Source organism: Bradyrhizobium sp. UFLA03-84, assembly GCF_002289535.1.
GTDB classification, from domain to species: Bacteria; Pseudomonadota; Alphaproteobacteria; order Rhizobiales; family Xanthobacteraceae; genus Bradyrhizobium; species Bradyrhizobium viridifuturi.
Map to the genome: position 1 here is coordinate 111,059 of NZ_NSJY01000017.1, position 55,969 is coordinate 167,027.

The 55,969-nt window shown below is 64.7% G+C and carries 56 protein-coding genes, 1 tRNA gene, 1 pseudogene and 2 riboswitches (2 of these 60 cut by a window edge); of the genes and pseudogenes, 31 read left to right on the forward strand and 27 right to left on the reverse strand.

What is annotated here, in order from left to right:
* From CK489_RS33130 to CK489_RS41550, 3 genes are all read right to left on the reverse strand, one after another.
* Positions 1-917, reverse strand: the beginning of a protein-coding gene (locus CK489_RS33130; protein ID WP_095735274.1) for an SPFH domain-containing protein. It extends 1,093 nt beyond the left edge of the window; the window shows 917 of its 2,010 coding nt (coding positions 1-917); the start codon lies at positions 915-917; its stop codon lies beyond the left edge, outside the window.
* A 232-nt stretch (positions 918-1,149) separates the two neighbouring features.
* Complete coding sequence (locus CK489_RS33135; RefSeq protein WP_283807325.1) at positions 1,150-2,004, reverse strand: SDR family NAD(P)-dependent oxidoreductase; 855 nt, start codon at positions 2,002-2,004, stop codon at positions 1,150-1,152.
* 122 nt (positions 2,005-2,126) lie between these two features.
* Complete coding sequence (locus CK489_RS41550; RefSeq protein ID WP_158226532.1) at positions 2,127-2,429, reverse strand: hypothetical protein; 303 nt, start codon at positions 2,427-2,429, stop codon at positions 2,127-2,129.
* A 67-nt stretch (positions 2,430-2,496) separates the two neighbouring features.
* Here CK489_RS41550 and CK489_RS33145 point away from each other — a divergent pair, with 67 nt between their 5' ends.
* Positions 2,497-2,874: a hypothetical protein gene (locus tag CK489_RS33145; RefSeq protein ID WP_063781751.1), complete on the forward strand. Its 378-nt coding sequence runs from the start codon at positions 2,497-2,499 to the stop codon at positions 2,872-2,874.
* A gap of 84 nt (positions 2,875-2,958) precedes the next feature.
* Here the strand turns inward: CK489_RS33145 and CK489_RS33150 are convergent, their stop codons facing one another.
* From CK489_RS33150 to CK489_RS33160, 3 genes are all read right to left on the reverse strand, one after another.
* On the reverse strand, positions 2,959-4,140 hold the full coding sequence (locus CK489_RS33150) for an amidohydrolase/deacetylase family metallohydrolase (RefSeq protein WP_095735712.1): 1,182 nt from the start codon (positions 4,138-4,140) through the stop codon (positions 2,959-2,961).
* A 58-nt stretch (positions 4,141-4,198) separates the two neighbouring features.
* Entirely contained in the window at positions 4,199-6,142 is a 1,944-nt protein-coding gene (locus tag CK489_RS33155) for a patatin-like phospholipase family protein (RefSeq protein ID WP_095735275.1), read from the reverse strand.
* 122 nt (positions 6,143-6,264) lie between these two features.
* Positions 6,265-7,419, reverse strand: coding sequence for a zinc-binding dehydrogenase (locus CK489_RS33160; RefSeq protein ID WP_095735276.1), 1,155 nt, complete (start codon positions 7,417-7,419; stop codon positions 6,265-6,267).
* Between CK489_RS33160 and CK489_RS33165 the strand changes: the two genes are divergently transcribed.
* Positions 7,393-8,169: a hypothetical protein gene (locus CK489_RS33165; RefSeq protein ID WP_143278284.1), complete on the forward strand. Its 777-nt coding sequence runs from the start codon at positions 7,393-7,395 to the stop codon at positions 8,167-8,169. The two genes, CK489_RS33160 and CK489_RS33165, sit on opposite strands and share 27 nt — an antisense overlap.
* Before the next feature lie 17 nt (positions 8,170-8,186).
* On the opposite strand, the gene CK489_RS33170 is transcribed toward CK489_RS33165, so the two are convergent.
* Positions 8,187-9,149, reverse strand: a complete 963-nt coding sequence (locus tag CK489_RS33170) for an MBL fold metallo-hydrolase (protein ID WP_245350587.1) — start codon at positions 9,147-9,149, stop codon at positions 8,187-8,189.
* 156 nt (positions 9,150-9,305) lie between these two features.
* On the opposite strand from CK489_RS33170, the gene CK489_RS33175 reads away from it, so the two are divergent.
* The 4 genes and pseudogenes from CK489_RS33175 to CK489_RS33190 all read left to right on the forward strand — a co-directional run bounded on the left by CK489_RS33175 (position 9,306) and on the right by CK489_RS33190 (position 13,785).
* Positions 9,306-10,241, forward strand: coding sequence for an acyl-CoA desaturase (locus CK489_RS33175; protein WP_050625579.1), 936 nt, complete (start codon positions 9,306-9,308; stop codon positions 10,239-10,241).
* Positions 10,242-10,512: 271 nt separating this feature from the next.
* Positions 10,513-12,075, forward strand: coding sequence for an FAD-dependent monooxygenase (locus tag CK489_RS33180; RefSeq protein ID WP_095735278.1), 1,563 nt, complete (start codon positions 10,513-10,515; stop codon positions 12,073-12,075).
* A 143-nt stretch (positions 12,076-12,218) separates the two neighbouring features.
* Positions 12,219-12,837 (forward strand): annotated as a pseudogene (locus CK489_RS33185) (PilZ domain-containing protein).
* Between the two features lie 333 nt (positions 12,838-13,170).
* A complete protein-coding gene (locus CK489_RS33190; protein WP_050625578.1) occupies positions 13,171-13,785 on the forward strand; it encodes a transglutaminase-like cysteine peptidase in 615 nt (204 codons plus the stop codon).
* A gap of 130 nt (positions 13,786-13,915) precedes the next feature.
* Here CK489_RS33190 and CK489_RS33195 read toward each other — a convergent pair whose 3' ends face one another.
* A complete protein-coding gene (locus tag CK489_RS33195) occupies positions 13,916-14,326 on the reverse strand; it encodes a hypothetical protein (RefSeq protein ID WP_095735279.1) in 411 nt (136 codons plus the stop codon).
* Positions 14,327-14,422: 96 nt separating this feature from the next.
* On the opposite strand from CK489_RS33195, the gene CK489_RS33200 reads away from it, so the two are divergent.
* The 3 genes from CK489_RS33200 to CK489_RS33210 all read left to right on the forward strand — a co-directional run bounded on the left by CK489_RS33200 (position 14,423) and on the right by CK489_RS33210 (position 16,252).
* The gene (locus tag CK489_RS33200) at positions 14,423-15,052 is read left to right on the forward strand and encodes a TetR/AcrR family transcriptional regulator (RefSeq protein WP_095735280.1); all 630 of its coding nucleotides are present in this window, start codon (positions 14,423-14,425) and stop codon (positions 15,050-15,052) included.
* 33 nt (positions 15,053-15,085) lie between these two features.
* On the forward strand, positions 15,086-15,616 hold the full coding sequence (gene fabA / locus CK489_RS33205) for a bifunctional 3-hydroxydecanoyl-ACP dehydratase/trans-2-decenoyl-ACP isomerase (protein WP_095735714.1): 531 nt from the start codon (positions 15,086-15,088) through the stop codon (positions 15,614-15,616).
* 144 nt (positions 15,617-15,760) lie between these two features.
* The gene (locus CK489_RS33210; RefSeq protein ID WP_050625575.1) at positions 15,761-16,252 is read left to right on the forward strand and encodes a hypothetical protein; all 492 of its coding nucleotides are present in this window, start codon (positions 15,761-15,763) and stop codon (positions 16,250-16,252) included.
* A 422-nt stretch (positions 16,253-16,674) separates the two neighbouring features.
* Here the strand turns inward: CK489_RS33210 and CK489_RS41960 are convergent, their stop codons facing one another.
* From CK489_RS41960 to CK489_RS33220, 3 genes are all read right to left on the reverse strand, one after another.
* Positions 16,675-16,824 carry a hypothetical protein gene (locus CK489_RS41960; protein WP_167350123.1) on the reverse strand — a complete coding sequence of 50 codons (150 nt, stop codon included), beginning with the start codon at positions 16,822-16,824 and terminating at the stop codon, positions 16,675-16,677.
* Between the two features lie 202 nt (positions 16,825-17,026).
* Entirely contained in the window at positions 17,027-17,485 is a 459-nt protein-coding gene (locus CK489_RS33215; RefSeq protein WP_095735281.1) for a hypothetical protein, read from the reverse strand.
* A gap of 145 nt (positions 17,486-17,630) precedes the next feature.
* On the reverse strand, positions 17,631-17,942 hold the full coding sequence (locus CK489_RS33220; RefSeq protein ID WP_050625573.1) for a hypothetical protein: 312 nt from the start codon (positions 17,940-17,942) through the stop codon (positions 17,631-17,633).
* A gap of 87 nt (positions 17,943-18,029) precedes the next feature.
* Between CK489_RS33220 and CK489_RS33225 the strand changes: the two genes are divergently transcribed.
* A complete protein-coding gene (locus CK489_RS33225; protein ID WP_050625572.1) occupies positions 18,030-18,266 on the forward strand; it encodes a hypothetical protein in 237 nt (78 codons plus the stop codon).
* Between the two features lie 4 nt (positions 18,267-18,270).
* Here the strand turns inward: CK489_RS33225 and CK489_RS33230 are convergent, their stop codons facing one another.
* Both CK489_RS33230 and CK489_RS33235 read right to left on the reverse strand, forming a co-directional pair.
* Entirely contained in the window at positions 18,271-18,801 is a 531-nt protein-coding gene (locus tag CK489_RS33230) for a gamma carbonic anhydrase family protein (protein WP_050625571.1), read from the reverse strand.
* Between the two features lie 92 nt (positions 18,802-18,893).
* Entirely contained in the window at positions 18,894-19,223 is a 330-nt protein-coding gene (locus tag CK489_RS33235; protein ID WP_050625570.1) for a DUF6949 family protein, read from the reverse strand.
* Between the two features lie 221 nt (positions 19,224-19,444).
* Between CK489_RS33235 and CK489_RS33240 the strand changes: the two genes are divergently transcribed.
* Positions 19,445-20,155 (forward strand): hypothetical protein, encoded by a 711-nt coding sequence (locus tag CK489_RS33240; protein WP_050625812.1) that lies wholly within the window; start codon positions 19,445-19,447, stop codon positions 20,153-20,155.
* Positions 20,156-20,212: 57 nt separating this feature from the next.
* Here the strand turns inward: CK489_RS33240 and CK489_RS33245 are convergent, their stop codons facing one another.
* Positions 20,213-20,425 carry a DUF3126 family protein gene (locus CK489_RS33245; RefSeq protein ID WP_021077729.1) on the reverse strand — a complete coding sequence of 71 codons (213 nt, stop codon included), beginning with the start codon at positions 20,423-20,425 and terminating at the stop codon, positions 20,213-20,215.
* A gap of 138 nt (positions 20,426-20,563) precedes the next feature.
* The gene (cysE, locus tag CK489_RS33250; RefSeq protein WP_021077730.1) at positions 20,564-21,391 is read right to left on the reverse strand and encodes a serine O-acetyltransferase; all 828 of its coding nucleotides are present in this window, start codon (positions 21,389-21,391) and stop codon (positions 20,564-20,566) included.
* Between the two features lie 181 nt (positions 21,392-21,572).
* Between cysE and CK489_RS33255 the strand changes: the two genes are divergently transcribed.
* A complete protein-coding gene (locus CK489_RS33255) occupies positions 21,573-23,090 on the forward strand; it encodes a hypothetical protein (RefSeq protein WP_245350588.1) in 1,518 nt (505 codons plus the stop codon).
* 11 nt (positions 23,091-23,101) lie between these two features.
* On the opposite strand, the gene CK489_RS33265 is transcribed toward CK489_RS33255, so the two are convergent.
* The 3 genes from CK489_RS33265 to CK489_RS33275 form a co-directional block, all read right to left on the reverse strand.
* Positions 23,102-24,112 carry a phosphotransferase enzyme family protein gene (locus tag CK489_RS33265; protein WP_095735282.1) on the reverse strand — a complete coding sequence of 337 codons (1,011 nt, stop codon included), beginning with the start codon at positions 24,110-24,112 and terminating at the stop codon, positions 23,102-23,104.
* A 200-nt stretch (positions 24,113-24,312) separates the two neighbouring features.
* Positions 24,313-25,065: an alpha/beta fold hydrolase gene (locus CK489_RS33270; protein WP_095735715.1), complete on the reverse strand. Its 753-nt coding sequence runs from the start codon at positions 25,063-25,065 to the stop codon at positions 24,313-24,315.
* 78 nt (positions 25,066-25,143) lie between these two features.
* Complete coding sequence (locus tag CK489_RS33275) at positions 25,144-26,277, reverse strand: hypothetical protein (RefSeq protein WP_050625567.1); 1,134 nt, start codon at positions 26,275-26,277, stop codon at positions 25,144-25,146.
* 235 nt (positions 26,278-26,512) lie between these two features.
* Here CK489_RS33275 and CK489_RS33280 point away from each other — a divergent pair, with 235 nt between their 5' ends.
* The gene (locus CK489_RS33280; protein WP_018272338.1) at positions 26,513-26,758 is read left to right on the forward strand and encodes a zinc-finger domain-containing protein; all 246 of its coding nucleotides are present in this window, start codon (positions 26,513-26,515) and stop codon (positions 26,756-26,758) included.
* Between the two features lie 7 nt (positions 26,759-26,765).
* Positions 26,766-27,968: an FAD-dependent monooxygenase gene (locus CK489_RS33285; RefSeq protein WP_095735283.1), complete on the forward strand. Its 1,203-nt coding sequence runs from the start codon at positions 26,766-26,768 to the stop codon at positions 27,966-27,968.
* Positions 27,969-28,013: 45 nt separating this feature from the next.
* Here the strand turns inward: CK489_RS33285 and CK489_RS33290 are convergent, their stop codons facing one another.
* Positions 28,014-28,448: a twin-arginine translocation pathway signal gene (locus CK489_RS33290; protein WP_095735284.1), complete on the reverse strand. Its 435-nt coding sequence runs from the start codon at positions 28,446-28,448 to the stop codon at positions 28,014-28,016.
* 324 nt (positions 28,449-28,772) lie between these two features.
* Here CK489_RS33290 and CK489_RS33295 point away from each other — a divergent pair.
* A tRNA-Leu gene (locus CK489_RS33295) sits at positions 28,773-28,859 on the forward strand.
* Between the two features lie 69 nt (positions 28,860-28,928).
* Here CK489_RS33295 and CK489_RS33300 read toward each other — a convergent pair.
* Entirely contained in the window at positions 28,929-30,899 is a 1,971-nt protein-coding gene (locus CK489_RS33300) for a phospholipase D-like domain-containing protein (RefSeq protein WP_198961088.1), read from the reverse strand.
* 452 nt (positions 30,900-31,351) lie between these two features.
* On the opposite strand from CK489_RS33300, the gene CK489_RS33305 reads away from it, so the two are divergent.
* Positions 31,352-31,672 carry a hypothetical protein gene (locus CK489_RS33305; RefSeq protein WP_143278285.1) on the forward strand — a complete coding sequence of 107 codons (321 nt, stop codon included), beginning with the start codon at positions 31,352-31,354 and terminating at the stop codon, positions 31,670-31,672.
* A 141-nt stretch (positions 31,673-31,813) separates the two neighbouring features.
* Here CK489_RS33305 and CK489_RS33310 read toward each other — a convergent pair whose 3' ends face one another.
* Positions 31,814-33,433, reverse strand: a complete 1,620-nt coding sequence (locus tag CK489_RS33310; RefSeq protein ID WP_050625563.1) for an ABC transporter substrate-binding protein — start codon at positions 33,431-33,433, stop codon at positions 31,814-31,816.
* Between the two features lie 283 nt (positions 33,434-33,716).
* Between CK489_RS33310 and CK489_RS33315 the strand changes: the two genes are divergently transcribed.
* The 12 genes from CK489_RS33315 to CK489_RS33370 all read left to right on the forward strand — a co-directional run bounded on the left by CK489_RS33315 (position 33,717) and on the right by CK489_RS33370 (position 47,934).
* Positions 33,717-34,847, forward strand: coding sequence for a M20/M25/M40 family metallo-hydrolase (locus CK489_RS33315; RefSeq protein ID WP_095735286.1), 1,131 nt, complete (start codon positions 33,717-33,719; stop codon positions 34,845-34,847).
* A gap of 86 nt (positions 34,848-34,933) precedes the next feature.
* Positions 34,934-35,040: riboswitch (glycine riboswitch) on the forward strand.
* 3 nt (positions 35,041-35,043) lie between these two features.
* Positions 35,044-35,157: riboswitch (glycine riboswitch) on the forward strand.
* Between the two features lie 69 nt (positions 35,158-35,226).
* Positions 35,227-36,534, forward strand: coding sequence for a D-amino acid dehydrogenase (locus CK489_RS33320; RefSeq protein WP_095735287.1), 1,308 nt, complete (start codon positions 35,227-35,229; stop codon positions 36,532-36,534).
* A gap of 126 nt (positions 36,535-36,660) precedes the next feature.
* Positions 36,661-36,846, forward strand: a complete 186-nt coding sequence (locus CK489_RS33325) for a hypothetical protein (protein WP_050625560.1) — start codon at positions 36,661-36,663, stop codon at positions 36,844-36,846.
* Entirely contained in the window at positions 36,843-38,141 is a 1,299-nt protein-coding gene (locus CK489_RS33330) for an ArgE/DapE family deacylase (RefSeq protein WP_095735288.1), read from the forward strand. Before CK489_RS33325 ends, CK489_RS33330 begins: the two co-directional genes overlap by 4 nt.
* A gap of 263 nt (positions 38,142-38,404) precedes the next feature.
* Positions 38,405-39,346: an ABC transporter permease gene (locus CK489_RS33335; protein WP_050625559.1), complete on the forward strand. Its 942-nt coding sequence runs from the start codon at positions 38,405-38,407 to the stop codon at positions 39,344-39,346.
* Between the two features lie 3 nt (positions 39,347-39,349).
* Complete coding sequence (locus tag CK489_RS33340) at positions 39,350-40,237, forward strand: ABC transporter permease (protein ID WP_095735289.1); 888 nt, start codon at positions 39,350-39,352, stop codon at positions 40,235-40,237.
* Complete coding sequence (locus CK489_RS33345; protein ID WP_095735290.1) at positions 40,234-41,898, forward strand: ABC transporter ATP-binding protein; 1,665 nt, start codon at positions 40,234-40,236, stop codon at positions 41,896-41,898. Before CK489_RS33340 ends, CK489_RS33345 begins: the two co-directional genes overlap by 4 nt.
* Positions 41,899-42,132: 234 nt before the next feature.
* Entirely contained in the window at positions 42,133-43,653 is a 1,521-nt protein-coding gene (locus tag CK489_RS33350; protein WP_095735291.1) for a M81 family metallopeptidase, read from the forward strand.
* 6 nt (positions 43,654-43,659) lie between these two features.
* Positions 43,660-44,832 (forward strand): M20 aminoacylase family protein, encoded by a 1,173-nt coding sequence (locus tag CK489_RS33355; RefSeq protein ID WP_095735292.1) that lies wholly within the window; start codon positions 43,660-43,662, stop codon positions 44,830-44,832.
* Positions 44,825-46,243: an amidase gene (locus CK489_RS33360; protein WP_095735293.1), complete on the forward strand. Its 1,419-nt coding sequence runs from the start codon at positions 44,825-44,827 to the stop codon at positions 46,241-46,243. Before CK489_RS33355 ends, CK489_RS33360 begins: the two co-directional genes overlap by 8 nt.
* A 129-nt stretch (positions 46,244-46,372) precedes the next feature.
* Positions 46,373-47,263 (forward strand): crotonase/enoyl-CoA hydratase family protein, encoded by an 891-nt coding sequence (locus CK489_RS33365; RefSeq protein ID WP_095735294.1) that lies wholly within the window; start codon positions 46,373-46,375, stop codon positions 47,261-47,263.
* Positions 47,260-47,934, forward strand: coding sequence for an alpha/beta hydrolase (locus CK489_RS33370; RefSeq protein WP_050625554.1), 675 nt, complete (start codon positions 47,260-47,262; stop codon positions 47,932-47,934). Before CK489_RS33365 ends, CK489_RS33370 begins: the two co-directional genes overlap by 4 nt.
* Positions 47,935-48,017: 83 nt before the next feature.
* Here the strand turns inward: CK489_RS33370 and CK489_RS33375 are convergent, their stop codons facing one another.
* From CK489_RS33375 to CK489_RS33385, 3 genes are all read right to left on the reverse strand, one after another.
* Complete coding sequence (locus tag CK489_RS33375) at positions 48,018-48,992, reverse strand: NADPH:quinone oxidoreductase family protein (RefSeq protein ID WP_095735295.1); 975 nt, start codon at positions 48,990-48,992, stop codon at positions 48,018-48,020.
* Entirely contained in the window at positions 48,992-49,603 is a 612-nt protein-coding gene (locus CK489_RS33380) for a 2-hydroxychromene-2-carboxylate isomerase (RefSeq protein WP_095735716.1), read from the reverse strand. The genes CK489_RS33375 and CK489_RS33380 overlap by 1 nt, the downstream gene beginning before the upstream one ends.
* Positions 49,604-49,702: 99 nt before the next feature.
* On the reverse strand, positions 49,703-50,407 hold the full coding sequence (locus CK489_RS33385; protein WP_095735296.1) for a glutathione binding-like protein: 705 nt from the start codon (positions 50,405-50,407) through the stop codon (positions 49,703-49,705).
* 98 nt (positions 50,408-50,505) lie between these two features.
* On the opposite strand from CK489_RS33385, the gene CK489_RS33390 reads away from it, so the two are divergent.
* Positions 50,506-51,528, forward strand: a complete 1,023-nt coding sequence (locus CK489_RS33390; RefSeq protein WP_095735297.1) for a methionine synthase — start codon at positions 50,506-50,508, stop codon at positions 51,526-51,528.
* Positions 51,529-51,541: 13 nt separating this feature from the next.
* On the opposite strand, the gene CK489_RS33395 is transcribed toward CK489_RS33390, so the two are convergent.
* From CK489_RS33395 to CK489_RS33405, 3 genes are all read right to left on the reverse strand, one after another.
* A complete protein-coding gene (locus CK489_RS33395; protein WP_095735298.1) occupies positions 51,542-52,165 on the reverse strand; it encodes a hypothetical protein in 624 nt (207 codons plus the stop codon).
* 112 nt (positions 52,166-52,277) lie between these two features.
* Entirely contained in the window at positions 52,278-52,805 is a 528-nt protein-coding gene (gene gpt, locus CK489_RS33400; protein WP_050625550.1) for a xanthine phosphoribosyltransferase, read from the reverse strand.
* A 6-nt stretch (positions 52,806-52,811) separates the two neighbouring features.
* Entirely contained in the window at positions 52,812-53,564 is a 753-nt protein-coding gene (locus CK489_RS33405) for a competence/damage-inducible protein A (RefSeq protein WP_050625549.1), read from the reverse strand.
* Positions 53,565-53,789: 225 nt separating this feature from the next.
* Here CK489_RS33405 and CK489_RS33410 point away from each other — a divergent pair, with 225 nt between their 5' ends.
* A complete protein-coding gene (locus CK489_RS33410; protein ID WP_050625548.1) occupies positions 53,790-55,208 on the forward strand; it encodes a circularly permuted type 2 ATP-grasp protein in 1,419 nt (472 codons plus the stop codon).
* An 8-nt stretch (positions 55,209-55,216) separates the two neighbouring features.
* Positions 55,217-55,969: the 5' portion of an alpha-E domain-containing protein gene (locus CK489_RS33415; RefSeq protein WP_095735299.1), read on the forward strand. The gene runs 192 nt beyond the window's last position; the window shows 753 of its 945 coding nt (coding positions 1-753); the start codon lies at positions 55,217-55,219; the stop codon falls past the right edge of the window.

Here is a 55,969-nt window from a genome sequence, read left to right on the forward strand (position 1 = left end):
TCGCCCGAGACGTCGTCGGTGCGCGGGCCGGTGTAGAAGATCACGACGCCGACATTGCCGACCGGGATCACCGTCTTCGGCACCGCCTCGACGGTCGCGAACAGGCGGTTGATGTACCAGGTGCCCTCGACGATGACCTGGAGCTGGCGGCCGCGATAGCCGCCGGCGCTCAGGAATTTCTCCGGCTCCTGGAAATTGTTGTGAAAGGTCGCAGCATCGCGCAGCTCGATGCCGACTTCCGGCGCGATGATCTCGCCCGGAGGCAGCGACGGGCCGTCATGCACGGTGACGATGCCGACCAGATCGTGATCGGCCGCCAGCACGACCGGGGCAAAGCCCCAGCGCTCGGTGATGGTGAGCTGCATGCTCTCGAGCACGCCGCGCTCGCGCTCGCTCAGGGCATGACCGTAGACGCGCTCGTCGGTGATGACGGCGAACTGCGTGGTGTTGATCGCATAGGTGCCTTCGCGCAGGATCTTGCGCTGCGGGCCCTTCTGGCCGCCGCCGAGCAGGAAGCGGCGAGCGTCCTGGAAGTCCGACTTGTCCTCGGTGTCGTTGGCGCCGAGCACCTGCGACGGCTCCAGCGCCGCGCCATCGCGCGCGAATACATAGGCGATCTTGCCCTGGCCGACGGTCACGAGGTCCGAGCGATGGATCCGGTACATGAAGGGAAACATCACGTGCAGGCCGCCGCGCAGCACCTCCGGCTCATAGCCGGCCTCACCGTTCAGCGCGATGAAGCCGCCGCCGATCGAGCCCTTGATCGCCCACAGCTTCTCGACGATGCCGACCTGATTGTTCGGAATGTAGCGAAATACGTTCGATATGCGCAGCAAGATCACAAGCGCGATCACGACTGCGGTCCAAATGGCCGGCTGGGTTAAACCCAGGCCATTAAGAAAACCGACGAAGTCCATAGTCCGTCTCCACAATTCGCAACTGGGCGGTTTGGGGACCCAAACCTGACCCAAGAATTGCGGTGCGGACATGTGGTGCGGCCATCGCGGCGCAAGGCGTGAACATTATTCGCGCTGCCAATCTTTTTTTGACGACGGGATGAACCGCGGCACGGCTGGCGCGACACGATCGGCGCGACAAGCATTGCTGCGATTGCGCATCAATCGCAGCAGCCGGCCGAAGGCCGCGTGCTCAACGTTTCGGGTTGCGCCCGCGGATGTGGTCCAAGCCTTGCTTGATCGCGGCGAAGCGCGCTTCGACCACCGGCTCGAATTCGAGATCGGTGAAGATATAGGGCCAGTCGTTCTCGACGCCTTCGCGGACGAGTTCACCGACATACATGGGATCGATGCCCTCGGAGACGCGTTGGCGGACCTGATTGATCCGCTCGGCAAGCGGGCCCGATGTCGGCAAGGCACGGACCGCGCCCTCGAAGCGCTTGGGCAGGTTGCGCCCTGAGTTCACGATTTGCGTGCGGATGAAGCCGGGACACAGCACCGATACGCCGATCCCGCGGGGCGCGAGTTCGGGCCGCAGTCCCTCGGACAGCGCGACGACGCCATACTTCGAAACGTTGTAGGCCGTGCTTCCCCCTGAAATGAGGCCGGCGAGCGAGGCCGTGTTGACGATGTGTCCGCCCTCGCCGTGCTGCTCGATCAACGGCCCGAAAATCTCGATCCCCCAGATGGTCGCCATCAGGTTGACGCCCAGGGTCCAATTCCACGACGCGTCGGTCCAGGTGCCATAGGGCCCGCCGCCGCCGACGCCTGCGTTGTTGACGAGGATATGCACCTTGCCGTAGCGCGCGGTCGTGGCTTCGGCGGCGGCTTGTAGTTCGGCTTTCAGTGAAACGTCCGCCTTCACGCCGTCGACATCGACGTTGGTGCGCCTCAGTTGCTCGAGCGCTGCGGACAGAGCCGCCTCTTCAATATCGCAAAGCATGACCTTGACGCCCGCCTGGGCGAGAGCGGTCGCGATCCCCAATCCAATGCCCGACGCTGCACCGGTCACGAACGCCGTCTTTCCAGCGAGTTCCTTCACGCGCATTCTCCCCCGTGCAAGCGGACACCTTCATTCCAAAGCGAGGTGTCACCAGGCGTCATATGACCGCACTTTCAAGCGATTGGGAAGTGTGCGGGATGTCAGCTCCCGGCCTAGCCGGCATGCATTCAGACCGGCTGCCATGTCTCGCCTTTGTGAAGGCAAAGCGCTTTGGTCCTGATGTCGGCGCGCATGCGCGGACCGCCATCGGCGTCACCCACCTGCCACTCAATTTCCCGGTCGTCATCGCAGCAGAACTTGCCGTTCGCTGACGTGGCGGGGCGCGGCACGCCGCGACGCTCCCGCCAATCGGGGTAATCCGGAAGTGATGTCAGCGCGATTGCGTTGGCCGGTGGTGGAAATGGCGTGTCGCGCGCATGATCCGAACCGGTGCCACCGACAACAAACCGCGATGCGGCTTTTCGAAGCATCGAAGCGTTGCGCGGCGGGTGCCGACGTCCGTGAACAATTCAACCATCGCCAATGAGGAGTTGCGACATGAGTCGAGACAGCACCTTCGCGCTGGGCGCATTCGCGGCACTGTGTCTGATGTCATCCGTAGCGATCGCCCAAAACGCGCCGCCGACGTTTCAAGGGGACCCAGACGTCTATAAGCTGATCTTCGAGGATCAAAACTTTCGCGTCATCGAAACGGTGCGAAAGAAGGGAGTCCATGACAAGGTGCATGGTCATCCCTTTCCTTCGGTCGTCTACCACGTGACCGATTGCGATACGAGGCTCTACGCACCTGACGGAAAGACCACGGACGGCCACACCAAGGCCGGAAGCGCGAGTGCAGTCCCCGTCATCGCCTCACATTCGGCCGAGAATATCGGCCAAGCGGACTGCCGGCAGATCTTCATCGAGCGCAAATAGGACGATGCTTCCGGCCCCTCGTCGCGAGGCCGCCTCGATGTGGCGGCCTCGTGGTCTTCGGGTTGTCAGTTGACTGTATGCCGCCTACACGGCCTGGCTCTGACTGCGCGCCAATGAAGCCACGTCCGGCTTCGGATGCCACCAGCGTCCGCCGATCACGACGCCTTCCGACACGATCTTGCGATCGCCGGTCAGATGTTCGCCGACCACGTCGACATAGTCGAACTGCCCTTGCCTGACCGACATCAGCGTGGCATCGCCGACGCAGCCCGGCTTGAGGCTGCCGAGCTCCGGCCGCCGCAACGCCATCGCGGCATTGACGGTGGACGCCGCGATCACGTCCGGCAGCGACATCCCCATGCAGAGGAATTTCGACATCGTCGTCACCTGGTCGAACGCCGGGCCGTCGATGCAGAGCTGGTGGATATCGGAGGAGATGGTGTCGGGATAGAAGCCGTTGGCGAGCATCGCGCGCGCGGTCTTGAAGGCGAACGAGCCCTTGCCATGGCCGATGTCGAACAGCACGCCGCGCTCGCGCGCCTCCAGCACCACCTTCTTCACCGTGCCTTGCGCGGTGGCCGGCGTGTTGGGGAACGGCCGGAACGCATGGGTCAGCACATCGCCCGGGCGCAGCCGCGCCAGCACCTCCTCGTAGCTCGGCGGCGGATGGTCGATATGCGCCATCAGGGGCATGCCGACCTGCTCGGCCACCTCGAGCGCGATCTCGAGCGGCACCAGCCCGGAAGTGCCCGAGGCGAACAGGCCGACCCGAACCTTGATCCCGACGATGAGGTCGCGGTTCTCGTCGGCGACGCGCGCGGCATCGACCGGGTTCATCAGCCGCAACTCCTCGCTCTCACCGACCATCACCCGGTCGGAGAAGCCGAAGATGCCGGCATGCGAGACGTGCAGATAGGCCAGGATGCGGACCTGGCTCGGCTCGATGACATGCTTGCGGAAGCCGGCGAAATTGCCCGGGCCGGCGCTGCCGGTATCGACCGAGGTGGTGACGCCGGACGCGCGGCAGAATTCCTCCGCGTCGATGCCGAGCGAGGTGCCGCCCCAATAGACGTGGGTGTGCAGGTCGATGATCCCCGGCGAGACGATCAGCCCGGACACATCGCGCACGTCGGTCGCGGGCCCGGCGGCCAGTCCCTGCCCGATCGCGGCGACCTTGCCGCCGGCAAAGGCGACGTCGGTCACCGCATCGAGCTTTTGCGACGGGTCGATCACCCGTCCGCCGCGCAGAATCAAATCGAAAGCCATCGTCATCTCCGGATTGCAGCCGGCACGATGGTCGAGTTCGGCGGCGCCTGCAAGCGGCTCAACCGGCGCGGGCCTGATGGGAAACCGGCGCGGCCGGCGTCACCGGTGCCGCGCTCTTGTCTGCATCCATGTTCGTATCGTTGCCAGCGCCGTTGGCGGACGCGACGATCGCCGCAATGGCCGGGTTATTCGCGGCTTCCGAGGCGGCAATGGTTTCCTGCGCCCAGCGGTACGAGGATTCGAAGATCTCCTGATGACGGTCGAAATCGGTCACGTCGATGCCGTCGGGCGTCGGCGGGCGCATCACCAGGTCGAGCGGCGTGGTCGGCAGCGTGTCGTAGCGCTGATGCGCGACGAGGCTCCGCCACAACACGTTGACGGCGCTCGGCGCGGCCGGCAGCGACTTCCGCCGGAACGGCATCAGCAAGGTCGCAAGCAGTTCGAACCTTCCCGGCAGCGCGGCATAGTCGACATCGAACATCTCGGTCGCCGGCTCGCCGAAATGCACCACGAGATTTGGGCCACTCTTCATCTGGTGCATCTGCGCCAGTGGAACGTTGTCGACGAGGCATCCGTCGACCAGCATCGAGCCGTCGCGGGTGTAGAACGGCGGCAGCAGGCCGGGGATGGCGCTGGATGCACGCACCGCCTGCCACAGCAGGCCGGTCCGGATCAATTCGAGGCTGTGCGTCGACAGATTGGTCGCGACTGCCGCGAACGGCCGCCAGCAATCCTCGATCCGGCAATTGTGGCCATACTGATCGGCCAGCGCCCGATCGAAGGCCTTGTGATCCAGCAGCGCGTAGCGCGGCCAGGTCGGACGACGGAAGCTGCGGCTGGAGACGAAGATCTCGTGCGTGCCCAGTTCGAGATGCTCGGGGTCGTAGTTCTTGGCAAAGCCCGCCGCCATCGCCGAACCGACGCTGGTGCCGACGAAGATGTCGAACATCGCGCCGCGCTCGCGAAAGGCCTTGTAGATCCCGACATGCGCGGTACCGAGGCTGCCGCCGCCGCCGGCGACGAACCCGACGGCACGGCCGCACAGGAAGCGCACCAGGCTGTCGATATCGACCTGGTCCTCGAGCGCGACATGGTGGTGCATGAAGCAGGGCAGCCGCGCGAGCCAGGCCGCGGTGCCGCTGACCTCATGCTGCCTGATGTCATGAACGCGAACCAGCCGACGCGCCGACGCGGGATGCACGGTGCAGGCGAAGCTCTCGAGCTCGGTCAGATCAGGCGCCGGCGCCTGGCCGCGACAGGCCAGCACGACGAGGTCGGCCTGGCGGATGGTCTTGCGCGCCCATTCAGATGCCTCGTGGCCGCCGAAATAGGCCACCAGCGGCGCGTCATACTCGATCCGGTTGAGCCAGTCGGCGACTTCGGAATCGTCCAGCGCGCGGCCGGGAAACATCGCCTGAACGCGCGCGAGGTCGACGATCTCGGCGCCGGCGGCGGCAAGTCCCTTGCGCAGCCTCTGCTCGAAGGCGGCAGGCACCGGCTCCCGTCCGCCCGAAATCAGCGCGACGGTGCGCGCTTTCGGTGACGCCCGCACCGGCAGCAGCCGCGCGGTCTGGATCGCAAACCGCTGTGCGAGCGCGGCCAGCAGCGCATCGACGATCCCCGGCGCTTCCTCGACAAGCCGCGCATAGGCCGCCCGCGTCAACACCAGCACGCTGCTATCGCGGATCGCGATCACATTGGCCGTGCGCGGGATGTTGGCGAAGAAGCCGATCTCGCCGACCAGCTCGCCGGCGCGCAGCTCCGCAATCGGCTCGGGATGATCGGTCCGGTACACCGCGAGCGCGCCATGAAGCACCAGGAATAGTGCATCCGAGGCGCCGCCCTGCTCGACCAGCAACTCGCCGCGCACCAGATCACGCCGGGTCATCGCGCCAAAAGCGATCAGGCGCTGCTCGGCGCTGAGCGTCCTGAACAGCGCGAAGTCCTCGGACAGGTTTCCCCACGCAAACGTTGAACTCGGCGGCACACGGTTCGATTGCATGCACGGATGTTAGCGCCGGGCCGCGGCCCCTGCGAGCGATATCGGAGCATGATCGGCGGCACCGGGCCGCCATTCCTTGGAAGCACTGCAACAGGATTTGCAGCGCCCCCATCTTGTCCGCCTCACCCCACCACCAGCTCCGGCCACGGCACGATGGTCGACTTCACCGTCTTCATCGCCATCGCGTCCGCCACCGCCTGCGCGACGCCGTCCTCGGTGAACGGATAGATCGTCTGCATGTCGAGCCAGGGATATTTGTGGCGGGTACGGTAGAGCATGTCGACGCCGAGCGGCAAATCGTTGCCGGTGAAGCCCCAGGAGCCGAGCACGTTGAGGTCCTTGGTGCAGATGCGGTGCCACGACGTGTTGATCGAGCCGGCGTCGGTGAACTGGCCCATCTCGACGTAAGTACCGCCGTCGCGCAGCATCTCGATGCCTTCGGGTCCCGCGGTCGGATGGCCGGAGCAGTCCATCACGAGATCAGCACCGAAGCCGCCGACGATGTCGCGCACCGCCTTGATGCGCTCCTCGGGCGTCCTGAGCTGCTCGATGTCGACGGTCGCCTCGGCGCCGAACTTGCGCGCCAGCGCGAGCCGCGGATTTTCCGGCGCGCCGACGCAGATCACGCGCCCTGCCCCCATTTCCTGGGCGGCCGCCACCGCGAGGATGCCGATCGGCCCGGAGCCCTGGATCACCACCGTGTCGCCCCAGGAAAAGCCGCCGGCGCGCGTGGCGCGGTTGAAGGCGCGGATGCAGGAGGTCAAGGGCTCGGAGAGCGCGCCGAGCCGCAGCGACATGTCGTCGGGCAATTTGTAGATCTTGGTGCCGGGCAGCATATCGAGATCGACATAGACATATTCGGCCCAGCCGCCCCACATGTGCGGCGCCTTGTCGAAGCCGAGATAGCGGCCGTAATACACCGGCGTCAGGCACTTGTTGGCGCTCTCGGGATAATGGATGCAGTAGTAGCAGCGGCCGCACGGCATCAAGGGCGGGATCATCACCTTCGATCCCACCTTGAGCGGCTTGCTCATGAAGTCCTCCGTGAACTCCGGGCCGCATTCGACGATGACGCCGCCGAGCTCATGGCCGAGCGTGAATGGCCAGGGCAGCGGCTTCGGCCAGTGTCCTTTCAGGATGTGCAGGTCGGTTCCGCAAACGCCGCAGGCGCCGACCTTGATCAAGGCCGCCTTTTTGCCGACTTCCGGCCATGGCACGGTCCGGATTACGGGCTTGGCTCCAGGTCCGTCATGCGTGCAGACGCGGATCTGCTCCATCGGTTCGTCCTCCCTGTCCGTATCGTTGGGCCGGCTGCGGCCGCACCGACCTTAGGTCAGGACGATCGGGATGTCATGAAGGCCTGTCATGAAGACTTTCATGACAGGCTTTGGCGGGACGGGGCGCTTCAGATCTTGACGGACGTATTTTTTCGCAAGGAAGCGTCAATTGTGAACGCGGCCGAGGGCGAATGGGCTTGTAGCATTGCGGGGAACGACACCATGAATCCTGGTATCGAAGGCATCGTCGGCATGTACGTCAAGCTGGGCGAGCTCGACACGCTGCAACGCATGAAAGAGCACCGGCAGAGCCTGCTCGACCAATGCGTCGACACTGCGAATTTCAACTTCGACGTGACGCGATCGATCTACCGGAGCGACCTCGAGGTGATCGAGGCCGGCATCGAGAAGCTCTCGGGCGAGATCACCGGCCATGTCGACGTGTTCAACGAGAACAGGATCAGCGGCTGGGCGCTGTACGACCAGCACCCGGACAAACGGGTGACGATCGATATCTATTTCAACGGCGAGCTCGTTGCCGAAGTCGTTGCCGATCAGTTCCGCAAGGACCTGCTCAAGCTCAACAAGGGCGACGGGCACCACGCCTTCTTGTTCGAGCCGCCGAGCGGGTCCTATCAGCCGCCCTTGCAGCTCGAGATCCGCGCGGCGAAGCGCAAGGTGCTGAAAGCCGTGACCGTTGAACCACCGGCGGTGACGGTCGAGCCGGCCGAGGACGCCGGAGCCCAATAGCCTCACCGCGGAAATCGTCACTTCATCGCAGTGCCGTCGGGCGCAAAGCTCTCGACCTTGTCCGTGATCACGAACGACATCAGGTCGTGCCCGATCACCAGACGTCCCTGATAGGTCGTGCGCGTCCGCTTCAGCAGCGCATCCTCCGGCACGTCCTGGGTCGGCGGCTGGCTCGCGAACACGATGTGCGAGTAGACCGCAAGCTTCGGCTTCACCTCTGCGAAGATCTTGCCGGCCTCTTCCGGCGAGGTGTGATGGTTCTCGATCGCTCGATAGTTCGGATAGGCCTTGAACAGGTCGGGGTCGATGACCGCGACCTCGTGGATCAGGAGGTCGGCGCCCTCGGCCGCCTTCGCCACCCGCTCGTCCGGCTTGGTGTCGCCCGACAGCACCACCTTCTTGCCGTCATATTCGACGACGTATCCGAACGACGGCTTGATCTTCTCGCCGTGATTGACCTCGATCGCGGTGACCTTGACGCCGTTCTTCTCATAGACCGGACCCGGCTCGATGTCCTTGGCCGCGAACGCGACACCCGAAAGCGGATACCCCTCGTCGTCGACGCGGATCCGGATGTCCTCGGAGAACGCCTTGGTGAGATTTTCGGTCATCGCGACCGTTCCCTTCGGCCCGTAGATCACCATCGGCGTCTTGCGCGAGCCGAACGGCGTGCCGATCCAGCCCGTCAGCCACATGTCGGGAAGACCCACGACATGATCGGAATGCAGATGGGTGATGAAGTGCGCCGTGATCGCGCCGATCGGGATCTTCTTCTGGAACAGGCGGATCGTCGAGCCGCGTCCGAGATCGAAGATCAGCTTCTCGGACCCCGCCTCCACCAGCGTCGAAGCGCTGAAGCTGGAGAGCCGCGGCGTCGGAGTGCCGGTGCCGAGCAAGGTGACCCGCATCTCGGCGGCGCGTGCCGTGCCGGCGCCGGTGAGGATCGCCGCCGCAAGCGCAAGCCACAGTTTCAGTCGCATGATTGAACGTCTCCACCCCTCAAGCCTACTCATTGCCTGGAGGCTAGGTGAACTCGCCGGGGCTGCCAATGCCTGCTGCGCCATGACGGGCCGGCGCGGCGGATTGACAGCAACGGCAGCTCCACCCCAAGCTGCGATGAAATTTCAGGTTATGGAATGACGCTACAGCCCGGCTCCGAACGAATCTTCGCGGACGAGCGCACCGACCCGCTGGATGGACGCGTGCAATGGGCACCCGCGAAGTCGTTGTGGCTCGGCAGCATGACCGCGGTGGCGATCATCTTCGGACCGCTGCTGTTCTCGTGGAGCGCATTCACGCTGTTCATCGCGACCAGCGCAATCACCCTGTGCTTCGGGCATTCGGTCGGCATGCATCGCCGCCTGATCCATGCAAGCTTCGACTGTCCGCTGTGGCTCGAGCGGCTCTGTGTCTATCTCGGTACCCTGGTCGGAATGGCCGGCCCCTACGGCATGGTACGGCTGCACGATCATCGCGACTGGGCGCAGCGCCAGGCGGCGTGTCACGCCTATTCCCGTCACGCGGCCGGCTTCTGGCGCGATGCGTGGTGGCAAATGCACTGCACACTCGTGCTGAAACACCCGCCGCTGTTCCGGCTCGAACCCCGGCTTGCCGATGACCGCTTCTATGCCTTCGTCGAGCGAAGCTGGATGTGGCAGCAATTGCCCTGGGCGCTGCTGTTCCTTGCGATCGGTTCGTGGAGCTGGCTGGTCTGGGGCATCTGCGTCCGGGTCGCCGTCTGCGTCACCGGTCACTGGTTGATCGGTCATTACTCGCATCGCAGGGGCGGACAGACCTGGATCATCGAAGGCGTTGCAGCCCAGGGCTACAATGTCGGCATCGCCGGGCTGATCAGCATGGGCGAAAGCTGGCACAACAATCACCATGCCTATCCCAACTCCGCGAAGCTCGGGCTGCTGCCGGGCCAGATCGATCTCGGCTGGTGGCTGATCAAGGCATTCGAGGCGGGCGGGCTCGCGCGCAACATCAAGACGCCGGACAACCTGGCACCGCGCCCCGGTGCGCGCCGCGTCGACCGTCCCGATAACGCCGGTGCAGTCGCCGGCACCTAGCGCGCCGCGTTGGTTCCATATCCGCCGCGCAAGTTGCGGATCTGTTGCGATGCCGCTATATCGTCGCCTGTCGGAAAAGGCAGACTTGGTTTGGTAAGCCCAAGTCCTTTCGAAGTCGAAATCCGTTCGCAATCGAAAGCTCTGGTCTCCTGCTCAATGCGTGAGATCCCCACGACGAACACCGGATGCCGTCAAGGCGTCCATTGTGTTCGTCCGTGCGGTTCTCAACCCGACGAACTGCTCCGGTCGAACAGCGACACAGGAGCAGTTCATGCACAATAACCTTACCCTTCCCCATGACGTCGTGATCGCAGGTGCCGGCCCCGTCGGCCTGCTGCTGGCCTGCGAGTTGCGGCTCGCAAACCTCTCGGTGCTGGTGCTGGAGCAGGCCGCCGACCCGCGCTCGCCGCTGAAGCGGCTGCCGTTCGGCATGCGCGGCCTTTCGGCGCCCACCATCGACGCCCTGTACCGGCGCGGGATGTTGGACAACATCGCAGCGCCGCAGCGCGCGAAAGATGATCCGGGCCGCGCCGCGTCGAACGGCGCGCATTGGATGCAACAGCCCCGCCGCCCGGCGGGCCATTTCGCCGGCATCCAGTTCTATCACGACGACATCGACACGTCGCAATGGCCGTATCGCCTGCCGAGCCCTGCCGGCACCAGCATGGCGGTCGAGATGGAGGCGCTCGAATCCACGCTGGCCACGCGCGCGAGCGCGATGGGAGTCGAGATCAGGCGCGGCGCAGGCGTCGAGACATTCGAGCAATCGGATGACGGCGTCTCCATTCGCGCCGGCGGCGAGACTTTCCACGGACGCTGGCTGGTCGGCTGCGACGGCGGCCGCAGCACTGTGCGCAAGGCGGCCGGATTCGAATTCGCCGGCACCGAACCCGAGTTCACGGGTTATTCGATCGCGGTCGAGATCGCCGATCCGGACAAGCTCGCCCCCGGCCGCCACTACACGCCAACGGGCATGTACACATACGCGCATCCCGGCACCATCGCGATGGTCGAGTTCGACGGCGCGGCATTCCACCGCACCCAGCCGATCACATGCGAGCTTGTGCAGGCGGTGCTTCGCCGCGTCTCCGGCACCGACGTCACGTTGACGGCGCTCCAGCTTGCCACCACCTGGACGGACCGCGCCTGCCAGGCGACGACATACCGGAAGGGACGCGTGCTGCTCGCCGGCGACGCCGCGCACATCCATTCTCCGTTGGGCGGCCAGGGGCTCAACCTCGGGCTCGGCGATGCGATGAACCTCGGCTGGAAGCTCGCGGCCACGATCCGCGGCGACGCACCGGCCGCTCTGCTCGACAGCTATTGGACGGAGCGACATCCGGTGGGCACGCAGATTCTCGACTGGTCGCGCGCCCAGGTCGCGCTGATGCGGCCGAGCCGGAGTTCGCGCGCGCTCGAAGCCATCATCCGCGATCTGATCGCAACGCCCGACGGCGCGACATATTTTGCCGAGCGCGCGTGGGGCGTTTCGCTGCGCTACCATCTTGGCGGCGGCCATCCACTGGTGGGTCGCAGCGCACCGGACTTCGAACTCGCTTGCGGGATGCGGCTCGGCGAACTGCTCAGGGACGGGCGCGGCCTGCTGCTGGACTTTGACCCGCGCGCGCCGTTGCGAGCGCTTGCCGATCGCTGGCGCGGCCGGATCAACTACGTCGCAAGCGACGCCAGGGATCGGCTCGGCTTGACCGCGGTGCTGGTGCGTCCCGACGGGTTTGTGGCCTGGGCCACAGACATCGAGCCGGATCTGAAGGAGACTGCTCAAGCCGCGGCGCGATGGTTCGGAGAACCTGACGCGGCATACCAGAAGGCCTGACGTGTTCGGGTACGGCGCATGTGAACTTCGCTGATCACTCTCGCGCCGTGTCCGGGTTCCCTCTCACAACCGTAACGCCCCGTTAACCCTATCAGCTTTAGGGTCATCGGGGCTCCGAATGGACGGTGGCCGGGTTTGTCGTGATGTCGTTTGCACAGAAGAAAACTAACGTCGTCCCCGTAGCCGAGGAGCGGCGTCGCTTCCAGCGCGTCAAGGTGCACCTGCTCGGCCGCATACATGCTGCCCGACCGGCGCGAGTTTCCCTGCCAGATTATCAACATGTCCCCGGGCGGCCTCGCCCTGCTGGCGCCCGGCATCGGCAATGTCGGCGACCGCGTGATCGCCTATCTCGACCATATCGGCCGGGTCGAGGGCCGTATCACCCGCATCATCGACAACGGCTTTGCGATGACGATCGGCGCCACCGCGCGCAAGCGCGACAAGCTCGCCGCCCAGCTCACCTGGCTCGCCAACCGCGACATCCTCAATCTGCCCGAGGATCGCCGCCACGACCGTATCGTGCCGCGCAACCCGATCGCCCTGCTCACCCAGGAAGACGGCACGCGGATGACCTGCCGCATCATCGACCTCTCCTTGTCCGGCGCGGCCATTGCCGCCGAGAACCGCCCGCCGCTGAAATCGCTGGTGATGCTCGGCCGCGTGCAGGCCCGCGTGGTGCGAAATCTCGAGGAAGGCTTCGCACTCGAATTCGTCCACGAGCAGTCCGCGGAAACGCTCGAAGAGAGCGTTACCGCGAGGTAAAGCGAAAAACCGCTCAACACCCCCGTTTTCAGCCCGCGAAGGCGGCCTCCGGTGCACCGGTGGCCGCCTTTGCCGCATTTGGCGCGGTGAAATCGGCGGTTAACGGCCGCACCGTTTGGCGTAACAAACCGCGCTGGCGCAACGTTTGCCGCGTTAATGCATAAAATTTGAATCAATTGCAGTTGTTTCAAATTTTACGCGAATTCGATTCAAGTACAGATCGAATTCGCCGCAGCTTTTACGAGTATTCGCGTCAAATCTACTTTGCGCACTTAGCGGCGGCGAAAAAACTTTGTGCGAAACGTGGTCCCAACAAGAAGAACGGGGGCCACAATGTTTGGGTTCAGGGGACAGGGGAAAGGTTTGGCGGTTGCCGCCATCCTGTTTGCGACGTGCGTGTCGGCCAAGGCCGGCGACGTGGTCTACGCCAGCCTGGGTGACGTCGCGCGTTCGCCGATCGGCTGGGTCGAGTTCTGTGCCGACAGTCCCGCCGAATGCCGCGGCGGCAAGACGCAACCGCGCGACATCGTGATGTCGCAGACCGCTTGGCGCGACCTCGTGCGGGTCAACAAGTGGGTGAACGAATCCATCAAGCCGATGACCGACATGGATCATTGGGGCGTGATCGAGAAATGGTCGTTGCCGACTGACGGTTACGGCGACTGCGAGGACTACGTGCTCCTGAAGCGCAAGATGCTGATGGACGCCGGCTGGCCGCGCGAGGCGCTGTTGATCACGGTGGTCCGCGACAAGAAGGGCGAAGGCCACGCAGTGCTGACGGTGAAGACCGACAAGGGCGAGTTCGTTCTCGACAATCAGAACGAGAGCATCGTCGCCTGGACGGAGACCGGCTACCGCTTCGTCAAGCGGCAATCGCAGAGCGATCCCAATGTGTGGGTCTCGCTCGGTGACAACCGCCCCGCAGTTTCAACCGCCAGCTCGCGCTGAGCGGCAACAAGGAATCGAGTTCGCGACCCGGTCACATCCCCACCCCTCCCCGTCCCAGACCGGTTCGCGCGCGGCCAGGCTTCCCCCAAAGCCTGGCCGCAACCATTTTGGGAGACGCTGCGGCCGCTGATCAGAAGAAGCGCTCGAGGAACGCTGCCGTCTCGTCGGTGATGCCGACGATCTTGTTGGTGGCCTGACGATAAAATTTGAAGTTGAGCTCGGTCTCGGGCCGGCCATCATCCCAATCCTTGAAGCGCTTGAGCTGGTCGCGTCCGAGCGGCTGCCGCGCCAACGCGACGCGCGTGACCGCGATGCCGACGCGCGGCGCTTGCCTGGCGATGCCCGCCTTGCGCGGCACCGCCTCGGCCGCGGTGACGATCCCGCGCGCGATCAGGCCCTTGCCGCCCTCGTTCTCGCTCGCGAACAGGAACGCGACGTCTCCCGTGACGATCGGCTTGCCGCCATACATGGTCTTCTGCGCCGCGAAGGTGAACGTCTTCGCCCGCGGCTCTCGGATCTCGGTCTTGATCGCAAACGCCATCGCGTTGCCTTCGCGCCGGTTCGCCCGGCCGTCCCGAGGCTTGACATCCTAGCACCGGCCTTGTTGAATTGAATTCAATTCAATCATGGACGAACGATGGGCGCGACGAGCCTCGGGACACGCGAACGGCTGCTCGCGGCGGCCCAACAGGAACTGATCGAAGGCCATGGCCACCTCGAGATGCAGGCGGTCGCGAAACGGGCGCAGGTCTCGGTCGGGCTCGCCTATCACCACTTCGGATCGAAGGCCGGCCTGATCGCCGCCGTGGTCGAGGATTTCTACCAGCGCCTCGATGAAGCCGCGTTCGGCGGCGCCAAGCTGTCCGCCACCAACTGGGCGGACCGGGAGAAGGCGCGGATCGGCGTCTATGTCGCCTTCCACTATGAGCACCCGTTCGCGCCGCTCGTGATCGGTCCGCTGAGCCGTGCGGTCGAGGTGCTCGACGTCGAGACCGCCTTCACCAGACGCCAGCTTGCCGCCGGTGCACGCATGCTCGAAGCCGCGCAGCGCGACGGGATCGTGCCCGCAGACCTCGACCCTCATCTCACCATCGCACTGATGATCGGCGGCATCCGTCAGGCGCTGATCGGCGCGCTCACGGGCGAACGGCGGCCGGATCCGGCCAGGCTGACCTCGGACATCTGGGCCTTCATGGCCGCCGCGCTGCGCCTGCCGGCCGGCCCCCCACCCAGCAAGTCAAAAGCGACGCGGCGCAGCCGCTCCTAACGTTCAACTTTAACCCCAAGGTCGGTGGCCATCTTGTTCAACCCGCACGATTTTCACACGCCGCAATCGTCCTACGCCAAGCCGGATCTGCTGCGCTCGAGCGCGGGCGGCTATTTCGGCCCCGGCAACGCGCAGCTGCCGGCACCGCCGATGCTGATGATGGATCGCATCACCGATATCGGCATCGACGGCGGCGCCTACGGCAGGGGCCACGTCGCGGCCGAACTCGACGTTGCGCCGGATCACTGGTTCTTCGCCTGTCACTTTGCCGGCGACCCGGTGATGCCCGGCTGCCTCGGTCTCGACGCGATGTGGCAGATCATCGGCTTCTGGCTCGGCTGGTCGGGCTCGCCGGGCAAAGGCCGTGCGCTCGGGGTCGGCGAGGTCAAGTTCAGGGGGCACATCACGCCGGACGTCAGGCTCGTGCGCTACGAGGTCGACATCCGTCAGGTCCGGCGCGGCCGGCTGGTGCTGGGGATCGCCGATGGCCGCGTGCTCGCCGACGGCGCCTGCGTCTATCTGGCAAAGGACATGAGGGTCGGCCTGATCGCGCCCGCGAGCTGAGCCACAGTCCCGTTTTGGGGCAGAAGCCCCGGAACTTGCGGCGACTTTTGCCACCCCCCATGCCATCGGCTTGACGCCCCGGGTTTTGCCCGCGGCGAGGTTGTGCTATTTCGAACCTTTCAATTGATGTCCGGTTCTGGTCGCATGGTCGAACTTGCTCCCCGGAATTCGCAAGCCGGCAGCCTCATTGGCGTGCAGCCGATCGCGATCGGCGCCGTGGCGCTGGTGCTCGTGCTGTTCGGATTCGGCTCGATCGCGCTATGGCGCAGCTTCGGCGGCAACGTGCCCGAGACCGATCGGATGGTCGCCGCCCGCCAGCTGCAGGCGCGGACCGCACAGGTCTCCGAGGCCCTGGTGGAAAAGACCAAGGGGATGGAGCTGACCCAGCAGGAATCGATCGACCAGTTGCAGGAGGTGCAGGACCAGCTTCTGACCATGCGCAAACAGTTCGCCGCGCAGCAGGCCGACGCCAAGAAGCTGTCCGATCAGGTTGCCGCACTGACCGAGCAGGTCGAAGGGTTGCGCCAGTCGCTGGCGAGCGCGCAGGCCAACGAGCCGAGCGCAGAGCCCGAGCCGCGCAAGCGCTCCAAGGCCACCCGCAGCGCCAACCGGAAGCGCCACAGATCGCGCAGTTGACGGCCGTCCCGGCCGCCCCTCACCCGGCGACGGGCGCGGCCATCAAAATGGACCAATCCCCCAATAAGATCAGCAACGTGGAACTTTCGGAACTCGGGCGGGCCGTCGGCGGCCTCCTACTAGTGCCCGTTACCGTGAATTAATCCGCACTTTGTGAACTGCTTCACATATCCGACCTCGAATCCGAGTCATCCTTAATCACCGGATGGCGTGAGCCGATTTCAATATCCGGGGCTGGCAAGGTCGTTGACGGTATACTACGTCGACGGCCTTGTTTTTTGGGCGCAGCAATCCCGGTCTCGCAACCATCCCATCAAGCCCCCGCTCCCGGCACGCAGCTGAAGCAACGCGGCGTGCCCGGCTGACGGGCTCTGCATCTGCGGCATCGCCAAGGTTGACACCGCGACGGACGGCGCTACCGCCTACTTGAGGCGATCGCGCATGACACGGCCGCCCTTCTGCCGCAGGCGCGCAAGCTGCGGCTCGAGCTCGTGCAGCATGTAGACCAGCGCAACGGCAAGGCTCGAAACAATCACCATGAACAGCAATGTCAGATCGGGAATGGTCAGCATCTCGGATGTCCTCTGAGGCCCGGCTCCAACCGCAGCCGGACCATGTGTTTTCGCGACGCGCTCACGCGCACACTGCCGTCACGCAAAGCAAGCTGCATACCAATGCGCGACGGCCCCGGCACCAACACGCCGAGGCCGCGCCAATCATTCCAAGACCATCAGCATGGCGATCGCATGGACCGGCCATGCGTCAGCGGATGGCTCAGTTGCAAACCTGCACGGGCCGGACTTGCCAGCCATACGGCGTCAGCATGCGACGACGCACGACGTAACAGCCGCCGTCACCGTAGCCGTAGCCATCGTCGTAGCCGTAACCGGCGTAGTACGGGTTGTTGTAGTAGCCGTAGTAATCGTAGGCGCCATAGCCGAGCCCGAAGCCGATCGCGGCCGCAGCGAACGGATAGCCCCAGCCGCGCCGATAGTAGCCACCGCGCCAGCCGCCGCCATGCCAGCCACCGCCGTGCCAACCACCACCGATCGCAGCCGACCGGAAGCCGCCGCCCGCGCCCATGGCGCGGAATGCACCGCCGTGGAAGCCGCCGAAACCGCCGCCCCCGTGGAAACCGCCGCCGCCAAATCCGCCGCGCGCCGACGCGGTGTCGACCGTGAACAGGCCGACCGAGGCCGTCGCCAGCAAGGCGATCATCGTTTTACGCAACATCACCCGTTACTCCTCTTTTCCAGGCTTTTCTTTCAAGCCTCCTCTGCCGCGTCCCGCGCATGCTAACCCAATCTAGGATCGCCACTGCCGACGCGCGCCTATGTCGCGCTCACTTCTGCGCGACCGTATTGATCGAGAACAAAAGCTAACAGCCGCGGCAGATGCCTTTCAGCCGGTGCTCGACCGCCTTGTTCTCGTCGGCAATTGCCTTGTCGAAGCTTTCGCTCGACGCCGCGCCTGTCGTGACGCCCTCACCGGTGTTCAGACGGCCGGAGGATTGAGCCGTGCCGGCGCTGTTGGTGCCTGGCGGCGGTGACGTGACTTGCGGCGACGTCGGGCTGACCGTCGGAGGACTGGCGGTCCCGCTGCCGCTCCCCGTGCCTTGGGCGACGGTCGCTGCGGGCGCCAGCAGAATCGCAATTGTCGCGAGCGCGGCGGTGGCGGATAATTTGCGCATGGCACTTCTCCCTTGCTGGCATCAACGGGTCCGCAAGACGCTGGTTCCGACGGGCGTTGAAGCAACAAGATTTGGGAGCAATGCAATTTGCGCAAGCTGATCGAATTTGACGACGATACCGCCGACAAGCTGAAGCAACTTGGGCGCGACCGGATGGCGACCTTGCAGGAGCTCGCCGACGAGGCCTTCGCCGACCTGCTCAAGAAGCACGGTATTCCGATCGACCTGAAGGATGCGCTGCGCAAGAGCGCAAGACTTCAGGAGGCAGCAAAGCCTACCCCCGCAGCAGCGAAGGCTGCACGCAAGCAGGGCCGGAAGCGTTGAGGTCTCAGCCGATCTTCTTCAGCCCGGCTTTGTACTGCGGTCCCCTGATCGCATAGGACTTCGCCGGCCGCGACAACGCCTCCGCCTGCGCGGCGTCGAGCGTGCGCACCACGCGCGCGGGCGCACCGATGATCAGGGAGTTTTCCGGAAACTCCTTGCCCTCGGTGATGACGGAGCCGGCGCCGACCACGCTGCCGCGCCGGATGCGCGCACCGTTCATCACGGTCGATCCCATGCCGATCAGCACGCCGTCTTCCAGCGTGCAGCCGTGCACGATCGCGTTGTGGCCGATGGTGACGTTGTTGCCGATGGTCAGCGGAAAGCCGGGATCGACATGCAGGGTCGAATTGTCCTGGACGTTGGAGCCTTCGCCGATCTCGATCCACTCATTGTCGCCGCGCAGCACCGCGCCGAACCAGACGCTCGCTCCCGGCTTGAGGCGCACCTTGCCGATCACGACTGCATTGTCGGCGATGAAATAGCTGCCGTCAGCGGGAAGATCGGGCCCCTGCCCGTCGAGTTCGTAGATCGCCATCGAGGTCTCCTTGGATCAGAGGAGACCTTGGCACAGCGGCCGACATGGTTTCAAGCAACCGCGACCACGATCCGGCGCGGGTCGCGATCGGATCAGCCGAGCACACCCGCAGCGCGCAGCGTCATCATGAAGAAGGTGCCCGACATCAGGCTCCAGAAGCCGGAGATGACGGTCGCCATCATCACGAACTCGAAGCGGCGGCGCTCGATGCGTGCGCCGCGCAGCGTGTTGCGCATGATGATGAAGGGTGCGGCGAAGACGAGGAACGGGACCGCGGCGAAGGTCTTCGGCGCCACGCCCTCCTGCAGCAGGCCGAAACCGGCCGGGCGCTCCGCCATCGCCTGATAGCCGCTCGCCAGTGCGCCCGCGAACGCAAAGCCGATGAAGAGCGAGAACAGGGAATTCAAGGTATCGGGCGACATCGGGAACTTCCACTACGCAACTGGCGACTGGCCCCTGCTTCGCAGAATTGGCTGCCGGCCGCCACATCATCCTTAAGGAAAGGTTAATCCGGCCCGCCTGGCTTGGCGTTTGCGCATGGCCATTCGCCGAGGGATTCCGTTGGAATCGTACGGAATTTGCTCGCCTCATGGCATATTCGGCAGGTGATTCGACCACCCCCGACCCGGTCTTTGCCTCGTTCATGACGCTTCTGTCGACCGCCCAGCATCTCGCCCGCGACACCCGCCGCAATCCACGCGCGCATCTCGTCCCGATCATCGCCTCGGCGGTCATCGCGGCCGGCGCGATTGCGCTCGTCGCCTACCTGTTGTGGCCGACCTATACGACGATCCCGGTGAGCGATCCGTCGCGGCTGCCGGTCAGCGTCGGCGGCACGCTGTTCAACGTGCCGACGATGGCGGTGCGCATGAAGATCCAGCGCCATTCCGGGCCGCAGGAGCGCGTCGATCTGAGCTTCCTCTATCCGTCGCTGGAGGCGCCCGCCGCGCCGAAGCACTACAGCGCCGACACGGTCGAGGACAAGGTGCAGCCGATCGACCGGATCTTCGTGTCGATCGCGGCCCACCACGATTCACTCGCGCCGGACATGCGGCTGCGCACGATCTATCCGCGCTATCTCGACGATCGTGCGAATACCGATGACGGCCTGACGGCGCGCGCGTTCCGCGAGGGCACGCCCTATGGCGGCGAGGACCTGTACACCGCGGCCGAGCCGCAGCTCGTCGCGCGCTGCACGCGCGACACCTCGACACCCGGCATGTGTCTGAGCGAGCAGCGCATCGAGGGCGCCGACCTGACTTTCCGCTTCCCACGCAGCTGGCTCGCGCAATGGCGCGACATCGCCACCGCGATGATCCGCCTCTCCGCGCAGATGCACAGCGCGAAGGGGTAACCTGTTCGTCACTGCGAGCATCGCAGTGACGACTTAACAAGCAGAGTCTGTTCCGCCTTACTCGGCCAGGTCTTCTTCCAGGATGGCCATCTGGAACTGGAACGAGCGATCATCGTCCTCGTCGTCGACGAACAGCACGCCGATGAACTCCTCGCCGATATAGACCTCGGCCGAGTCGTCCTTCTTGGGCCGCGGCACCACGCGGATCTTGGGATTGCTGAACACGCGCTTCAGATACGCGTCGAGCTTCCTGACTTCCTGAACGTCCACGGCCGTCTCCAATCGGGTCGATGATTTTCGGGGAGGTTTTAGGACGAGACGGCAAAGATCGCCAGAGCCTTTTCAGGCTTTGGCGACGTGATGTTGAGCACACGCAAAAATGCGCTGCCGATCAGAAAGCGAATGAAATCAAAGACCGATCGCGTTGAGCATCTGGTCCATGGTGCGCGAAGGTTCGGCACAGCCGGCCTCGCCGACGATTTTGGCCGGCACGCCTGCGACCGTGACGTTGTGCGGAACAGGCTTGACCACGACGGAGCCCGCCGCGATGCGCGCGCAATGGCCGATCTCGATGTTGCCGAGGATCTTGGCGCCGGCGCCGATCAGCACGCCGTGGCGGATCTTCGGATGGCGATCCTCGTTCTCCTTGCCGGTGCCGCCGAGCGTGACGCCATGCAGGATCGAGACATCGTCGTCGATGACGGCGGTCTCGCCGCAGACGAAACCGGTGGCATGATCGAGGAAGATGCCGCGGCCGATCCTGGCCGCCGGATTGATGTCGGTCTGGAACACTGCCGAGGAGCGGCTCTGCAGATAGAAGGCAAAGTCCTTGCGGCCCTTCTGATAGAGCCAGTGCGCCAGACGATGGGTCTGCAACGCATGAAAACCCTTGAAGTAGAGCAAGGGATCGATGAAGCGCGAGGTGGCGGGATCGCGGTCATAGACGGCGACGAGATCGGCGCGGAACGCGTTGCCGATATCGGGTTCGTCGCGCAGCGCCTCGCCATAGGTCTGGCGGATCAGATCGCCCGACAGCGCGGCGTGGTCGAGCCGCTCGGCAATGCGATGGACCACCGAATCTTCCAGGCGCTCATGATGCAGCACGGTCGCATAGATGAAGGATGCGAGCTCCGGCTCGCGCCGCAAAATGTCCTCCGCCTCGCCGCGGATCCGATCCCAGATCGGATCGAGCGCCGCGAGCTTGCTCCCCTGCGGATTGACTTGATGAACTGCCATAGCTGCTCTCGCAATTCGGTTGTTCTGATGTGCGTTATAGCACGGTGGACCCAGCGCGTCCCGGGAAGGCTCGGCACGGTAGACCCACCCCGACGCCCCCGGACCGGCGTCTAAGGGAGTTGGTCGGGATTTTGCCGAAATCAAGCCGTGCTTCTGCAACTATTGGCGGATTTCGTCTGCAGTGTGGTTTTGGGCATGGTCGGCCCCAATAAAAGGGGGAAACATCATCAATACCCGGACGTTACGCGGCCGCCTGACCGATGCACGGTCGGTCTGGATCGCCACCATCGCCATTCCCCTCCTCCTGCTCGCGCCTGCCTTCTGGAACGGCTATCCGCTGCTCCAGTGGGATACCGGCGGCTATCTGGCGCGCTGGTATGAGGGCTATCTGGTGCCGAGCCGGTCCACGGTGTTCGGCATCTATCTCCATGCCGGCGAGACATCCGGCTTCTGGCTCAACCTCGGCATCCAGACGCTGGCGACGCTGTGGATCCTGCAACTGACCCTGCGCGTGCTCGACCTTGCCCGGCCGGTCCGGCTGATCGCGATCAGCCTCGCGCTGATCGCAACCACCGCCCTGCCCTGGCTCGCCAGCATGCTGCTGACCGACATCTTCGCCGGCCTTTCGGTGCTCGCGCTCTTCATCCTCATCCTGCAGGGCGACAGGATTTCGACGCTGGAGAAGGCGGTGCTGTTCGCCTTCGTCGCGTTCTCCGCCGCGACCCACAGCGCAACGCTCGGCGTGCTGTTTGGCCTGTGCTGCGTCGGCTGGATGCTGCGGCCGTGGCTCGGCCGGCGCGCCCCGATCGCAGGCCTCGTGCAGGGCAGCCTGACCATCGTCGCGGGCGCGGCGATGCTGTTGGCGGCAAATTTCGCGCTGTCCGGACAGCTGGCGTGGACGCCCGGCGGCATCGGCGTCGCGTTCGGCCGCATGCTGCAGGATGGCATCGTCACGCAATATCTGCGCGACAACTGCGCGAAGGAGACCCTGAAGCTCTGCCCCTATCGCGACGAGCTGCCGCCGACCGCCGACGACTTCCTGTGGGGCCACAGCATGTTCAACACGCTCGGCCGCTTCCAGGGACTGAATGACGAGATGGGCTATATCGTGAAGCGCTCGCTGGCCGAATATCCGGCATGGCAGGCCAAGGCGGCGCTCACCGCAACCGCCGACCAGCTCATGCATGTCGCGACCGGCGAAGGCACCAGCGGCTGGATTCCGCACACCTACGGCATCATCGAGCGCTACATTCCCGCGCAGGTCGCACCGATGCGCGCGGCGCGGCAACAGAAATGGCATCTCGACTTCACCGCAATCAACCGCATCCACGTGCCGGTCGCGCTGGCCTCGATGCTGCTGGTCGTGATCCTGTTCGGCCGCGGCTTGTGGCAGCGACGGCTCGACGATCTGACGCTGCTGGCCGGAACGGTGACGCTCGCTCTGCTCGGCAATGCCGTCATCTGCGGCGTGATCTCGGGGCCGCACGACCGCTACGGCGCGCGCATGGTGTGGGTCGCGACCTTCGTGGTTCTGATCGCGGCGGCGCGCGCCTTCGCCAAAGACGATACCGAGAACGACGCCGACGAGCTATTTGCGCTGCGACAGGAAGTTGATGACGCCGGTCTTGTAGACCTTGTCACCGACCGCCCGCATGTGGTCGCGGTTCGGAATGTCGAGCACCCGCGCCAGCAGGGATGAGATAGAGCGAATCAAAGCAACCGTGGCGACAGCATCTCGCGTTCCCAGCGCAGCATGAAATCCAGCTGCCCGGCGATCCAATCGGCCGACACGGCCTGCTCGCCCCATTCGTGGATACGACTGGCCCACTCGCCGAGCAGCCAGATATGGCGGATCGGAACGAAGAGATCGACCGCTTCGAGATCAACGTGCCGCAATTCGCGTGCCGCGCGGTAGCCGCCGATGAACGCGTGCCATGCGGCATGGTGCTTCCGTCCGAAGATGACGCAATTCCAGAGAAACACGGCGAGGTCGTAGGCCAGATATCCGGCGCCACTCTCATCGAAATCGAAGAACACCGCTTGTCCTGCGCGCGGCCCTTCAACTGCGATGTTCGCGTTGTATCCATGGCAGTCGCCATGGCAGCGCGTCCAGCTCAGCCCGTCACGCTGAGCCAAATCCGCCGACAGGCGCGCCGCCAGATCGGTCAGATCCGCGCGGGTAGACTCGCTCAGACACTCAAGCGCCAGGATCGCCGAGAGCGGACGGCGCACGAGATGATCGAGGTCCAGCCGGTATCGCCCGCTGTCGTCTGATGGAAAGCCATCGGCGACATCGTGGACGCGCGCCAGCGTGACCCCGTTTGCCCTGGCATCGTCCGCCGATTGTGTGGCTTGCGACGCCCGTCCCCCGACATGGCGAAACAGGACAGTGCAACGCTGTCCTTCCGGAAACGGCGCTGACGTGAATAGCGCGCCGCCGCGCGTCGGAATGGCGGTCGCCACCGGGATGTCGCGTCGATCCAGATAGGCGAGAAACGCCGTTTCGGTGGCCACATCCGGCTCCCCGCGCGCGCGGGGTTTCGAAATGCGCAGGATGGACCGGGCGCCGCCATTCGCGCGGATTTCGAAGACGTCGTTCCAGCCGCGGACCAGCAGCTTGCATTCAAGTGGCCCGGGCAGATCGTAATGCGCCGAAACGAACTGAGCCACCGGCTCGGCAAGCGGTGTTGAATAGAGAACTGGAAGTGTCGGTGAAGCCACCTTGATTACTCCTCGCCATGAACAAACGCATCAAGGCCCGTCCAGGGACGGGCCAGCGGCGTGTCATCGGCTCAGAAGTCGGAGAGAACCCCGATCAAGATCGGCATAAGAATACCCTGGCAAGCAGGCAAACAGGCTATCATGCAGCCGCGGGATCGTCCACGGCAGCGAATTGGATCGGCGTAGCTGCAGTCACTCGCTCAGGCGCGTCGGCTGAGGAAATCCAGCACGCCGGTCTTGTAGACCTTGTCACCGACCGCCCGCATGTGGTCGCGGTTCGGAATGTCGAGCACCTGCGAACCCGGAATGATCCGGCCGAGCGCCGACGCCGAGCCCGCAATCTCGTCCTTGCTGCCGACCGCGATCAGAACCGGCACGCCGATGCCGGCGGCCTCCTCGTGCGTCATCAGGCGGCGCGAGCCGCGCAGGCAGGCGGCGAGCGCGCGCCGATCGGAACGGGTCTGATCGGCGAAGGCGCGGAAGGTGCGGCCGACCGGATCGGTGACGTCGTCGAGCGACGGCGCTTCCAGCGCCAGCGCGACGGTCTCGCCGGGTCCGCCGCCCTCGATCAGCCCGATGCCGATTCCGCCGAGGATCGCCGAGCGCACCCGGTCGGAATTTTCCCGCGCCAGGATCGCGGTCATCCGCGAGCCCAGCGAATAGCCCATGATGTCGGCGCGCGCGATGCCGAGATGATCCATCAGCGCGACCACGTCGCTTGCCATGATTGCGATCTCGTACTGCGCGGCATCGTAGAGCTTGGCGGATTCACCGTGGCCGCGATCGTCGAGCGCGATGACGCGACGGCCCGCCTTGACGAGCTCGGACACCCAGGTCGGATAGATCCAGTTGACGTTCTTGCTCGAGGCAAAGCCGTGCACCAGCACGATCGGTTCGCCCGCGCCTTCGTCGATATAGGCAATTTCAACATCGCCGTGATGGAAACTCGGCATCATCGATTCCGTATTGTTCTCGGGATTTTTCTTGGGATTTCTGTTGTTGCGATTGGCGATCGACCGGCGACCGCAAGCTTAGCCCTGAGCAGGAATACTCGCCAGCGCGGCCTGGGCGGTCATCTGCCGCTTCAGGCGCAGGGCCTTGCTTCGTCTCAGCCACCACGCCGTGGTTCGCTCGGTGGTGGCCTTGATCGACGACAGGAAGCCGAACAGCGCAAGCAGCGCGCCGAACAGCCACATGGTGAGATTGAACGTGCCGGCCACGAGCAGCAGCGCGCCGCGGCCGAGCAGTTTCATGATCGCGCGGGTCTGGCCGCCCTTCACCTCGGCGATGCGGGCCGCGCGCGCGATCTCCTGCGGGTTCTCCGCGACCTTCAGCGTGTCCCGCGCGGCGCGAACCCCGGCCGCTTCACCGATCCGCCCGACATCCTTGGCGACACGCACCAGCGCGCCGGCCTTCTCGGCGCGGAACGCCGCGCGAATGGCGGTTGCGGTTTCCGCCGGCCGCAGCACCGAGCCCGACGCGACCGCCTCGCGCAGCGCCGGCTGATCGACCATCTCGCGGGTCGAGCGCCCGGCCCATTCGATCATCCCCTCGCTCAGCCGTCCCGCCTTGCGCGTGTCCTTGACCAGCGTCAGCCCCGCGCGCAGCGGACCGGCGCCGCCGACCGACACGTAGGTCGCCGCGGTCACGGCGAGCCCGGCGGCCGCAAGGCCGAGCACCAACTGGTCGGTGTCCTCGCCCATCACGAGGTGCTTGCCCTCGCGCACGACATCCCTGACATCGCCGAACACGAACAGGTCGCCCGCAACCGTGCCGGACAGGCTCGCGACATCGTCGGCGTTGCCGGTCACGAGGCCGGTGGCGAAGCCCTTGGCGAAATGCGCGGTGGACGACTGCTCGGCGCGCGCGTCGTCGACGCGCTTTGTGAGTTCCGCACTCAGCGCGATGTTCTTCTCGCCTGCGAGCGCGACAAAGCTGGCCGCAAGATCGGCGTCCCCGGAGGCGAGCGCCGCCTCGATATTATCCTCTATCAACGCCGGGTTGTTGCGCAGCACGGAATTGATCCTGAGGTCGGCGAGATCAGCGGCATCATCCCGTGCCGACAGCACGGTGCCAGCGTCACGGGCATGCGGCCAAATAGCTGCGCCCATGGCAGCACTTACCGCCAGGCCAGCCACCGCAACGCCGAGCCGCAACCCGTTCATTCCGCTTGAAACCTCAAGTTTAATTCGCCTTGGACATAGTGTGCCGTTTTTGCGACACAACGGCTCCGACCAAAGAAGGGCTTCTCTGGGACGACAAGATTGTGTCGAATTTGCATGAGCAAATGAGCCATCGGGGCTCTAGGAATCAACTGTTCCCGCCAGTATGGTGCGCGGCATTTCGCGATGCCGCATGCTGTTGATTGCGTCTGCCCATCGTTGCCACCAAGGTGAGAATATGTCCGACCACGTCGTCCCGCACTTCCATAACGATGCCGGTGTCTCGGTGATCGAAATCGGATCGCAGGAGTTCATGTGCGTGGGCGCCAACCCGCCGTTCGACCATCCTCACGTGTTCCTCGACCTCGGCAACGACAACGAGATCATCTGCCCGTACTGCTCGACGCTCTATCGCTTCGCGTCCGACCTCGCTGCCGGCGAAGCGCGGCCGCCGGAATGCGTGTTGAAAGACAAGGTCGCCTGACCGCTCCGTGGCGCTGACGCGAACCGTCATCGTTGCCGGCGCCGGAATCGGAGGACTGACGGCGTCGCTGACCCTGGCGACACAGGGCTTTCGTGTCGTGGTGCTGGAAAAGGCCGAGCGGCTCGAGGAAGCCGGCGCCGGCATCCAGATATCCCCCAATGCCAGCCGTATCCTGGTCGAGCTTGGGCTCAAGGAGCCGCTGGCGCGGCGCGCGGTCACGCCTGAATCCGTCAACATCATGAGCGCACGGGCCGGCGGCGCGATCGCACGCATGCCGCTCGGCCAGGCCGCCGAGTTCCGCGCCGGCGCCCCCTATTGGGTGATCCACCGCGCCGATCTGCAGGCCGCGTTGCAGGCTGCCGTCAATGATCATCCCGATATCGATCTGCGGCTCGGCTGCCAGTTCGAGGACGTGACCAAGCACGCCAAGGGCCTGACGGTCGTGCAGCGCCGCGGCAATTCACGCCAGGAGGAATTGGCCGTTGCGCTGATCGGCGCCGACGGTATCTGGTCGTCGGTGCGCGGACATTTGTTTCCGGATGTACAGCCGCAATTCTCCGGCCTGATCGCCTGGCGCGGCACGCTGGACGCAACCGCCCTGCCCCGTGAACACACCGCGCCGCGCGTGCAACTCTGGATGGGCCGGGACGCCCATCTCGTGGCCTACCCGATCTCCGCCGGACGCCAGATCAACGTGGTGGCGATCGTGTCGGGCACTTGGAATCGGCCGGGCTGGAGCGCGCCCGGCGACAGCAACGAGATCAAGGGCGCGTTCGCCACGGAGCGCTGGCCTGGCACCGCGCGGATGCTGATCGGCGCGGTCGACAGCTGGCGCAAATGGGCGCTGTTCACCCTGCCCGACATCGGCCGCTGGAGCGAAGGCGCCGTCGCGCTGATCGGCGACGCCGCGCATGCGATGTTGCCGTTTGCCGCACAGGGCGCCGGCATGGCGATCGAGGATGCGGCGGTGCTCGCCAAGGCGTTGGCCGATTGCACCGGCGAAAACACCGCAGGCATTCCCGCCGCATTGAAGCGCTACGCCAAGATGCGGCGCGGACGTGTGCTGAAGGTGCAGCGCATGGCGCGACAGCAGGGCCGCATCTATCATCTGAGCGGACCATTGGCGATCGCGCGCGATCTCGCGATCCGCGCCATCGGTCCGGAGCGCATGCTGGCGCGGCAGGACTGGATCTACGACTGGCGCGCCTGAGCCGGGCGCGCCTGCACGGCAACCGGTTGTCCTGGAAACGTTGACCTAGTGAATGAGGCCTCGCGGGGCGCGCGGCCCCTTCGCAGCCGGGGTGGGCGCTGCGGGTGCGGCGGCGGCGGGGCTGTCCGGCGGGCTCTCATGGCACTTGTTGGCACGCCATGCCTGATCCGCAAGCCTCTGCTGGGAGTGGATCGAGATCAGCTCGTTGCGATACACCATCTCGGAGACCACGGTACCGCCGACGCCGGTTTCCGCCTTGGCCATCAGCTTTTCCTGATCCGTCGCGCGAGCCGCGAGGCTCTTGCGTTCGGTCTCGAGCTGCTTGCAATCATACAGGTCGTATTTGGCGGGATCGGCGAAAGCCGACGGCACGCTGTCGCCGATCTGCGCGCAGCCGGAAACGCCGGCGGCCGAGGCGAACAGAGCAACGAGAACTGCCGCGCGCATCAGATTCGGGCGGCGTGGGGAACGAACAGACATTCGGCTTTCTTAATCGGACAGTGTTGAGATTGCCTAAAGCAGCCGCCGGTGTCCGGATTGAGGCTCAATCGCGGCGGCGCGCTGCTTATCCCAATGCGCGGCCGCTGAGGCAAATGGAATTGCAGGCCAGAGCTTAAGCCTTTGAAAGCGCACCTGTTAGCAGCGGATAATGACAATTCCACTCGGCCACCAAACGCGCTAGAAATCGGCGCGCCTTGGAGCATGATCCGGAAAGGTGGAAACCGGCTTTTCGAAAAGATCATGCTCAAACAAGGAGGTGAGATCGTGATGCGTTTCCGCGGAAACGGATCACGATCTGGCAATGCGGACGTGGCGGAACTGGTAGACGCAAGGGACTTAAAATCCCTCGACGGCAACGTCATGTGGGTTCGAGTCCCACCGCCCGCACCAACCATCTGACCCGCCACTTGCCGGCAGGCCGACGATCGTTGCAGGCACGTCCGCGCGCCGTGCGCAGCGCTACCGCTTTGATTTCCTGGCCTTCGCTTTTCTGGCCTTGGCCTTCTTTGCCGTCTTGGCCTTTGCCGGCTTCTTGGCCTTGGCCTTCTTCGCCGATTTCTTGACCGATTTCTTCGCAGATTTCTTGGCGGATTTCTTGGCAGATTTCTTGGCCGACTTCTTGACTGACGCCTTGGCGGTTCGCTTGGCGGCGGCGACTTTCTTGGGGGCCTTCTTGGCGGCCTTCTTTGCCGCGCCGCCGGCTGAGCCGGCCTGTTGCACCATGCCCCCGCCGCCACCACCGCCTGCGCGTGTCGGACGCGGCGGCACCGGCTCCTCCATCCAGAAGTCCAGTTCCTGCTCCTTGCCGCCGCCGGGCTTCCAGCCGTCGAGCGAATAGATCTGATCCGCATTGCCGCCGCTGCCGAGATAGCCGCGCCAGGAATAGTGGTCGTAGACGCCGTTGATGTGCAGCGCGTAGGCCTGCGCTAGCTTCTTGTTGCCGCGGATGATCACGAGATTCTCGTCATTCTTCTCCGAGGCGGCGACGGAGAAATTGTGCGATCCGGTGATGACGGCGCAATTGTCCGAGAACGGATCGATCACGATGGTCTTGGAGTGCACGATCGCGATCATCCCGGCGCTGCGGATTTGAGACACGCTGAACTCGACATCGGCCCATGACGGCTCGTTCGTGGCGTTGACGCCATGTGGCAACTGGACGTCGTCATGGAAGGATTGCGCCGGTGCGCCTGATTTCACGACCTGGCCGCCGACCGAGACGATGTCGCCGTTCTTGCTGGCCATCATCGTCGACACCACGCCGCGGACGTAGACGTCGTTCTGCTGTGCGCGGTCGAGCAGCGCGCTCAGCAGCGGCGATTGCCCCGGCATGAACATCAGGAAGAGAGCGCCGTCCTTGGCGTTCTTGATCAGGTCCAGCACCGGCTTGAACTCCGCCTCGCCGTTGGTCGCGGCGAAGTAGACCGAGATGTTGCTGTCGCTGGTCGGAGTGGAATTCGACGCCTTCAGGGCGGGCGGCATCGCGTTGCCGGCGGCGACCAGCTTGCCCCACTGATCGAGGTAGCGCTTGGCGATCGCCGCATTCTCGATGATCAGCACATTGTTGAGCTGCGTGCACAGCCCGGTGGTGGTCCAGTTCGTGCTGCCGGTCAGCACGCGGATGGCGTTGCCGTGCGCGTCGCTCTCGACCACGAACTTGTTGTGGACGCTGGGCGACGACCTGCCGGCATTCGACAGATCGCGATGCTTGACCGTCAGGCCGGCGCCGCTGAGCTCGCCCGCGATGTTCGGTTTGGTCGCGCTGCCGTTGCCGAGCAGGACGTTGCCGCGGCTTCCGAACGGCTTCAGCGCACCGACCAATTCCTCGTCGTTCATCTCGTAGATCGCGGCATGCACCTGGCTGCCGCGCAGGTCGGCATCGTGCAGAAACGCCAGGATCTCGTGCAGGGCGTCGCCTGACAGATAGCGCCGCGCCTGGTTTGCCGGATCGGAAAGGCCGTTGACGAAATTGCGCAGCGAGGCGTCGGACGTATCGCCATGCACGAAGCGGCTGACGATCTGGGACATCAGGGTGCCGCGATTGAAATAGGCCGACAGACCGCCGCCCGTATCGCCGGAAGCGACCGTCGGCGCGGTCCACGCCGACACCGAGGCGGGATCGGGCGTGAACGTGCCGTTCGCGCCGTTCTTCATCGCGGTGACGCGGTAGGAGACGTTCTCGGTGTCGATAACGCTGTGATCGGTCCAGATGCAGCGCCGGAACGGCGATTGGGTCGAGGAGATGCCGGCGTCCGCCACCGGCTTCTCGCCGGGCTTCGGCGGAATGCGGTTGGACAGCACGGTCGTCTGCTGCGTGATGTTGTTGCGCCGCTCGAGCTGGAAACCGACCCAGTCGTTCGACCAGGTGTCCGGCTGCCAGGCGATCAGGATATCATCGGCGTTCGCGTAGGCCTTGACATTGATTGTCATGATCATTTCCCCGAGGCTGGGTGAATCCACAGCTGCGAAACAATGGACACTGCTCACGCACGGCTGAAGCCGTATGTCTTCGGACTGCGCCGATAACGGCCCGTAGCACATTACCTCGGTAACCCAAGGTAGTTTGTGAAATAGACGACAACTGCCATGCAAATCGCCGTGGGCGCGGCGACCGGCGCAAGCATTCGCGCGAACCCTGGTTCGAGCTGCCTGTGCATCTTCCGGACGACACGGCATGCCGAATTGGTATGCCAGGCGGCGTGCTCACGGCCTGGGCAGATCGACGGGGATCGCACGGCCCCCATCACCTCATCGTGTCTTCCACCTGTGGGACGCTTCACACGCCGCGATCGCCGGCTGTGCTAATGCTGACGCGTTGGAAAATTCCGGCCGCACATTTCGCGGCCCTCGCATTCCGAGATCAATTTCTTTGGAGCTGGGCGATGACGATTGCTGATCGCAATCGGATTGCCGGTCGCAATCAGATTGCTCACACCACCGCGCCCGATCGCGGCGCTTCCACCCTCGAGCACGGCGACGACGCGGCGCATTGCAGCAACGGGCTCAATGCACAGACATTCCGCGATGCGCCGCCCGACGAACGCGCGATCTACCAGCGCTGGATCCGCGGCGCAATCACGGCCTGCGTGCTGCTGGCGCTGGCCGCCGGCGCGGCGGTCTGGATCAACGGCGGCGACACCGGACAGACGCAGCTGACGAGCCTGTCGAGCGCGAGCGGCGCGAGATCAGGCCACCTGCCCTAGCGGCCACCGGTTCGGTCCGATCACTGCTTCATTGTCGCGATGCCGTAAGCGGCGCATGCCGCATGCCTCGCTGCGCGCGGCGGCGCAAACGAAAATGGCCGGGGACGAGCCCCGGCCACTCCGTTCTGCGTCAAGCCGCGCTTACTCGGACTTGTCGATATTCCAGAAGATCGGCGTCGCCGGGCCGTCGAGCACACCGGTCAGCGACTTCCGCCACGCGCTCGGTCCCTGATACTGGCCGAGCGGGATGTAGATGACCTGCTCGTAGGCTTCCTTCTGGATATCGGCTGCGATCTTCTTCTGCGCGTCGAGCGACGGCGCGCGGACGAAGGCATCCTTCAGTTGCTCGATCTTGGCATCCTCGGCCCAGCCGAACCATCCGCCATTCTTGCCCTGGCCGCCGATCGAGAGGTTGGCGATCGGGTTGGAGACGTCGGCGCTCACCCAGTTGGTGAAGAACATGTTCCAGCCGCCGTCCTTCGGCGCCTTCTGGCTGGCGCGGCGGGTCACCACGGTCTGCCAGTCGGTCGCCTGCAGATCGACCTTGAAGCCGGCGTCGCGCAGCTGCTGGGCAACGACGACCGGCTGCGCCTTCAGCGTGGTGACGTCGCCCGGCGCCATGATGACGACCGGCGTGCCGTCGTAACCTGACTCGGCAAGCGCCTTCTTGGCCGCCGCCATGTCGCCGCCCTTCGCCAGCGTCTCGCCGCCGATCTCCGACGCAAACGGCGTGTCGCAGATGAAGAAGGCGACGCAGGTCTTGTAGTACTTGGGATTGCCGACCAGCGCGTCGAGCACCTGCTTCTGGTTGATCGCCAGCAGCGCCGCCTGGCGAACCTTGATGTTGTCGAAGGGCGGATAGAGGAAGTTCATGCGGCCGAGCGTCTGGAAGCCGAACTTGTTCAGCGTCTCGACCTTCAGGTCCTTGTCGGCCTCGAGGATCGACAACGTGTCGAACGACGGGTTCTCCAAGAAATCGATATCGCCGGACTGCAGCGCGTTCATCGCGGTCTGCGCATCGGCCATCGTGACCCACTCGACGCGGTCGACCTTCACGACCTTGCCGCCCGCGGTCCAGCTCGCCGGCTCCTTGCGCGGCACGTAGTCCTTGTTCTTGACGTAGACCGCCTTCACGCCCGGCTGGAATTCCGCCTGGACGAATTTGAAGGGGCCCGAACCGATCTGTTCCGGAATCGGCTTGTCCGGCGGCGTTTCGGCGAGCCGCTTCGGCATCATGAAGGCGACGCGCGACGACGGCTTGCCGATCGAATCCAGCACCAGGCCGTAGGGCTCCTTCAGCTTCAGCGTAATCGTCTTGGCATCGGTGGCTTCGAGGCTCGCGGTGAAGTCCATCAGCTTCTGGCCCATGCCGTCGACCTTGGCCCAGCGCTTCAGCGACGCGACGCAGTCTTCGGCGGTCACCGGCGCGCCGTCATGCCACTTCAGGCCGTCGCGCAGCGTGAACGTGTAGGTGAGCTTGTCGTCGGACACCTTCCAGTCCGCCATCTGCGGCTGGATCTTGAAGTTGGAATCGGTCGCCACCAGCGTGTCGTAGACCATGTAGCCATGATCGCGCGTGATGTAGGCCGTGGTCAGGATCGGATCGATGACGCGCAGATCCGAATGCATCACCGCAGTGATGGTCTTGTCCGCGGCCATGGCCTGTTGGGTGAACGACAACTCCTGCGGCGCGAACGACAGCGCGACCGCCGCAAATGCCGCCGCTAGCGTGCGACGCTTCCAACGCGAGATAGGGAACATGGAAATCTCTCCTGACGTGTAACTGGTCAAAGCCGGCTTATTCGTTATGCATGCGGTTCGATATTTAGGCGAACTAACATGCTGTATGGCTTGTGAAATCGAGACTTGCATCAAGCGCCAAGCGCGTCAATCGGTTTCGGGCAGGATCAAACGTATACGAACGAATGAACGACAAGTTCGGCGCATTTGACTTTACAAAGTCCTCGCCCGAGCCTTTCGTATAATACGCGAACGCGTATCGGCGCGAACAAGACAACAAGCAAAACAAGAAGAGAGAGAAGTCATGAACCCCGCCAATCTTCCTTTTGATTCCGAAGCGATGTTGCAGGGACTGCGCAGCTGGGTGGAATGCGAAAGCCCGACCTGGGACGCGCGCGCGGTCGAGCGCATGCTCGATCTCGCCGCGCGCGAGATGGCGATCATGGGTGCGACGATCGAACGCATCGCGGGACGCCAGGGCTTCGCAGGCTGCGTCCGCGCCCGTTTTCCGCATCCGAAGCAAGGCCAGCCCGGCATCCTGATCGCCGGCCACCTGGACACCGTGCACCCCGTCGGCACCATCGAGAAGCTGAAATGGCGGCGCGAAGGCAACAAGTGCTTCGGGCCGGGCATCTTCGACATGAAGGGCGGCAACTATTTGTCGATCGAGGCGATCAGGCAATTGGCGCGCGCCTCCTTCACCACGCCGCTGCCGATCACCGTGCTGTTCACGCCCGATGAAGAGGTCGGCACGCCGTCGACGCGCGACATCATCGAGGCCGAAGCCGCGCGCAACAAATATGTGCTGGTGCCGGAGCCCGGCCGGCCCAACAACGGCGTCGTCACCGGCCGCTACGCGATCGCACGCTTCAATCTCGAAGCCATCGGCAAGCCGAGCCATGCCGGCGCGACGCTGTCGTCCGGCCGTTCCGCGATCCGGGAAATGGCCCGGCAGATCATCGCCATCGACGGCATGACCACCGAGGACTGCACCTTCTCGGTCGGCATCGTGCACGGCGGCCAGTGGGTCAATTGCGTCGCGACGACCTGCACCGGCGAAGCGCTCAGCATGGCCAAGCGGCAGGCCGATCTCGACCGCGGCGTCGAGCGCATGCTGGCGCTGTCGGGCACCGCCAATGACGTGACGTTCAGGGTAACGCGCGGCGTCACCCGCCCGGTGTGGGAGCCGGATGCCGGCACCATGGCGCTGTATGAAAAGGCAAAAGGCCTCGCAGCGGCGATGGGCCTCGATCTGCCGCACGGCAGCGCCGGCGGCGGATCGGACGGCAACTTCACCGGCGCGATGGGCATCCCGACCCTCGACGGCCTCGGGGTTCGCGGCGCCGATGCGCATACGCTCAACGAACACATTGAAGTTGACAGTCTCGCCGACCGCGGCCGCCTGATGGCGGCACTGCTCGCGACACTGGACTGATTTGCACTGCACAACACGTTGGCACTGCCGGACCGAAATTTAGCCTTGTCCAATTTTGAGGCTTCGCCTACGGTCCGGCCGTCCAACTCGACGATGCGGGAGAGATCGGAGCGACAACATTCGTGTTGTCAGCTTCGGCGCCGACGGAGCAACCGCCCCGGAAACTCTCAGGCAAAAGGACTGTATCGTCAGGACGATCTGGAGAGAGACGACACGACCGCACATCAAGGGCCGTGACGTCCACCGAAGGGGATAGTTCGCATCTGGCCGAGGCCCGATGCGGATCAAGCTCTCAGGTACCGTGACAGATGGGGCGCTGAAACAGCCGGTTTCACCGGCGGTTCGGCGACTCTAACAACACGGGAGCCTGAAGACCATCATGCGACACATTGCGATCATTGGCGCCGGCATCACCGGCGTAACGACGGCCTATGCCCTGCTCGAACGCGGCTACCGGGTGACTGTCCTCGACAGGCATCGCTACGCCGCCATGGAAACCTCGTTCGCCAACGGCGGACAGCTTTCCGCCAGCAATGCGGAGGTGTGGAACAGCGCCGCGACCATTCTGAAGGGGCTGCGCTGGATGCTCCGAAGCGACGCGCCGCTGCTGATGAACCCGAAGCCGAGCTGGCACAAATATTCGTGGATCGGCGAGTTCGTCGGCGGCATCACGCGCTATCGCAGCAACACCATCGAGACCACAAAGCTCGCAATCGAAGCGCGCAAGCACCTGTTCTCGATCGCACAGCGCGAGAACATCGCCTTCGATCTTGAGCGCCGCGGCATCCTTCACGTCTATCACGACAAGGCCGGCTTCGAGGCCGGCCTGCGCGTCAACACGTTGCTGCAACAGGGTGGGCTCGACCGCCGGCCGGTGACGCCGGACGAAATCCGCAGCATCGAACCCGCGCTGCAGACGGCCTGCTATGGCGGCTTCTTCACGCCCTCGGATGCGACCGGCGATATCCACAAATTCACGCGCGGCCTCGCCGACGCCTGCGCCCGCCGCGGCGCGACCTTCGTCCATGAGGCCGATGTCGACACCATCGCGCGCAGCTACGGCGGTTTCCGCATCGGCTGGAACGATGCCGCCTCCCATGATGCTGATGTCGTGACACGACATGAACTTCAAGCGGACGGAATTGTCGTTTGCGCCGGCGTGGCAAGCCGCCACTTCGCAAGCCTGCTCAACGACCGCGTCAACGTCTATCCGGTGAAGGGCTACTCGATCACCGTGCAGCTCGATGCGCCGCAAAGCCGGGATGCAGCGCCAACCGTCAGCCTGCTCGATGAAGCAGCAAAAATCGTCACCAGCCGGCTCGGCGCCGACCGCTTCCGCGTCGCCGGCACCGCCGAGTTCAACGGCTTCAACCGCGATATCAGGGCCGACCGCATCCAGCCGCTGGTGGATTGGGTGCGGCATCATTTTCCTGGTATCGACACCTCGAAGGTCATGCCATGGGCCGGCCTGCGCCCGATGATGCCGAACATGATGCCGGTGGTGCGCGCGGGGCGGATTCCTGGCGTGTTCTACAACACCGGCCACGGTCATCTCGGCTGGACGCTGTCGGCCGCGACGGCACAGATGATCGCGGGTGCGATCGATGACTGGCGCGACCTCGACACGCCTTCAATGGTGCCATCGCAGGTCGGTGCGACCGAGCCTGCCCGCGCAGCTTTCCCCTAATTATCCGACCGGAGAGGAAGAATATGTGCGTATTTGCGTGTGTCCAAGTCGGGATTCGCTGGGAATCGTCGCGTGACAACGATTAGCGTCGTAATGGGGAAAAGCGCTTCAGCGCGGGAGGGGACAATGCGCATTGGGGTCACGGGCACGCATGGCAATGCGGCCCGGCGCGGCATTCCGGTCGGCATGTGTGCCGGCGGCAATCTCTTCGATCGACCGACACGCAACCTCGCCACCGGCACGCGCGTCGGCTCACTGCGCCGCCTTTCCGAAACGCTCAACGCTCAAGGCTCCACGAAAGGCGCGACATGACAACCGGGACGTTGACCAAGCCGGATCAGATTGCCGCCGAGCTGTGCGCGGCCGTCGATCGAAACTTCGACGATCAGATCGCGTTCCTGTCGCGCATGGTGCAATTCCGCAGCCTGCGCGGACACGAAGCGCCGCAGCAGCATTGGCTGGCCGAGCAATTCGCCAAGCGCCGCTACGACGTCGACGCGTTCAGCCTTGCGGACGTCAACCTGATGAGCCATCCGAAGGCTGCACCGATGGACGGCATCGATCTGGCCGGATCGCAGCAGGTGGTTGCGACGCTCAACAGCAAAGGCAGCGGCCGCAGCCTGATCCTGCAAGGTCATATCGACGTGGTGCCGGAAGGGCCCGCTGACCTTTGGGACCAGCCGCCGTTCTCGGGCGCCGTGCAGGACGGCTGGATGTTCGGGCGCGGCGCGCAAGACATGAAGGCCGGCGTCTCGGCAATGATCTTCGCGCTCGATGCGATCCGCGACGCAGGCTATGCCCCGGCCGGGCGCATCCATCTGCAGACCGTGACCGAGGAAGAGAGCACCGGCAACGGCGCATTGTCGACGTTGATGCGCGGCTATCGCGCCGACGCCTGCCTCATTCCCGAACCGACCGGACACACGCTGACGCGCGCCCAGGTCGGCGCCGTCTGGTTCCGCCTGCGCGTCCGCGGAACGCCGGTGCATGTCGCCTATTCCGAGGCCGGGTCGAGCGCCATCCTGTCGGCGATGCATCTGGTGCGCGCGTTCCAGGACTACACCAAGGCGCTCAATGCCCGGGCGCTCGACAACAGCTGGTTCCGCAACGTCAAGAACCCGATCAAGTTCAACGTCGGGATCATCAAGGGCGGCGATTGGGCCAGTTCGACCGCGGCCTGGTGCGAGCTGGATTGCCGGCTCGGTCTGCTGCCGGGCGAAACGCCGCGGCAGGCGATGCGCGGCATCGAGGAATGCCTGACTGAGGCGCACAAGGCCGACGAGTTCCTGTCCGGCAATCCGGCCGAGCTCGTGTGGAGCGGCTTTCAGGCGGACGCGGCGGTGTGCGAGCCCGGCAGCGAAGCGGAAGCGGCTCTGTCGGCTGCCCATCACTCCGTCTTCCAGGCTCCGATGCAGGAGCGGCTGTCGACGGCCGTCAACGACACCCGCTACTACTGTGTCGACTACGGCATCCCTGCGCTTTGCTATGGACCTTACGGTGTCGGCCCGCATGCGTTCAACGAACGTGTCGAGCTCGACAGCCTTCGCAAGACAACACAGAGCATCGCGCTGTTCGTCGCGAACTGGTGCGGCGTGATGAGAGCGTGAATGAACTTGTCGCTTCAGGTCGGTGGCACATGACGACAAGTGCAATTCGAAATAGCAGCATCAGACCAAGGGAGGCCGCCAACGGCCCGAACCGCGCCTTGATATAACGTCGCCATTGGCACAGTATTTGCCTGCAAATTCATCACGTTCGCGCTGGCTTTGAGACGAGACGCAGAAGCGCATGAGACACATCACGGGGACACCATGAGTATGATGCGGCCCAGCCTTCGCTTCGCACCATCTGACCGCAGGAGATAGCAGCGATGCTCGGATATCTGCTTCGCCGCATCCTCGCCGCCATTCCCGTGATGGGCGTGGTGGCGCTGTTCGTGTTCCTGTTGCTGCGGCTGACGCCGGGCGACCCCGCCGCAATCCTCGCCGGCGACAACGCGACGCCCGAACAGCTCGATCGCATCCGCACCTCGCTCGGTCTCAACGAGCCGATCTACATCCAGTTCTACACCTGGGTCGCGAAGCTCCTGCATGGCGACCTCGGCGTTTCCCTGATCTCGAACAAGCCGATCCTCGAGATGATCGGCCCGCGCCTCGAGCCATCGATTTCGGTCGCGCTGGCCACCATCATCCTCTCGATCCTGGTCGCGGTTCCGCTCGGCGTGATCGCGGCCTGGAAGCACGGCACCTGGATCGATCGCTTCGTGATGGGCCTGTCGGTGCTCGGCTTCTCGGTGCCGGTGTTCGTGATCGGCTATGTGCTGATCCAGGTGTTTGCGATCGACCTGCGCTGGGTGCCGGTGCAGGGCTTCAAGAGCATCTCGGCCGGCTTCGGTCCGTTCTTCGAGCGCATCATCCTGCCAACCTGTACCCTCTCCTTCATCTATGTCGCGTTGATCGCACGCATGACGCGGGCCTCGATGCTCGACGTGCTCGGCGAAGACTACGTGCGCACGGCACGCGCCAAGGGCATCGGCGAGGCCGGTGTGCTGCTGCGCCATGCGCTGCGCAACGCCGCGGTGCCCGTCATCACCGTGATCGGCTCCGGCTTCGCGCTGCTGATCTCCGGCGTCGTCGTCACCGAGAGCGTGTTCAACCTGCCCGGCATCGGCCGCCTCACCGTCGATGCGGTGCTGGCGCGCGACTATCCGGTAATCCAGGCCATGATCCTGTTGACGTCAGGCATCTATGTCGGCGTCAATCTGTTGATCGACGTGGCGTACACCCTGCTCGATCCTCGTATCCGGTACTGAGCAATGGCGATCGATACCCTCCCCGAATCCTCCCTCCCCGTCACCCGGCCGTTCCGCGTCAAGTTCGGCTTCCTGACGTCGACGCCGATCATCGCAGTTGCGACGATCTGCCTCGTCCTCATCATCCTGATGGCGATCTTCGCGCCGCTCCTTGCGCCTCATGATCCACTCTTGCTGACGCCGGCGCAGCGGCTGAAGCCGGCGAGCGCGCAGTACCTGCTTGGCACTGATGCTTATGGACGCGACCTGTTGTCGCGCATCATCTACGGCGCCCGAATCTCGCTGATCATCGGGATCGGCGCCGCCGTCTGCTCGATCGCCGTCGGGCTCCTGATCGGCCTCGTCGCCGGCTTCTTCCGCTGGGTCGATGCGGTGTTGATGCGCGTGATGGACGGCCTGATGGCGATCCCCGCCATCCTGCTCGCGATCGCCGTGGTGTCGCTTTCTGGCGCCAGCATCTGGACCGTGATGGTCGCGATCACCATCCCCGAGATCCCGCGCGTGGCACGGCTGGTGCGCTCGGTGGTGCTGACCGCGCGCGAGGAACCCTATGTCGAGGCCGCGATCTCGCTCGGCTCCAGCCTGCCGAAGATCATGTGGCGGCATCTGACGCCGAACACGATCGCGCCGCTGATCGTGCAAGGCACTTACGTTTGCGCGTCCGCGATTCTGACCGAGGCGATCCTGTCGTTCCTCGGCGCCGGCATCTCGCCGGAGACGCCGACCTGGGGCAACATCATGGCCGAGGGCCGCGCGTTCTTCCAGATCAAGCCGTCGCTGATCTTCTGGCCGGGGCTTCTGCTCTCGATCGCCATTCTCAGCATCAACCTGATCGGCGACGCCGCGCGCGACGCGCTCGATCCCCGCATGAAGCAGCGTGAGGGCAAGTGACCACAACCAACCCTTCCAACGTCGTCCTCGACATCAACAACCTCGTCGTCGGCCTCGGCCGCAAGGCGGACGCGCATCGCATCATCGACGACCTCTCCCTCCAGGTGCACGAGGGCGAGACGCTCTGCCTGGTCGGCGAAAGCGGCTCGGGCAAGTCGGTGACCTCGCTCACCGTGATGGGCCTGCAGCAGAAGGGCACGCTGGTGCCGTCCGGCGGCAGCGTCAAACTGGTCGGCGAGGAACTGCTCACCGCGACCGACCGGCGGCTGCGCCAGTTGCGCGCAACGCGGATGGCGATGATCTTCCAGGAGCCGATGACCGCGCTCAATCCCGTGGTGCCGGTCGGCCGACAGATCGACGAGGTGCTGCGCGCCCATACCGATCTCGACTCCCGCGCGCGGCGCCAGAAGATCCTGGCGATGATGGAGCATGTGCGGCTACCCGATGTGGAGCGCATCTTCTCGTCCTACCCTCACCGCCTGTCGGGCGGACAGCGCCAGCGCATCATGATCGCGATGGCGCTGGTGCTGGAGCCGAAGCTATTGATCGCGGACGAGCCGACCACGGCGCTCGACGTCACCACCCAGAAGCAGATCCTCGCCCTGATCCGCGATCTGCAGCGCGATCACGGCACCGCAGTTCTGTTCATCACCCACGACATGGGCGTGGTGGCCGAGATCGCCGACCGCGTCGCGGTGATGCGGCACGGCCGCCTGGTCGAAGCCGGTCCGCTGCAGGACGTGCTGCGCAATCCGAAGATGGACTACACCCGCAACCTGTTGTCCTCGGTGCCGAGCCTGGTGCCGCGCGCGCCGCGCCCGGAGACATCGGAGCCCGTGGTGCTGGAAGCCAACGAACTCAGCAAGGTCTACCGGGAGCGGTCGCTCTACGGCAAAGCCCGTGAGGTCGCGGCCGCCAGCAACGTCACGCTGACGCTGCGCAAGGGTCGCACGCTCGGCATCGTCGGCGAAAGCGGCTCCGGCAAGTCGACGGTGGCGCGCTGCATCGTCCGGCTGATCGATCCGACCTCGGGCGGGGTACGGCTTGCCGGCCGCGAGATTTCCGACCTGTCGCGCCGGCTGCTGCAGCCGCATCGGCAGAAGATCCAGATCATCTTCCAGGACCCCTACCGCTCGCTCAATCCCCGCGTCACCGTCGGCGAGAGCATCGCCGAGGGCCCGATCAATTACGGCATGCCGCGCAAGGACGCGCTGGTGCGGGCCCGCGAGCTGCTCGAGCTGGTCCATCTGCCGCCCGACGCCATCTCGCGCTATCCACACCAGTTCTCCGGCGGCCAGCGCCAGCGCATCGCGATCGCCCGCGCGCTGGCGCTCGATCCCGACGTGCTGGTGGCCGATGAAGCCGTATCCGCGCTCGACGTCTCGGTGCAGGCGCAGGTGCTGGATCTGCTCGACGAGATCCAGCGGCGGCTGGGCATCGCGCTGCTGTTCATCACACATGATTTGCGCGTCGCCGCACAAATCTGCGACGACGTCGCCGTGATGCAGCGTGGACGGGTCGTGGAACAGGGACCGGCCGCCGAGGTGCTGACCAATCCGCAGCAGGCCTATACCCGTGCGCTGCTCGAGGCGGCACCCGGACGCGGCTGGGACTTCGCCAACTTCCGCCCGGTTTCGGAAGGCATTGTGGCAACCGCCTAGGTCTTTAGCCTTAGCCTGAACTGTGGGCCTTTCAATACGCCCATAGGGCATGCAATTCCGGCAGTGCTCCCCGGCTTGCGCTTGGCGCGACGACACGCTTAACGTCGCGCGCCAGAGCACGATCCGGAAAGGGCGAACCGGCTTTCGAACGATCATGCTCAAACTGAAATGACGGGATGATGCGATTGCTTCCAAATCGCCTCATCATCGAAGAAACGTGTCGAGACCGACTTGATGACCCGCATCGCCGTTGGCGGCTTCCTGCACGAGACCAACACCTTCGCACCGACGAAGGCAACCTATGACGACTTCGTGCATGGCGGCGGCTGGCCGTCGATGACGCGCGGCGCCGAGGTGCTCAAGGTGATGCGCAAGATCAATGCCGGCCTCGCCGGCTTTGTCGAGGCGGCGGAGGCCTATGGCTGGGAGCTGGCGCCGACGATTGCGACCGGTGCGACGCCGTCGGCGCATGTGACGAAGGACGCCTTCGAGCGGATCGTCAAGGACATGGTCGACGGCATCGTCGCAGCCGGGCCGATCGATGCCGTCTACCTCGATCTGCACGGCGCCATGGTGACCGAGCACCATGACGACGGCGAAGGCGAAATCCTCGCGCGCGTGCGCAAGGCGATCGGCAAGGACATTCCGCTGGTTGCGAGCCTTGATCTGCACGCGAACGTCTCGCCCGAGATGATCGAACATGCCGATGCGCTGATCGCCTACCGCACCTATCCGCATGTCGACATGGCCGATACTGGCCGCGCCTGCGCCAGGCATTTGGCCTTGTTGCTCAACTCCAGGCAACCTCTCGCAAAGGCGTTCCGGCAGCTGCCTTTCCTGATCGCGATCAGTTGGCAATGCACCAACGACCAGCCGGCCAAGGGCATCTATCAGAAGCTTGCGGCGCTGGAGAGCGACGCTGTTCCGACGCTTTCGTTTGCGTTCGGCTTCCCGGCCGCCGATATCAAGGACTGCGGCCCGAGCGTATTCGCCTATGGCCGGACCCAAGCCGATGCCGACGCTGCCGCCGACAGCATGGTCGCGCTGGTCGAAAGCCACGAGAACGATTTCGACGGCCCGATCTATATGCCCGACGAGGGCGTGCTGCTTGCGATGAAACTCGCGGCATCGGCGTCGAAGCCGATCGTGATCGCCGACACCCAGGACAATCCCGGCGCCGGCGGCAATTCCGACACCACGGGCATGCTGCGTGCGCTGGTGCGCAACGGAGCAAGTGCGGCCACCGGCGTCATCTGCGACCCGCAATCGGCGCGCGCTGCGCACGCGGCCGGAGTCGGTGCGACAGTCACGCTCGACCTCGGCGGCAAGTCCGGTATTCCGGGCGATGCGCCTTACCGGGAAACCTTCGTCGTCGAGAAGCTCTCCGACGGCCGGTTCGTCGCGCCGGGGCCATTTTACGGCGGACGCGACATGGACATGGGACCCTCCGCCTGCCTGCGGGTCGGCGACGTTCGCGTCGTCGTCGGCTCCTACAAGGCGCAGCTCGCAGACCAGGCGATGTACCGCTATGTCGGCATCGAGCCGACTGCGCAGAAGATCCTGGTCAACAAGAGTTCGGTGCACTTCCGCGCCGATTTCGAGCCGATCGCCGAGAAACTGCTGATCTGCGCCGCGCCCGGGCCGATGCCCGCCGATCCCGCCACGCTGCCGTGGAAACATTTGCGACCGGGCATTCGTATCAAGCCTAACGGCCCGACTTTCACCCCCTCCTCCCCATCACGCACAGACGGATAGACAGCCATGCCGACCATTGAGCGCATCGACAGTTTTGCCGACGAACTCACCGCCATCAGACGGGATCTGCATGCGCATCCCGAGATCGGCTTCGAGGAGGTCCGCACCTCGGGCATCGTCGCCGAGAAGCTGACGAGCTGGGGTATCGAAGTGCATCGCGGCCTCGGCGGCACCGGCGTGGTCGGCGTGCTCAAGGGCAAGGGCAGCGGCACCCGGAAGATCGGCCTGCGCGCCGACATGGACGCGCTGCCGATGGAGGAGAACACCAATCTGAAGTGGCGTTCGACGATTCCCGGCCGCTTCCACGGCTGCGGCCATGACGGCCACACCACGATGCTGCTCGGCTCGGCGCGCTATCTCGCCGAGACCCGCAATTTCGACGGCACCGTGCACTTCATCTTCCAGCCGGCCGAGGAAGGGCTCGGCGGCGCCCGTGCCATGATCAAGGACGGCCTGTTCAAGCAGTTCCCCTGCGACGAGGTCTACGGCCTGCACAACGCGCCCGACCTCAACCATGGCGAGATCGCGATCCTGCCGGGACCAGCGATGGCCGCCGCCGATTTCTTCGACATCAGGATCCAGGGCTATGGCGCCCATGGCGCGATGCCGGAGCGCTCCAAGGACGCGGTGGTGATCGCGATGACGCTCGGACAGGCGTTGCAGTCGATCGTCAGCCGCAACGTCGATCCGCTGCAGGCAGCGGTGCTCTCGATCACCCAGATCCATTCCGGTTCGGCCTACAACGTCATTCCCGGGGACGCCTGGATGTGCGGCACGGTGCGCTGCTTCTCCGATGAGATCCGCGCGCTGATCCGCACTCGCATGCGCGAGATCTGCGCCGGCTTTGCCGCCGCGTATGGTGCCGAAATCTCGGTCGAGATCCGCGACGGCTTCAGCGTGCTGGTCAATCAGGAAGAGCAGTCCCGCGTTGTCGAGGAAGTCGCGCGCACCGTGGTCGATCCGGCCAAGGTGATCACGCGCTCGACGCCCAAGATGGGCAGCGAGGATTTCGCCGACATGATGCAGGCCATTCCCGGCGCGTATTTCTGGGTCGGTCATGACGGTTCAGTGCCCGTGCACAATCCCGGTTACGTTCTCGACGACAAGATCCTGCCGATCGGCGCCAGCATGTTCGCCCGCATCATCGAGAAACGTATGCCGGCAGGTGCGCATGCATAAGCCGAAAGCGGACGCCATCACGTCGCTGCACGATCTCTCCGCCGTCGACCTGCTCGCCGGCTATCGTGCCAAGCAGTTCTCGCCCTCGGAAGTGCTCGAGGAAATCATCTCCCAGGTCGCGACCTGGGAGCCGCACATCAAGGCGCTGTACCTGTACGACCCCGACGGGGCGCGGAAAGTCGCCAAGGCCTCGACCGAGCGCTGGCAGCAGGCCGAGCCGGCCGGCACGCTCGATGGCGTGCCCGTCACCATCAAGGACAATGTCGCGACCAAGGGCCAGCCGGTGCCGCTCGGCGCCGCCAGCGTCAAGCTCGCGCCCGCGGAAAAGGATGCCCCGCCTGCCGCGCGGCTGCGCGAAGCCGGCGGCGTGATCTTCTCCAAGACCACGATGCCGGATTACGGCATGCTGTCGTCGGGCCTGTCGTCGTTTCATCCCCTCACCCGCAATCCCTGGGATGTCAGCAAGAACCCCGGCGGCTCGAGCTCCGGCGCGGGCGCGGCCGGTGCTGCCGGCTACGGCCCGTTGCATCTCGGCACTGACATCGGCGGCTCGGTGCGGCTGCCCGCCTCCTGGTGCGGCCTCGTCGCGCTGAAGCCGAGCCTCGGCCGCGTGCCGATCGATCCGCCCTATGTCGGCCGCGTCGCGGGGCCGATGACCCGCACCGTCGACGACGCCGCGCTGATGATGAGCGTGCTGTCGCGCCCGGATCGACGCGACGGCATGAGCCTGCCGGCGCTCGAGGTGAACTGGAAGGCGCTGGAGAAGTCGCCCCGCAAGCTGCGCATCGGTCTGATGCTCGATGCCGGATCCGGCCAGAAGGTCGAGAAGGACGTTCGCGAGATCGTCGTCAAGGCGGCGAAGGCGTTCGAATCTGCCGGTGCCGTGATCACCGAGATCGACGGCATCCTGACGCCCGAGATGCTCGAGGGGCTCGACAATTTCTGGCGCGCGCGGACCTGGGACGAGCTGACGAAATTGTCTGCAGACGATCGCGGCAAGACCCTGCCCTACATCCTCAACTGGGCCGAGGCCGGCGCAAAACTCTCCGGCGTCGACGTGGTGCGCGGCTTCAACCAGACCATGGCGATCCGCGCGGCTGCTGCAAAGTTGTTCTGCGAGGTCGACTACGTGATCTCGCCGGTGTCGCCGGTGGTGAATTTCCCCGCGGAGTTCGCCGCACCGCTGAACGATCCGGCAAAGCCGTTCGAGCACATCTGCTTTACCGTGCCGTGGAATATGTCGGAGAACCCGGCGCTGTCGATCAACGGCGGCTATGACAGGAAGGGCTTTCCGATCGGCGTCCAGATCATCGGCCGCCGCTTCGACGACATCGGCGTGCTCGCCATGGGCAAGGCGTTCGAAGGCCTGCGCGGCCCGCAGAAGCCGTGGCCGACGCCGCCGAAGAAGTAGCGCCTCAACGCAAGTGGGGATGCGCGGAGCTCAGCCTGCGCATCCGACTTCTTCACAAGGGAAGATTGCCGGGTTAACTGAATGCGACGCACGTCGTTCATTCAAGAAAACCGAGAGGAAATCATCCCCATGGCGTATGAGACGATCAAGTACGAGGTCGCCGAGCAGATCCTAACCATCACGCTGAACCGGCCCAACAAGCTCAACGCCTTCAACGCCACGATGCAGCAGGAGCTGATCGACGCGTTCGACAAGGCCGACAAGGACGACGACGTCAGGGCGATCATCGTGACCGGCGAAGGCCGCGGCTTCTGCGCCGGCGCCGACCTCTCCTCCGGCGCCAACACGTTCGACCGCGATGCGCGGCGCGGCCCGGTCAAGCGCAATGCCGACGGCAGCGTCGACTACAGCGATCCGCAGGTCCGCGACGGCGGCGGCCAGGTGACGCTGCGCATCTTCAAATGCCTGAAGCCCGTGATCGCCGCGGTGAACGGTCCCGCGGTCGGCATCGGCGTCACCATGCAGCTTGCGATGGATATCCGCATCGCCTCCGAAGCCGCGCGCTTCGGTTTCGTGTTCTCCCAGCGCGGCATCGTGCCGGAGGCCGCCTCGAGCTGGTTCCTGCCGCGCATCGTCGGCATTTCGCAGGCGCTGGAATGGTGCTACTCGGGCCGCGTCTTCCCGGCGCAGGAAGCGCTCGCCGGCCGGCTCGTCAGCAAAGTGGTGCCGCCGGATGAGTTGCTGCCGACCGCGCGTGCGCTGGCCAAGGAATTCGCGGCCAAGACCGCGCCGGTGTCGGTGGCGCTGATCCGCCAGATGATGTGGCGCATGCTGGGCGCCGACGATCCGATGGAGGCGCACAAGGTCGACAGCCGCGGCATCTATGCCCGCGGCCGCTCCGAGGACGTCAAGGAAGGCGTGGTGTCGTTCCTGGAGAAGCGGCCGGCACAGTTCAAGAACAAGGTCTCGTCCGACATGCCCGACTATTTCCCGTGGTGGCAAGAGCGCGACTATAAGTGAGCGAACGACGTCAAGCGGCGTCCACATCCGACGGCGTCGTCCTGCTGCATGGCATCAGCAGGACGGCGCGTTCGTTTCGCAGGATGGAGCTGGCGCTTGGCGATGCCGGCTTTGCCACCCTCAATCTCGACTATGACAGCCGGCGCAAGGGGCTCGATGCGCTGGCCGAGGACATCCATCCCCCACTCGATCGTTTCGCGCAGAACCTCACTGGCCCCGTGCACTTCGTCTGCCATTCGATGGGCGGCCTGCTGGCCCGCGTGTACCTCGCACGACATCGCCCCGTGCGGCTCGGCCGCGTCGTGATGCTGGGTACGCCGAACGGCGGCAGCGAGATCGCCGACCGCCTGAAGAACCTCGCCGCCTATCGCGCCTACTTCGGCCCCGCCGGCCAGCAGCTCGTCACCCGCCGCGATGCCGCGACCAGCGCTCTGCTGCCCACAATCGATTATGAAGCCGGCATCATCGCCGGCAACCGCTCGGTCTATCCGATCACGTCCATGGGACTGCCCCGACCGCACGATGGCCGGGTCTCGGTCGCCAACACCAGGCTCGACGGCATGGCCGATCATATCGTGATCCGCACCTCGCATCCCTGGCTGGTGCGCAACACCGATGCGATTGCGCAGACCATCGCATTTTTGAGAGACGGGAAGTTTGCAAACGGCTAGCCGTCATTGCGAGCGAAGCAATCCCTACTACTGCATATGCGGCGCAATGGATTGCTTCGTCGCTTTGCTCCTCGCAACGACGGCTATCTGGTCAGCAGCGCCACACGCCCGATTGCCTTGCGTTCGATCAGCAATCGCATCGCCTTCGCGTAGTCTTCCAGCGGCAGCCGATGCGAGATATTTGGCCGCACCTGGCCGGCCTCGGCCCACTCGTTCAGCGCCTTGAACCTGATCTCGCCGAGCGCCGGGTCCTTCCGCACCGCCTCACCTGCGCGAACGCCGAGCACGCTTGCGCCCTTGATCATCAAGAGATTGGTGCGGGCGAGCCCGATGCCACCGGTGAATCCGACGACGAGAATCCGCGCGCCCCAGTTGATGCAGCGCATCGAGTTCTCGAACACCTCGCCGCCGACGGGATCGAACACGACGTCGGCGCCGCGGCCGTCGGTGAGGCGCTTGACCGCATCACGGAACGGCTCACGCGCATAGAGCACGAGATGATCCGCACCCCGTTGTTTGGCGATCGCAAGCTTCTCCTCGGATGACGCCGCCGCGATCACCGTGGCGCCGAGCAGCTTGCCGATCTCGACCGCTGCAAGCCCAACGCCGCCGCCGGCGCCATGCACCAGCAGCACCTCACCCGGCTTCATCTGCCCGCGGTCGATCAGCGCGTGATAGGCGGTGCCGTGCGCGGCGAGGAAGGTCGCGCCCTCGGCATAGTCGAAAGTCGACGGCACCGGCACGAGTTGCGACGGCACGGCAACCGTCTCGTCGCAATAGGCGCCGTGGCGCATCTTGACGATCACCTTGTCGCCGACCGCGACACCGGACGCATCATTGACTTCGACGACATCGCCGGCGGCTTCCGAGCCCGGCGTGAACGGCAGCGGCGGCTTGAGCTGGTATTCACCCGCGGCCATCAGGATGTCGGGGAAATTGATCCCGGCGGCACGGATCGCCACGCGCACCTGCCCCGGCTGCAAAGGCACCGAAGCAAAATTCTCGAGCTGAAGACGCTCGGGCGGGCCGAGTTCGCGGCAAACGACGGCTTTCGGCATCAGGCGGCTCGCGCCTTGAGACGTGCCAGGGCTTCGCGGATCAACGGCAGGCGGTCATTGCCGAAATACATGTCGGTCTTGTCGAGATAGATCGTGGGCGAGCCGAAGCCGCCGCGCGCCATCACCTCCTCGGTGTTGGCCTTGAGCTGGTCCTTCATCGCTTGATCGCCGATGCCGGCAAGGAACTGCGCCGGATCGATCCCGAGCTTGCCGCAGATCTCGCTCAGCACCGCATCCTGCGAGATGTCCTTGTCGTCGCCCCAATAGGCCTCGAACACCGCACGCGCGAACGGCACCATCTTCTCGTTGCCGAGCCAGATGCAGCCGCGCATCGCCTTGACGCTGTTCACCGGAAACACGGTCGGCGGCATCTTGATCGCAAGGCCGGCCGAGCGCGCCCAGTCGGCGAGGTCCTTCTTCATGTAGCGCGCCTTCAGCGGCACCGGCTTCTCGCGCTGCGCGTAAACAGACGGATTGACGGTGTTGAAGATGCCGCCGACCAGGATCGGCCGCCAGGTGATGGGAGTATCGAACTCCTTCGCCAGCGGCTGGATGTTGTGCCAGGCGAGGTAAGTCCACGGACTGGAACAGTCGAAGAAGAATTCGATCATGGCGTTTCCCTTTATCTTTTCCGCATCCATTGTCGTCATTCCGCGATCCGCCGCAAGACGCGGGCATCGCGACCGTGTCGCGCCACGGAATAACGGACGTTATTTCTTCTCGACCAGCTCTTTCGCGCGCTGGCCGAACATGTTCTTGCGCGACTCCTCGTCGAACGGCTCCTTGACGAATTTTCCGATCGCAAGTCCCGCCTGCACCTGCGGACGGGCGCGCACGGTCGCATACCAGCGCTTGATGTTCGGATAGTCGTCGAGGGTGAAGCCCTGCGCCTTGTGGGTCATGGTCCAGGGGAAGCAGGCGATGTCGGCGATCGAATAGTCGGGGCCGGCGATATAGGCGCCGGTCTTGCCGAGCTGGCGGTCGAGCACGCCATAGAGCCGCGCCGTCTCGTCGCGGTAGCGCTCGATCGCATAGGGAATCTTCTCGGCCGCATAGAGCGCGAAATGGCCGTGCTGGCCGAGCATCGGGCCGAGGCCGCCCACCTGCCACATCACCCACTGGATGGCGATCGACCGCGCGCGGAGTTCGCGGGACAGGAAACGGCCGCTCTTGTCGGCAAGATAGATCAGGATCGCGCCGGTCTCGAACACCGAGAACGGCCCGCCGCCGTCGGCAGGGGCATGATCGACGATGGCGGGGATACGGTTGTTCGGGCTGATCGCCAGGAATTCGGGCCGAAACTGCTCGCCGGCGCGGATGTTCACCGGGATCACCGTATAGGGTAGCCCGAGTTCCTCCAGCATGATCGAGATCTTCCAGCCGTTCGGCGTCGGCGCGTAGTGCAGGTCGATCATCGGCGTCTATTCCCCGTCACAAAGACTTTTGTTGTTCTGTACGTCCAGCTTAGGACATGGCACACAGGCGCTCAATCAGGACCCATCGGGAGGCACCCATGCTGTTTCCAACCACGATCGCAGGCTCGCTGCCGAAGCCCGAATGGCTCGCCGAGCCGAACGTGCTGTGGGCGCCCTGGAAGTCTGATGGCGCCGAGCTCGCCCGCGCCAAGCGCGACGCCACGATCCTTGCGGTCAAGCTGCAGGAGGACGCCGGCGTCGACATCGTGACCGAGGGCGAGCAAGCGCGCCAGCACTTCGTGCACGGTTTCCTGGAGCGGATCGAGGGCATCGATTTCGCCCACAAGGTCGAGATGGGCATCCGCAAGGACCGCTACAAAGCCATGGTGCCGCAGGTGGTCGCGCCGCTGCAGCTCAAGGGCCGCGTCCATGAGAGCGAGGCACGTGCGGCGCGCGCCCACACCAAAAACAAACTGAAGTTCACCCTGCCCGGCCCGATGACGATCATCGACACCATCGCCGACCAATATTACGGCGACCGCGTCAAGATGGCCTTCGCCTTCGCGGAGCTATTGAACCAGGAAGCCAAGGCGTTGCAGGCCGACGGCGTCGACATGATCCAGTTCGACGAACCGGCCTTCAACGTCTACATGGACCAGGTGCGCGACTGGGGCATCAAGGCGCTGGAGCGCGCCGCAGAAGGCCTCACCTGCGCCACCGCCGTACACATCTGCTACGGCTACGGCATCAAGGCCAACACCGACTGGAAAGAGACGCTCGGCGGCGAATGGCGGCAGTATGAAGAGACCTTCCCGGTCATCGACAAGAGCACGATCCAGCAGGTCGCAATCGAGTGCCGCAACTCGAAGGTGCCGATCGATCTGCTCGCCGCGCTCCCCGGCAAGATTGTGCAGGCCGGCGTGATCGACGTCGCCAGCGACGAGGTCGAGACCCCTGAGGATGTCGTCAAGGTGATCGAGGCGGTCGCCAAGCACGTCCCGAAGGGCAACATCATCGCGACCACCAATTGCGGCATGGCGCCGATGCGGCGGGATATCGCCGAAGCCAAGCTGAGCGCACTCGGCGCGGGAGCAAAGCTGGCGCGGCAGCGGCTGGCGTAAGGATGCCGGCGGCTCAGCTGAGCGCGGCTGCTGCGCTCGGATGCAGCACCGGCCGATAGCCGGCCTGAAATGCACGGACGGTCGAAGGCGGTGTCAGCAGCATCGCGGGCGCGGTTACCTCGGCGCGCTCGTAACCGGCAAAAGACCACCGCAAGGTTTTCCCGTTCGCGACGAGATAGCTTTCCCTGCTTGCCTGCACCATCGTCCCGTCGGGCAACGCATCCATCGACAGTGGCAGGGGATGCAGCCGCTTCTTGCCGTGGTCCATCCGCTCGGCGTGCAGCACCGCGTCCATCGCCTTGGCGCTGAGATCTCTCACCCCATTGCCTTGCTCCCAGTCGGCGCGAAACCGGTTGGCGTCGTCGCGGCGGCAGTAGAAGCAGGGCCGGTGTCCGGCCGCGAAGGCGGTTGCCTCATCGAGGAAGAACAGTTCGGTCCAGCTCTGCCGGCGCATCACCTCGCGCCGCCGTCCCCTGAACTCGCAGACGCAGGTGAGCCACGCCGGCGACGACCAGCGCTTGTTCAGCAGCGTGCGGGTCGCCGGATCGTGGATGATGCCGCGATTGCCGGTGAAGGTGCCGCGGTGGTCCGTGGCAACGATCTCGCCTGTCGGTGTGACGCGGTTTTGCAGGGGCATTGCGCGCCTCTAACCAATGCGTCATTGCGAGGAGCGAAGCGACGAAGCAATCCACGCTACCGCATATTCGGAGCCGTGGATTGCTTCGCTTCGCTCGCAATGACGGGTCAACTCAAGCCGCCCCGTCGCGGATCGGCGGCTGGAACGACAGCGCGGTGTCCCAAGGAAAGAAGATCCAGGTGTCCTGCGACACCTCGGTGATGTAGGTGTCGACCAGCGGCCGGCCCTTCGGCTTGGCATAGACCGTTGCGAAATGCGCGTCGGGCAGCATCTCGCGCACCAGCTTGCCGGTCTTGCCGGTGTCGACGAGGTCGTCGACGATCAAGAGTCCTTTGCCGGTGCCGCCGCCGAGCTTGGCGGTCTGCTCCGAAATGCCCTTGAGCACCTTCAGGTCGCCCTGCTTGTCGTGGTCGTAGCTGGCGATGCAGACGGTATCGATGACCCGCAAGCCGAGCTCGCGCGCCACGATCGCCGCCGGCACCAGCCCGCCGCGGGTGATCGCGACCACCGCATGGAACGGACCGACTTCATTGAGCCGCCAGGTCAGCGCCCGGCAATCCCGGTGGAATTGATCCCACGAGACCGGGAACGGCCTGCCCGCCCGATCCTGCACATTCGGTTCAGAATTTTTCTCGACCATATCGTCTCAACCCGCCGGCTTCTTCTGCGCGGCCTGCACCTGCTTCAACATCTCTTTCACTGCGGCCATCGCGGCGGCAAGCTTCTCCGGATCGCGCGAGCGGACCACCAGATTGGTGTTCGGCTTCTGGTTCTCGTCCTGGAACGGATAGCTGCCGATGATGGTGTCGGGATTGGCTTCCGCGATCGCCCGCAGCGGGCCGCCAATGTCACCCTCCCGCGCGTCGGCGCGGACCGAATCCGACAGCATCCGCACGCCGGACTTCAGGGTCGGCGCCACGATGTCCATCATCGCCTGCATGATGGTGGGGATGCCGGCCATCACGATGACATTGCCGAGCTTGAAGCCCGGCGCCAGGATGGTCGCGCTCTGGATCAGCTCGGCGCCATCCGGCACCCGGGCCATCCGCAGCCGCGCCTCGTTGAGGTCCTGCTCGCTCCAGCGCTCCCTGAACCGCGCCACCACGTCAGGGTGATGGTGAATATCGACCCCGAACGCCTTCGCCACGCTGTCGGCGGTGATGTCATCATGGGTCGGCCCGATGCCGCCTGTCGTGAACACGTAGGTGTATCTATGCCGCAGCGCATCAAGGGCGGAGATGATGTCGGCCTCGTCGTCGGCGACGACACGGACCTCCTTCAGGTCGATGCCGATATTGGTCAGGTATTCGGCGATGAAGCCGATGTTCTTGTCCTTGGTCCGGCCGGACAGGATCTCGTCGCCGATCACCAATATCCCCGCCGTGACGATCTCGCTCATGGTCTCATTCCCTAACTTGATCCCCTGACATTGCCGATCCAATGCCTTGATGTCACGGGGTTTTGCCGCCGAATTAAGCAGACCTAAGCCGGTTTTTCGGGCAGGCCTTCCTGGCTATCCCTAGCAAATGCCGCACGCCAATGCATATCGCGCTGGCCCGCCCCTTGCTACCATCCCATCAAGTCATGCACTGTGTCTCATGGCTTGGGAGGGCAGTCGGGATATATGGCAGTCGCGTTCGATGAGATGAATGGCCTCGGCGAGGATCTCCGCCCGGCCTACCAGGAGCTCTCCCGCTGGCTCAAAGAGACGCCGCCGGACGCGCTCGAATATCGACGCCAGGAAGCGGAGCTGCTGTTCCGCCGGATCGGCATCACATTCGCGGTCTATGGCGATTCCGAAGCCCAGGAACGGCTGATCCCGTTCGACGTCATCCCGCGCATCATGTCCGCGACCGAGTGGACGCTGCTGGAGAAGGGCCTGAAGCAGCGCGTGCTCGCGCTCAACATGTTTCTGAAGGACATCTACCACGGCCGCGACATCCTGCGTGCCAACGTCATCCCCGAAGACCTGATCTTCCAGAACCCGGTGTTCCGGCCGGAGATGAACGGCCAGGACGTGCCGCACGACATCTACGTCCATATCGCCGGCATCGACATCATCCGCACCGATCCCGACAATTTCATCGTGCTAGAGGACAATGCGCGCACGCCGTCCGGCGTGTCCTACATGCTGGAAAACCGCGAGATCATGATGCGGCTGTTTCCGGACCTGTTCGCACGGCATCGCGTCGCGCCGGTCGAGCGCTATCCCGACGAACTGCTTTCGGCGCTGCGCTCGGTCGCCCCGCACAGCGCCTCCGCAGAACCCACGGTCGCGCTGATGACGCCCGGCGTCTACAACTCGGCCTATTACGAGCACTCGTTCCTGGCCGACAAGCTCGGCATCGAGCTGGTCGAGGGGCGCGACCTCATCGTCAAGAACGACGAGGTGTTCATGCGCACCACCGAGGGGCTGAAACGGGTCGACGTGATCTACCGCCGCGTCGACGACGATTTCCTCGATCCCCTCACCTTCCGGCCGGATTCCGCGCTCGGCGTGCCCGGACTGATGTCGGCCTATGCCGCCGGCAACATCACGCTCGCCAACGCAGTCGGCACCGGCATCGCCGACGACAAGGCGATCTACTCCTACATGCCTGACATCGTGAAGTTCTATCTCAGCGAGGAGCCGATCCTGAAGAACGTGCAGACCTGGCGCTGCCGTGAACCGCAGGATCTGTCCTACGTGCTCGACAACCTCGCCGACCTCGTCGTCAAGGAGGTGCACGGCTCGGGCGGCTACGGCATGCTGATCGGCCCGGCCGCCACCAAGGCGACCATCGAGGCGTTCCGCGACAAGCTCAAGCGCGAGCCGGAAGGCTTCATCGCCCAGCCGACGCTCGCGCTGTCGACCTGCCCGACCTGCACCGACAAGGGCCTGGCGCCGCGCCATGTCGACCTCCGCCCGTTCGTGCTGACCGGCTCCAGCCACACCACCATCGTGCCCGGCGGGCTGACGCGGGTGGCGCTGAAGGAGGGCTCGCTCGTGGTCAATTCGAGCCAGGGCGGCGGCACCAAGGACACCTGGATACTGAGCGAGTAGTTGAAAGCATGCTGTCGCGCACCGCTGAAAACCTGTTCTGGCTGGCCCGCTACGTCGAACGCGCCGAATATCTCGCGCGCACGATCGACGCCACGCTCCGCGTCACCGCGCTGCCCGCGGCCTATATCGGCAAGACCAACGAGTGGGACTCCGCACTGCTTACCGCCGGCGTCGGCGCGAGCTTCTACGATCACTATCAGGAAGCCAACCAGCAGAACGTCATCGAATATCTCTCCTTCTCCTCGGAAAATCCGTCGTCGATCAAGAACTGCATTGAGGCGGCCCGGCTCAATTCGCGCTCGGTGCGAACCGCGCTGACGTCGGAGATGTGGGACACCATCAATTCAGCGTGGATCGAGCTGCAAGCCGTCTGGAACAAGGGTCCCGCCAACCGCGAGGAGCTGGCCAAATTCCTGCGCTTCGTGCAGGAGACCTCGCTGCGGTTCGACGGCTCGGCCTACCGGACCATGCTGCGCAACGACGCATACTGGTTCTCGCGGCTTGGCGTGCATCTCGAGCGCGCCGACAACACCGCGCGGATCCTCGACGTGAAGTACCATATGCTGCTGCCCGAGGCAGAACATGTCGGCGGCCCGCTGGATTACTACCAGTGGACCTCGATCCTGCGCTCGGTATCGGCGACGACCGCCTATCATTGGGTTTACCGCGAAACCCTGAAACCCTGGCTGATCGCCGACCTCCTCATCCTCAACGACACGCTGCCGCGCTCGCTCGCCAGCTGCTACAGCAATCTGGTGCGC

Bases quoted from the DNA above. Each gene is read 5' to 3' on its own strand.
- CK489_RS33135 (WP_283807325.1), bottom strand. From the start codon at position 2,004: ATGCGCGTGAAGGAACTCGCTGGAAAGACGGCGTTCGTGACCGGTGCA.
- CK489_RS41550 (WP_158226532.1), bottom strand. From the start codon at position 2,429: ATGCTTCGAAAAGCCGCATCGCGGTTTGTTGTCGGTGGCACCGGTTCG.
- CK489_RS33145 (WP_063781751.1), top strand. From the start codon at position 2,497: ATGAGTCGAGACAGCACCTTCGCGCTGGGCGCATTCGCGGCACTGTGT.
- CK489_RS33150 (WP_095735712.1), bottom strand. From the start codon at position 4,140: ATGGCTTTCGATTTGATTCTGCGCGGCGGACGGGTGATCGACCCGTCG.
- CK489_RS33155 (WP_095735275.1), bottom strand. From the start codon at position 6,142: ATGCAATCGAACCGTGTGCCGCCGAGTTCAACGTTTGCGTGGGGAAAC.
- CK489_RS33165 (WP_143278284.1), top strand. From the start codon at position 7,393: ATGCGTGCAGACGCGGATCTGCTCCATCGGTTCGTCCTCCCTGTCCGT.
- CK489_RS33160 (WP_095735276.1), bottom strand. From the start codon at position 7,419: ATGGAGCAGATCCGCGTCTGCACGCATGACGGACCTGGAGCCAAGCCC.
- CK489_RS33170 (WP_245350587.1), bottom strand. From the start codon at position 9,149: ATGCGACTGAAACTGTGGCTTGCGCTTGCGGCGGCGATCCTCACCGGC.
- CK489_RS33175 (WP_050625579.1), top strand. From the start codon at position 9,306: ATGACGCTACAGCCCGGCTCCGAACGAATCTTCGCGGACGAGCGCACC.
- CK489_RS33180 (WP_095735278.1), top strand. From the start codon at position 10,513: ATGCACAATAACCTTACCCTTCCCCATGACGTCGTGATCGCAGGTGCC.
- CK489_RS33190 (WP_050625578.1), top strand. From the start codon at position 13,171: ATGTTTGGGTTCAGGGGACAGGGGAAAGGTTTGGCGGTTGCCGCCATC.
- CK489_RS33195 (WP_095735279.1), bottom strand. From the start codon at position 14,326: ATGGCGTTTGCGATCAAGACCGAGATCCGAGAGCCGCGGGCGAAGACG.
- CK489_RS33200 (WP_095735280.1), top strand. From the start codon at position 14,423: ATGGGCGCGACGAGCCTCGGGACACGCGAACGGCTGCTCGCGGCGGCC.
- CK489_RS33210 (WP_050625575.1), top strand. From the start codon at position 15,761: ATGGTCGAACTTGCTCCCCGGAATTCGCAAGCCGGCAGCCTCATTGGC.
- CK489_RS41960 (WP_167350123.1), bottom strand. From the start codon at position 16,824: ATGCTGACCATTCCCGATCTGACATTGCTGTTCATGGTGATTGTTTCG.
- CK489_RS33215 (WP_095735281.1), bottom strand. From the start codon at position 17,485: ATGTTGCGTAAAACGATGATCGCCTTGCTGGCGACGGCCTCGGTCGGC.
- CK489_RS33220 (WP_050625573.1), bottom strand. From the start codon at position 17,942: ATGCGCAAATTATCCGCCACCGCCGCGCTCGCGACAATTGCGATTCTG.
- CK489_RS33230 (WP_050625571.1), bottom strand. From the start codon at position 18,801: ATGGCGATCTACGAACTCGACGGGCAGGGGCCCGATCTTCCCGCTGAC.
- CK489_RS33235 (WP_050625570.1), bottom strand. From the start codon at position 19,223: ATGTCGCCCGATACCTTGAATTCCCTGTTCTCGCTCTTCATCGGCTTT.
- CK489_RS33240 (WP_050625812.1), top strand. From the start codon at position 19,445: ATGACGCTTCTGTCGACCGCCCAGCATCTCGCCCGCGACACCCGCCGC.
- cysE (WP_021077730.1), bottom strand. From the start codon at position 21,391: ATGGCAGTTCATCAAGTCAATCCGCAGGGGAGCAAGCTCGCGGCGCTC.
- CK489_RS33270 (WP_095735715.1), bottom strand. From the start codon at position 25,065: ATGCCGAGTTTCCATCACGGCGATGTTGAAATTGCCTATATCGACGAA.
- CK489_RS33275 (WP_050625567.1), bottom strand. From the start codon at position 26,277: ATGAACGGGTTGCGGCTCGGCGTTGCGGTGGCTGGCCTGGCGGTAAGT.
- CK489_RS33280 (WP_018272338.1), top strand. From the start codon at position 26,513: ATGTCCGACCACGTCGTCCCGCACTTCCATAACGATGCCGGTGTCTCG.
- CK489_RS33290 (WP_095735284.1), bottom strand. From the start codon at position 28,448: ATGTCTGTTCGTTCCCCACGCCGCCCGAATCTGATGCGCGCGGCAGTT.
- CK489_RS33300 (WP_198961088.1), bottom strand. From the start codon at position 30,899: ATGACAATCAATGTCAAGGCCTACGCGAACGCCGATGATATCCTGATC.
- CK489_RS33305 (WP_143278285.1), top strand. From the start codon at position 31,352: ATGACGATTGCTGATCGCAATCGGATTGCCGGTCGCAATCAGATTGCT.
- CK489_RS33310 (WP_050625563.1), bottom strand. From the start codon at position 33,433: ATGTTCCCTATCTCGCGTTGGAAGCGTCGCACGCTAGCGGCGGCATTT.
- CK489_RS33315 (WP_095735286.1), top strand. From the start codon at position 33,717: ATGAACCCCGCCAATCTTCCTTTTGATTCCGAAGCGATGTTGCAGGGA.
- CK489_RS33320 (WP_095735287.1), top strand. From the start codon at position 35,227: ATGCGACACATTGCGATCATTGGCGCCGGCATCACCGGCGTAACGACG.
- CK489_RS33325 (WP_050625560.1), top strand. From the start codon at position 36,661: ATGCGCATTGGGGTCACGGGCACGCATGGCAATGCGGCCCGGCGCGGC.
- CK489_RS33330 (WP_095735288.1), top strand. From the start codon at position 36,843: ATGACAACCGGGACGTTGACCAAGCCGGATCAGATTGCCGCCGAGCTG.
- CK489_RS33335 (WP_050625559.1), top strand. From the start codon at position 38,405: ATGCTCGGATATCTGCTTCGCCGCATCCTCGCCGCCATTCCCGTGATG.
- CK489_RS33340 (WP_095735289.1), top strand. From the start codon at position 39,350: ATGGCGATCGATACCCTCCCCGAATCCTCCCTCCCCGTCACCCGGCCG.
- CK489_RS33350 (WP_095735291.1), top strand. From the start codon at position 42,133: ATGACCCGCATCGCCGTTGGCGGCTTCCTGCACGAGACCAACACCTTC.
- CK489_RS33355 (WP_095735292.1), top strand. From the start codon at position 43,660: ATGCCGACCATTGAGCGCATCGACAGTTTTGCCGACGAACTCACCGCC.
- CK489_RS33360 (WP_095735293.1), top strand. From the start codon at position 44,825: ATGCATAAGCCGAAAGCGGACGCCATCACGTCGCTGCACGATCTCTCC.
- CK489_RS33365 (WP_095735294.1), top strand. From the start codon at position 46,373: ATGGCGTATGAGACGATCAAGTACGAGGTCGCCGAGCAGATCCTAACC.
- CK489_RS33375 (WP_095735295.1), bottom strand. From the start codon at position 48,992: ATGCCGAAAGCCGTCGTTTGCCGCGAACTCGGCCCGCCCGAGCGTCTT.
- CK489_RS33380 (WP_095735716.1), bottom strand. From the start codon at position 49,603: ATGATCGAATTCTTCTTCGACTGTTCCAGTCCGTGGACTTACCTCGCC.
- CK489_RS33385 (WP_095735296.1), bottom strand. From the start codon at position 50,407: ATGATCGACCTGCACTACGCGCCGACGCCGAACGGCTGGAAGATCTCG.
- CK489_RS33390 (WP_095735297.1), top strand. From the start codon at position 50,506: ATGCTGTTTCCAACCACGATCGCAGGCTCGCTGCCGAAGCCCGAATGG.
- CK489_RS33395 (WP_095735298.1), bottom strand. From the start codon at position 52,165: ATGCCCCTGCAAAACCGCGTCACACCGACAGGCGAGATCGTTGCCACG.
- gpt (WP_050625550.1), bottom strand. From the start codon at position 52,805: ATGGTCGAGAAAAATTCTGAACCGAATGTGCAGGATCGGGCGGGCAGG.
- CK489_RS33405 (WP_050625549.1), bottom strand. From the start codon at position 53,564: ATGAGCGAGATCGTCACGGCGGGGATATTGGTGATCGGCGACGAGATC.
- CK489_RS33410 (WP_050625548.1), top strand. From the start codon at position 53,790: ATGGCAGTCGCGTTCGATGAGATGAATGGCCTCGGCGAGGATCTCCGC.